Below are 56,796 nucleotides of genomic sequence, written 5' to 3' on the forward strand. Positions count from 1 at the left end.
ACGGTGGGCGGCGAGACCAATTTCGACAAGGGCTATAACGGCAACATCCTGGTGAACGCCATGGCTGTGGGCCTGGCCGATGCCGACAAGATCTTCACCGCCGCCGCCCGTGAGCCTGAATTCCCCGTGCTCTATGTGGGCGCGAAAACCGGCCGCGACGGCATTCACGGCGCCACCATGGCGTCGGCGGAGTTCGGCGAAGGCTCGGAAGAGAACCGCCCGACCGTTCAGGTGGGCGATCCCTTCACCGAGAAAAAACTGATCGAGGCCTGCCTGGAGCTGATGAGCGAAGACGCCATCAGCTCGATCCAGGACATGGGCGCGGCTGGCCTAACGTCTTCGTCGGTGGAGATGGCGTCTTCGGGCGGGCTCGGGATCGAGCTTGATCTCGATCACGTGCCCCAGCGCGAAGAGAACATGACTGCCTATGAGATGATGCTGTCAGAATCCCAGGAACGGATGCTGATCATCATCAAGCCGGGACGCGAGCATGTAGCCGAGCGTATCTTCCGCAAATGGGATCTGGATGTGGCGACCATCGGCAAGACCGCGCCTCATGGCCGTCTTGTGCTGCGTCACAAAGGCGAGGTCGTCTGCGACCTGCCGCTCGATCCCATTGGCGAGAACGCGCCGAAATACGACCGCCCCTGGTTCCCCGCCGAGGCGCGCGGCTCCATCGATCCGCGCGAGCTGCACCAGCCTGAACATCTGGGCGAAGTGCTGGCGAGCCTGATGGGCAGCCCGGACATGGCGTCCAAGCGCTGGATCTGGCGTCAGTATGATCGCCATGTCATGGCCGACACCGCCGCCAGCTCGGAAGATCCGTCCGACGCCGCCATCGTGCGCGTGCACGACACGCAAAAGGCGCTGGCGATCACCACCGACTGCACCCCGCGCTATTGCTTCGCGGATCCGTTTGAAGGCGGCAAGCAGGCGGTGGCCGAAGCCTGGCGCAACCTGACCGCCGTCGGCGCTGATCCCATCGCCATCACCGACTGCCTGAACTTCGGCAACCCCGAACGCCCCGAAATCATGGGTCAGTTCGTGGGGTGCGTGGAAGGCATGGCTGAAGCGTGCAAGGCGCTCGACTTCCCCGTCGTGTCCGGAAACGTCTCGCTCTATAACGAGACCGACGGCGTCGCCATTCCGCCGACCCCGGCTGTGGGCGCAGTGGGCCTGATCCCCGACATCGCCCAGCGCATGGGCTATGGCGGTCTGAAAGAAGGCCAGGTGCTGTTGCTGGTCGGGGAAACCCGCGGCGAGCTGGGCGCCTCGATCTATCTGCGTGAGATCGAGAACCAGGAAAAAGGCGCGTCGCCGCGCGTGGACCTGGCGGTTGAAAAGCGCAATGGCGACTTTGTCCGCCAGACCATCCGCGCCGGTCACGCCAAGGCCGTCCACGACCTGTCAGACGGCGGCCTGGCCTGCGCCGCCGCCGATATGGCGATGGCGGCGGGCGTCGGGATCAAGCTCGCCTATACGGGCGGCCTGCCGGCCTTCGCCTGGATGTTCGGCGAAGATCAGGGCCGTTATCTGATCGCCGCTGACGCGTCAGACGCCGAAACGATCCGTGCAAACGCCAAGACCGCGAATGTCCCGGTCGAGGTCGTGGGCCTCGCGGGTGGCCGCTTCATCTCCATCAATGGCGGCCATGCGGTGGATCTGATCCGCCTCAAACAGGCTCATGAAGGCTTCATGCCGGCCCTGATGGATGGCGAACCCGAAGCGCGCGTCGCTGAATAAGACGGGCGACTGAGCACACAAAAAAGGCCGGAGCATCTGCTCCGGCCTTTTTCATGTCGGCGTCTCAGCAGCCTAGTTCTGGCACTGCGCGAGAGCAGAGTTGTGCGCAACCGCATCTTCACCGGCGCCAAGCTCGGCGGCGCGCGCAAAGTCAGCGGCGGCTGAAGCGCGATCACCGGCGAGCCAGTAAGCGCCGCCACGGTTGGTGTAGGCTTCCCAGCCTTCCGGATTGCGCTCGATAGCGTTGGCGCAAGCGTCCGCCGTGCCCGCATCGCCTTCATTGGCGAGCGCGGCGCACAGATTGACCGCAGCGGCGTTCTTGTTGCGGTTCGAGGTGCCGGATTCCAGCGCCTCGGAGGCGAAGTGAGCGGCGTTGCGCCAGTCGCCCTGATCGATGCGGCGCGCAGACTGGCGCACGTCAGAGTTCGGGCCGGACATGCCAGCGAACATCGGCTCGGACGGACAGTCCTGGGCCTGAGCGGAACCGAAAGCGGCGATTGCGAGTGCTGCGCCAGCGAAAACAGTACGAAGTGCGGTGGACATATCCATCTCCCTGATGAAACCCGAGCATGCCTATACGCCCGCGTTTGTGGCGTATAGATAGGGACCTCACCGCACTTTGAAAAGTAAACACTGTTTATTTTTGTTATGATTTAATGACGCGCCGCAAATATTGCGGCGCGTCAATCACTTGGCTTTTCGCTAGGGTTGGCCTGCCTCGCCCAGAACAGACCCAAGGTCCGCATCAATGCGCTCGGCCAGCTCGATCGCCACGCTCACCGCCCCCAGGAAGAACTCGGAATTGATGGTTTCAAACTCGTCTGTGGTCTGGTGGTAATGCTCGTGATCCTCCACCCCGAGATAGAGAAACGGGATGCCGGCGGCGTGGAACGCGCCCTGGTCTGACAACAGCGTCCAGTCATTGCGTGGATCGCCGTCAGGCTGGTCATAGCCCGCCGCCAGCGTGATCGACGCCTCCTGCGCCACGGCCTCCACGATCGGGTGCAGCGCAGGCGTGTGGTAGGGCCCCGCCGCCCAGATATCATTGTCGGGGCTATAGCCCAGCATGTCGAAATTGAGGTTGAAAGCGACCGGAGCCGCGCCTTCGACCGGATTGGCGACCACTTCGCGTGCGCCGCGCAAGCCGCCCTCTTCCGCATCAAACGCCATGATCAGGATGTCATGCTCGGGTGGATTGGCGATGAAATGCGCCGCCACCGCCAGGAGCGCCGCCACGCCGGACGCATTATCGTCAGCGCCGTTGAAAATCTCGCCGCCTTCGGTTTGCCCCACATGGTCATAATGTGCGGTCACTGCGATGGCGCGGCTGCGGTCGCGGCCAGGAATGACGCCGATGACGTTCACAGCGTTGATGGTTTCTCTGGGCGAGTTCTCATCGCGAAAATCAATGGCGCGCTCAAAGCTGAAGGGCTGCTCGAAGCTGTCGCCCGCCGGCTGAACGCCGATCTCGGTCAGGCGGTCGATGATATAGGCGCGCGCCCGCGCATTGCCTTCACTCTCGACCATCCGGCCTTTCATCTCATCTGAACTGATGACGCACAGATCCGCCCAGGGGGCCGGCTCCAGACCTGCACAATCAGAGGCGGCGGGAGCGGCCAGAGCGGTAGTCAGAAGCAAAGCGGACAGCAACATGGGCGGATCTCCGTATTATCTCTGTGAAAGTCAGGGTTCCGGGCACGCCCGGTGTGATGGTATGGCTCAGACTAGCACTGCGCAGGAGAGACGCCATGCCCATGAATGCGGAAGACATTGTCAGTCTCATCAAGGAAGGCGTTCCCGGCGCCGAGGTCGAGATCACCGATCTCGCCGGGGATGGCGACCATTACAAGGCTGTGGTGGTTTCGCCAGCGTTCGCCGGCCTGCCCCGCGTGCGACAGCACCAGATGGTCTATGCGGCGCTGAAAGGCCGCATGGGTGGCGAACTGCACGCGCTGGCGCTGGAAACCCGTGCGCCGGACTAGCGCATCGGCCAGCAATTGAAACTCGCCGCTCCGCCCCCCATCTTAGGGCCAAGACGAACCATAAGGAATCCTCTCCATGTCCGACGCCGAGACCCAGGAAGCGATCAAGAAAGCCGTCACAGACAATGACGTGGTCCTGTTCATGAAGGGCACCCCCACCTTCCCGCAATGCGGGTTCTCGTCGGTGGTGGCCCGCGTGCTTGATCATGTGGGCGTGGAATACGCCGCAGTGAACGTGCTGGAAGACCACGCCGTGCGCGAAGGCATCAAGGCGTATTCAGACTGGCCGACCATCCCCCAGCTTTACGTGAAGGGCGAATTTGTCGGCGGCTGCGACATCATCAAGGAGATGTTTGAAGCCGGCGAGCTGCAACAGCTGATGAAAGACAAGGGCCTGGTGGAGGCGTAAGCCCCTGCCCGCCGCACCTGACCGAGAAAACCCGCCTCCCTCTGGAGGCGGGTTTTCAAGTGATACGGTCAAAGAAAAAGCCCGCTGCGATGCAGCGGGCTTTTCTGTCTCGTCGTCCCCGAAAAATTACGAGGAGTAGAATTCGACGACCAGGTTCGGTTCCATCTTCACCGGGTACGGCACTTCATTGAAGTCCGGCTTGCGGGTGTAGGTGGCTTTCATGCCCTTGGCGTCGAGATCAAGGTAATCCGGCACGTCACGTTCCGGGCTGCCCAGTGCTTCAAGTACCAGCGCCATGGAGCGGGACTTTTCGCGCACTTCGACCACATCGCCCGGCTTGACCATGTAGGACGCGATGTTGACGCGCTTGCCGTTCACACGAACATGGCCGTGGTTGACGAACTGGCGTGCGGCGAAGACGGTCGGCACGAACTTGGCGCGATACACGATCGCGTCCAGACGGCTTTCCAGCAGACCGATCAGGTTTTCGGCGGTGTTGCCGCGCAGGCGCTGCGCTTCAGTGTAGATGCGCTTGAACTGCTTCTCGGTGATGTTGCCGTAATAGCCTTTGAGCTTTTGCTTGGCGCGCAGCTGCAGACCGAAGTCAGACAGCTTGCCGGCGCGGCGCTGGCCGTGTTGACCCGGGCCGTAGGAGCGTTTGTTCACCGGGGACTTGGCGCGGCCCCAGATGTTTTCGCCCATGCGGCGATCAATTTTGTATTTCTGTGAATGACGCTTCGACATAGTCTTTCCTTCTCGACGCGGCCCGGCTCTGATCCCTCAGCCAGAGCAATTGAAACGGCGGTCCACGCGTCGTCCGTTGCCATGAAAACAAAGCTCGTCCGGCAAGCCGGCGAGCGAGGGAAGCGCGGGTTATGAGCAAACCCCGGGGCGGAGTCAATATTCGCGCTGTCTCGCGGACTGTCTCCAAAGGGTGAACAGCGCGCTGGCGGCGCTCAAACCGCCGATCATCAACGCTTTCACGGCGGCAAGCGGCGCGCTGACAGCGCCCAGCGCATCCAGATCCAGCACGCAGCGCGCGCCCTCATAGCCATACCGCCCCAGCTGCGGGTCATAGACCGCACACCCTGAAAACACCGACGCCTGAAACAAGCCCTGAGCCAACGCGCCCGACAGCCCCAGCACGACCAAAGCCATCGCCAACCCGGATGTGCGGCAACACAGCGCCGTCGCCACCCCCAGAAATGCCGCCAGCATGTGAAGGTCGCCAAAGCCCGACGCATATCCCTGAAGCCCCAGCAGCAAGGCGCTGAGCGTGAAGACCGGCAGGATGAAGGCCGGCGCCTGCGCCAGCGGCGGCAAAGCGCGCCAGTTCAGCTCCCACCGCGCCAGAATCACGACCAGCAGCCCTAATGAGATCAGACGCCAGCCTGGACCAGGCAATATCTCCGAAGCTCCGCCATCTGCGGAAAACGTCGCAATCGTGTCCCATAAGCGCTCAGCAAAACCCGGCCCGAGCACAGGGGCCATCTCGCTGGGCCCCGAACTGAACACGGCATAGACAACCCATCCCGTCGCGATCAGCAGCGCGAGGCTCAGCGCGAACACACGCAAGACCAGCCACTCCCCATCCAGTGCATGCGCTCTGTGAAGCCGCCAACTACGCCAGCCGAGATACAACGCCAGTCCAAGCCAGAGCGTCACCAGAAGCGTATTGGCCCAACCCCCCAGCCCCAGGGCCAAGCCCAGCCCCAGGCTGGCGGGCAAGTCATTGCGTCGCGACAAGGTCATGAAGGCCGCGCAGGCGAACGCCGCGCAACACAAGCCCAGCGCATCGCCTCCCACAGACGTCATCTGCGCGAAAAACTGGGGAAACATGAAGGGCCAGGCCGCCATGATCACGGCGCCATGCTCATTGAGCAAACCGCTCCGAAAGGCCGCTTCGACCGCCAGAGCGAACCCCAACATGGCCGCCGACCACAGGATCAGCCGGTAGAGCCGGACCTGCGCGCGCCAGCTCCAGTCCGACACCAACGCACGAACGGGCGCCAGCACCACAAGCGTGAGCGGTCGAGCGTGAAAAGCGGCGGACGATGAGGGTTGCACGGAGGCGTCGTCCCCCGTCTCCACATCATCAGCACCCGTACGCATCATGGCCCAGCTCGCATAACCCGGGCGTGACGCGCTCACCCAGGACGCTGGCCAGGGCCCGTCATGGGTCGAAAACTCTGCTGGAAACGGCGCGTCTTCAGACACCCTGACGGCGCCTGTTTGAGAAAACTGGATCAGCGCTTCAAGCTGCTGAACTTCGTCACGCCCCTCGAAGGCCGGTAGAAACAGCACATAGCCCAGCCCCGCCAGGAAGACGCCTAGCAGGAGGCGGCTGCGGGCCGGTCCCAGAACCAGATTGATTGTGAAGAGAAGAATGCGCCAGAGCTGCATGTCCGCACCTGCGACTAAGCGGAGGACAGGCGCGCTTCACACTGCGCCATGGTATCCCCTTGCGGCTCAAGGGTCAGGCGGATGGACCGGACCAGAACAGCCTCGCCATCCCCGGCGTCACCTGGCCAGATGCCCAGCCATTCCACGCCGTTCGCCTGCGCCGTCGGCGCCACCTGATAGCAAATGCCGACCGTGCTCCATGATGGGCTCACAGGTTTCAGGGTCCGCTCGGAATCACCATAACCGACCGTGAAATATCCTAACCGGACTTGGTCAATGCGCGTGTCGGGAGCGGCCTGGGCCTCGACCTCCAGCCGGACGATCCGGCCTATGGCGTTCTCTTCCCATTCAGTGGGTAAAGCCGCGCCGACGCCCGCCGACAACATACCCGCAGCATCAAAAGACGCTGTCGCGCTTAACCGCGCCAGAGGCTCTCCCGCAGGACCAATCGTCAACTCAAAGCGCGTGCCCGGACCGGGAATGAGCTGACCAAGCGCCTCACCTTCCATGATGAACTGGGTGTCGCTGACAACGGCATCCACCGCGCCTGGCCGTATATTGAGCGCCAACGCGACAAGCCCCGCCAACACCAGAGCCGATGCAGGCAGAAAAATCCAATCCGGCGGCGACCAGCGTCCGGACCGGCGGATAAGGTCACGCAGCGCTTGCGAGAGATGAAATTCAGTCTGGGCCATGAAACTTCAGGCAGATCCTTCAAACCTCTCCTCACTAAAGGATAACGATCCGTCTGGATACCATGTGCAGCGGCGCGGCTCCTCAAACGCTCAGGCCGCCCTCCCGACATGAGAGGACGGCCTGGCGTCTGTCCTGCCCCGAAAATCAGGCGGCGGTGGAGATTTCGGCCTCACCTTGCCGGCCCTTGCGCCGCTCAGGTCCGCGATAGGATGGGTCTTCGCCCTCACGCCGATCCAGCGGACCTTCCTTGATAGCCTCAAAGAACATCTCGACCGCCTCACGCAGCGTATCCGACTGGCTGGTGAAGGCGTCCGAGGTGGTCTCCAGCATGCCCGCCGCGCTTTCCGTCTCCGCCACGGCCTCGCCCACATCGCGCACCCCTTTCGCCAGGGTCGTCGTGCTCTCCGCCGCCCGCGACGTGCTTTGTGAGATTTCCCGCGTCGCTGCGCCCTGCTCCTCGATGGCGCTGGCGATGGAGGCGGTGGCTTCGTTGATCTCCTCGCTCATCTTGGCGATTCCGCGAATGGACTCGACGGAGCCGGACATGGAGCCCTGGATGTCTTTCACAAGGCTCGCCACAGTCTCGGTAGCCTTGCTGGTCTGTTCCGCCAGGTCTTTCACCTCGCTGGCCACAACGGCGAACCCTTTGCCCGCATCACCGGCGCGCGCCGCCTCGATCGTGGCGTTCAACGCCAGCAGATTGGTTTGTTCGGCGATATCGTTGATCAGGTCGATCACGTCATTAATGCTCGACACCCGATCCGCGAGCGCCTCGATCTGATCCACCGAGCTTTGCGAGCGCTGGCCGGCATCGCTGACCTTGTGAGACGCGCTTTCAGTCAGTCGGGCGATTTCCTGGATCGAGCTTGAGAGCTCTTCGGCCGCCGCCGCCACGGTCTCAACGCTATTTGCGGTCTCGCCCGCCGCGCCGTCCGCAGTTTTGGCCTGTTCATTCGCGAAAGTCGCTTGCGAATTCAGGCGACCGGCCGTGTGACGCATCTCATGGGTGCGCTCGGCCAGGATTTTCAGAATGCTCTCAACCTTGACGCGGAACACGTCGATCGCCTCATGGGTCGCCTGAGAGCGCGCTTCACGCTCCTTGCTGGCGACCAAGGCTTCGCTCTCCATCCGGATGCGAGTGATCTCACCCCTGCGCAACTCATCCACGGCGCGGAACAGATCGCCCAGCTCGTCCTTGCGATCGACGCCTTCAACGTGAAACTCAAGCTCGCCCTGTCGGACGCGGGCGATGCCGCTGACCACGGCGCCGATATTGGACATGATCAGACGAACGACCATGAACGCCCCCAGCACCGCAAGCGCCAGGCCGAAAACACCCAACGCCGTGCTCACGAGCTTTTGCTGGGTGAAGGCGGCTTCGATTTCATCGCCGACCTGCGATTGCAGGTCGACCACATCGTCGACCACGAGATTGACGGCGCCGGCCATCTGGGGACCGAGCTGATCGAGCTCGTTTTGCGCCAGCGAGTTTAGCTGCTCTGTGATGCCCACAGCCGCCTCAAAACGCGCCGAATAGGCTTGCACATCGTCATGAATGGGTTGCACCGCGCTGTGCATGATCTCCTCGTCCGATCGCAAGACCCGGTTCAACATGGTGTTGAGCATCTCGAGTTCGGACTGGGCGCGATCAAAACTCGCTCCATAGCCTTCCGTCAGCGACCGGCGGCCGTAATACCGAGCTTGCAGAAGAGAACGGATGGCCTCCGCCATCATCAGCATGGACTGGTCGGCGCCCATCATCTCGGCGACGGCGAGCGTATCGCCCAGCTGCCCCAGCAGACGGTCTTCGAAATCAGTCAGGGATGAAATCTCACCGTCCAGAAGCTGCCGGCGTGTGATGTATTGTTCGAACGCTTCAGCGTATCGATCACCGAACTCCTCAACACGTTGGAGATCCTCGCGCACCTCATTATTGCTTAACCGGGTCTGGACGGCGACGATGCCGGTGTTGAGCTGTTCGCGCTTGCTCCAGGCGTTTTCCGCCATGGCGGGGTCGCCGGTCACCCGATAGACATAAGTGTCGTTCTGGAAGCTGGCGACCGCCTCCTGAATGTCCGCCACATCGACGGACGCCTGCGACATGGTTCGGAAGCGTGCAAAATTCGCTCCACTGGCGGTAGCGAATACAAACCCCGCCACGACCATGACAATGACGATGAAAGCCATCATACCGAACCCGCCAAATAATTGGGTTCTCAGCGATAAATTTTTGAGCACGGTGCTCTCCCTGTAAGCACATCACAAGGCTCACAGCATGGCGCCAATTCGGCTCAGGATTGTAAATCACCTGCGCGCATTCCCGTTAGAGGCGTTCTCGCCAGAGGATGCGCATAGACATAACAACAACCTTATGGGTTGTTTGGCTAATCTCGTTCGATCCTCGCCTTGCCTCGACCGATGGCCAGCGCCTTGATCACGCCGCGGAAGGTCCGGACCTCCTGCTGCGTTAACCCTCCGCGCGCAAAAATATTGATCAGGTTCTGCATCATCAGCGGCGTCTTTTCCGGAGGATAGAAAAAGCCCGCGCGATCAAGTTCGTCTTCAAGATGGGCGTAAAGCCCTTGCAGCTCAGCCACGCTGGCGCGGTCTTCGAGCGGTTTGAACTCAGCGGGCGCCGGATCCCCCGCGCGCCATTCATGCGCCAGCACGCCCACGGCCATGGAGAGGTTCAGCGATGAAAAGTTGCGGTCGACCGGCAAGGTGATGATGGCGTTCGAAATCGTGATCGCCGTGTTGGGCAGACCGGACTTCTCAGCCCCGAACAACACACCGACCCGTTGCCCCGCTTGAATATGCCCGCGGATCTCCGACATGGCGGCGCGGGCCGTATGCACGGGTTTGACCATGCTGCGCGGCTGCGCCGTGGTCGCATAAAGCGTCTGGCAATCCGCAACCGCCTCTTCCAGCGTCGCAAATACGCGCGCCTGCTTGAGAACGGGCGAGTCCGTGGCCATGGTCTCGGCTTTGGGGTTGGGCCAGCCATCGCGCGGATTGACGATTCGCAACTCCGGCAACGCGAAATTGCCCATCACCCGGCAGGCCGCGCCGATGTTTTCACCCATTTGCGGTTCGACCAGAATGAAGACAGGGTTCTGAGCTTCGACCAAGGTCGGGTCTGACTGAGTCACGGGCGCCCTCTTTCTCTTACAGCGGTGCGGTGCTAGACACCCGCCACACATTCGTCCACCCCTCGACGCGGCATGTCGCATTTTGCTTGTGCGACACCTCATGCCCACAGAACACGGAAGATACGCTTCATGGCCAAGATCAAAGTCGACAATCCGGTCGTCGAACTCGACGGCGACGAGATGACCCGCATCATCTGGGCGCTGATCAAGGAAAAGCTGATCCTGCCCTATCTGGACATCGACCTGAAATACTACGATCTCTCGATCGAAAAACGCGACGAGACCGATGACCAGATCACGGTTGAATCCGCCGAAGCCATCAAGCATTACGGCGTCGGCGTGAAATGCGCGACCATCACCCCCGATGAAGCTCGCGTGGAAGAGTTCGGCCTCAAGAAAATGTGGCGCTCGCCCAACGGCACCATCCGCAACATCCTGGGCGGCGTGGTGTTCCGCGAGCCGATCGTGATCAAGAACGTGCCGCGCCTGGTTCCGGGCTGGACCAAGCCGATCGTCATCGGCCGTCACGCCTTTGGCGACCAGTACAAGGCCACAGACATGCTGGTGCCGGGCCCGGGCAAGCTGACCCTGACCTACACGCCGGCGGACGGCGGCGAGCCGATCACCCATGAAGTGTTCGACTTCCCGAGCTCCGGCGTCGCCATGGGCATGTATAACCTTGATGAATCCATCAAGGATTTCGCCCGCGCCTCGCTGCGCTATGGCCTCGATCGCGGCTGGCCGGTGTATCTGTCCACCAAGAACACCATCATGAAAGCCTATGACGGCCGCTTCAAAGATATCTTCCAGGCCGTCTTTGATTCCGAGTTCAAGGCGGATTTCGACGCCAAGGGCATCACCTACGAGCACCGTCTGATCGACGACATGGTCGCGGCGGCCATGAAATGGTCGGGTGGTTTCGTCTGGGCCTGTAAGAACTATGACGGCGACGTGCAGTCCGACACCGTGGCGCAGGGCTTCGGCTCGCTGGGCCTGATGACGTCTGTGCTGATGACCCCGGATGGGAAAACCGTCGAAGCCGAAGCGGCGCACGGCACCGTGACCCGTCACTATCGCCAGCACCAGCGCGGCGAGAAGACCTCGACGAACTCCATCGCCTCGATCTTCGCCTGGACCCGCGGCCTGAAATATCGCGGCAAGATGGACGGCAATGAGCTGGTGGTTCAGTTCGCAGAAGATCTCGAGCAGACCATCATTGGCACCGTGGAAGCCGGCTACATGACCAAGGACCTGGCGCTTCTGGTCGGCGACCAGCAGGGCTGGCTGTCCACCGAAGGCTTCCTGGACACCGTGGCCGAGCGCTTCGCCGAAGTGATGAAAGACAAGGTGTAAGCCTCAGCGCTGATACGTTGAACGAAAAAGGCCGGGCGCTTCGCCCGGCCTTTTTTTGCGTCCCGGTTCGGTCAAACCGCGTCCGATGCGTAGACATCCTCGCGTTCCGCCGCCAGACGGTCGCGGACGATGTCGGCGGATAGCCCCAGGTCTTCGAGCGCCCGGCCCGCCAGCTGCAGCGCGGCTTCCGCAGTTTCCAGCGTCACATGGCTGGCGCCGGCCGCGGCCAGTTCCACCGCATGACGGCGGTCGCGCCCGCGCGCAATGATCAAAGCGTCAGGCCGAAGATTGCGCGCCGCCCGGACCATGTCAGACGCTTTCTGCGCGTCGTCCACGGTGACCACGAACATGTCCGCGCGTGCGGCGCCCGCCCGCTCCAGAAATTCGGCGCGGCCCGCATCCCCATAAAACACCGGCCAGCCTTCCTCACGGCCTTTGGCGACCTTCTCCGCGTTCATGTCGAGCGCGATCATGGTGACGTTCTCGGTCTCCAGCACGCGCGCCATGGTGCGGCCCACACGACCGAAGCCGGCGATGATCACATGGCCTTCCAGATCAACCAGGTCAGAGGGCAGCTCGGTCTGTCCCACGCTTTCATCGTTCCGGGTCGCGAGCTTGCGGCCAATCGCAGCCAGGGCCGGCGTGAGCAACATGGACAGCCCGGCGATGGCCGCGACCATCGTGGCGGTTTCAGCAGGGATGACATCGCCCGCATTGGCGGTGGCGAGAATGACAAACGCAAACTCACCCGCCGGCGCCAGCAAAAAGGCCGCTTCCAGCGACAGTCGGTGATCCCCGGCGAACAGGCGACACGCCAGATAGACCAGCAGCCCCTTCACGATAAGCATGCCGACAAGCCCGGCCAGCACCAGCCCGACATTCTGCCACACGGCGCCCAGGTCGAGCCCCATGCCGACCGTCATAAAGAAGACGCCCAGCAACAGGCCCTTGAAGGGCTCAAGGTCGATCTCGGCCTGATGTTTGAACTCGGTCTCCCCCAGCATCAAACCGGCCAGAAACGCGCCCAGCGCCAGCGACAACCCGGCGCCTGCGGTCAGCATGGAGGCGCCGACCACCACCGCCAGCGTCAAGGCCATCAGAAGGTCGCGTCCGCCCGCTTTCGCCACCAGACGAAACACCGGGCGCAGCACCAGACGGCCCAGCAACAAGATCCACGCCAGCGCCAACACGCCCTGAAACAGGGCGCTGAGCAGAGCAGCGCCGAGATCAGCGCCGGAATCGCGCGTGAGAAAGCCCACAAGGATCAGGATGGGGGCCACCAGAATGTCCTGCATCAACAGAACCGACAACGAGGCGCGCCCCACAGGCGCAGCAGTGCGGCGTTCCTCGGCCATGATCTGCATCACGATGGCGGTGGAGGACAAAGCCAGCGCCAGGCCGATCACCAGCGCCGTCGGGGCGGTCTGACCAATGATAAAACAGGCTACGCCCAGCACAGCCGCACTGCCGAACGCCTGCAGCCCGCCGGCGCCAAACACGGCGCGGCGCAATTGCCAGAGACGCTGGAAGGACAATTCCAGACCCAACAGGAACAGCAGGAACAAGACGCCCAGCTCGGCGAAGGGTTTGGCGGCTTCGGGTTCTGAAATCGTCACCCATTCCAGCACCGCAAAACGTTCGGCGAGACCGCCAAGCGCGAACGGGCCGAGCGCCAGTCCGGCGATCAGAAAGCCAAGCACGGAGCTGAGCTTGAACAGGCGAAAGAGCGGGACCACGACGCCCGCGGCGATCAGGAAGACCACCGCATCCTTCAGCCAGATTTCATAGCCATGCCCGTGTTCCATCACTCACCCCCGTTCGCCTGATTGGTCGTCAGGTTAACCTTAAACGGGAAAGTCCAGACGGTTTATGAACGAGGCGTACAAAATGGTGCGGCGAAACCGCCTCGTTTACACTCAGACGCTGACGGGGCCGCCATCGCGCTTCAAGGTCACGAAGACTTCCGAGGCGACGCGCCAGTCATCGCCATCCAGACGCCATTTGGCGAAATACCGGCCCGAATAGCGCACTTCAAACCCCTGGGCGGACCATTGGCCTTTCCAGCGTCCAGTCTCCGCCGCCAGCAGGCCATCCTCGCCCACATCAATACGCATGGGCGTGCGCACATAGCTGACATCGGGCGCCTGATTGATGATGGACCGCCAGGCGGCAAGCTGCGCCTCGCGCCCCGCCATAAGCTCGGCGTCATCACCGGGCACGAGCGTGCACTCTTCGCACAGCGCCAGCGCGATTCCGTCAAAGTCACGCGCAGACAAGGCCGCGTTGAACGCGGCGCGGGCGGCGGCGATCTGTTTCGCCACCGCCTTGTCGCCGGTCATCTGAATATCCGCGCCCGGTTTGGCTCGCTTGACCATCAGCCCGCCAGCGCCGTGCGGATCGCGGCGATCGCATCCTCGGCCTTGGCGCCGTCAGGTCCGCCCGCCTGAGCAAAATCGGGACGGCCGCCGCCGCCCTTGCCGCCCACGGCGCCCACTGCGGCGCGCACCAGATCCACCGCGCTCATCGCGCCGACCAGGTCATCGGTCAGGCCCACGGCGAGCGCCGCCTTGCCCTCATTGACGCCGACAAACGCCGCGACGCCCGAGCCCATCTGCTTGCGCGCTTCATCCACCAGGCCGCGCAGATCCTTGCCGCCGACGCCCTCGACCACGCGGGCGATCAGCTTCACGCCATTGATCTCTTCCGGACCGGCCGGCGCTGCAGCGCCGCCCCCGCCCATGGCGAGCTGCTTCTTGGCTTCAGCGAGCTGACGCTCCAGCGTCTTGCGTTCGGCCTGGAGCGCAGCGACCCGGTCCACCAGCTCATGGGTCGGCACTTTCAGCGACAAGGCTGCGACCTTGGCCTTGTTGGCTTCGGTTTCCAGCCATTGGCGCGCCGCCTCGCCGGTCAGGGCCTCCAAACGGCGCACGCCCGAACTGACCGAGCTTTCGCCCACGATCTTGAACAGGGCGATATCACCGGTGCGGTCCACATGGATGCCGCCGCAAAGCTCGACCGAATAGGCCTTGTCGTCGTCTTTCAGAGAGTCGCCCATGGCGAGCACGCGAACGGTGTCGCCATACTTCTCGCCAAACAAGGCCAGCGCGCCCGCCTCAATCGCTTTCTCCGGCGTCATTTCGGCGATCTTCGCGTCGGCGTTCTGACGGATCACGGCATTGACCTGCGCTTCGATGGCGGCGGTCTCCGCTTCGCTCAGCGCCTTGGCGTGGGCGAAGTCGAACCGCAACCGGTCCGGTCCCACATATGACCCTTTCTGGGTCACATGCGGTCCCAACACGTCTCGCAAAGCGGCGTGCAGAAGGTGGGTGGCGGAGTGATTGGCGCGGACTTTCGTGCGGCGTTCAGCGTCCACCTTCAGGGCCGCCGTATCGCCCAGCTTGATCGCGCCATGCTCCAGCACGCCGATATGAGCGTAAATCTCGCCTGCGCGTTTTTGCACGTCGGTGACGGTGAACACGGCGCCATTGTCAAACGTGATGACGCCCGCATCCCCGATCTGACCGCCGCCCTCAGCGTAAAACGGCGTGGATTTGAAGATCAGCTCGGCGCCTGCGCCCTCAGCCAGCTCAGACTGCTCCGCCCCGTCCGCGACGATCGCAGTCAATTCAGACTGGCCGTCATGGTTCTGATACCCGGTGAACTGCGTCGCGCCCAGACGATCGCGAACCGCGAACCAGAGCGCCTCCGGCGCGGCCTGGCCCGACCCGCTCCAGCTGGCGCGCGCATCAGAGCGCTGACGCTCCATGGCGGCGTCAAACCCGGCCTGATCCACGCTCAGCCCCCGCGTGCGCAGGGCGTCTTCGGTCAGGTCCAGCGGGAAGCCGTAAGTGTCGTACAGCTTGAACGCGGTTTCCCCTGGCAGGGCATCGCCCTCTTTAAGGTCAGCCGTCGCCTCTTCCAGAAGCGTCAGGCCGCGGCCCAGCGTGCGCTGAAAGCGTTCTTCCTCGCCGCGCAATGTCTCCTCAATCGCCGGCAGAGCGCGCGGCAATTCGGGGAAGGCTTCGCCCATCTCGTCAGACAGGGTTTTCGCAAGACCGAACAGCACCGGCTCATTGGCGCCCAGAAGGTGCGCATGGCGCATGGCGCGGCGCATGATCCGGCGCAGCACATAGCCCCGGCCTTCATTGGACGGCGTCACGCCATCCGCGATCAGGAAGGAGGTGGAGCGTAAATGGTCTGCAATGACGCGGTGGCTCGCCAGCGCATCACCCTCAGCCTTCACCTTCAACGCCTCTTCAGAGGCGTTGATCAGGGTCTTGAACAGGTCCACATCATAATTGTTGTGCACGCCCTGCAGCACTGCTGCGATGCGCTCGAGCCCCATGCCGGTGTCGATGGAGGGCTTGGGCAGGTTGATGCGTTCGCCGCCCGCCTGCTGCTCATATTGCATGAACACCAGGTTCCAGATCTCGATAAAGCGGTCGCCATCCTCTTCCGGCGTGCCGGGAGGGCCGCCCCAGATCTCCGGGCCGTGATCAAAGAAGATCTCCGAGCACGGACCGCACGGGCCGGTGTCGCCCATGGACCAGAAATTGTCCGAGGTGGAGATGCGGATGATCTTTTCGTCGGGCAGGCCAGCGATCTTTCGCCAAAGCGCCGCCGCTTCTTCATCTTCGGAATAGACCGTGACTAGGAGCTTGTCCTTGGGCAGGCCGAATTCCTTGGTGACCATGGTCCAGGCGAACTCGATCGCCTGTTCCTTGAAATAGTCGCCGAAGGAAAAATTCCCCAGCATCTCAAAGAAGGTGTGGTGGCGCGCCGTATACCCGACATTATCGAGGTCATTGTGCTTGCCGCCCGCGCGCACGCATTTCTGCGAACTGGTGGCGCGCACATAATCGCGCTTTTCTGCGCCCGTGAAGACGTTCTTGAACGGCACCATGCCGGCGTTCACAAACAATAAGGTCGGGTCGTCCTGCGGCACGAGCGGCGCGGACTGAACGATCTCATGGCCTTCTTTGCCGAAGAAATCGAGAAACTGGCGGCGGATATCGCGCAAGGCGGTCATGTATGCACTCCGGGCGCTGGCGCGCGGCGTTGAGAGGACGGTCGCCCGCTCATGCGGCGGCCTTTGGGTGTCGGTTCACCCCCATATACGAACGGGCGCCCGGCAAAGCCAAGCGCCCGTTGTAGATTCATCACCGTTTTGGCGGTGAAGGATGCGGTTCGTCCCCCTCGGAACTAGCCTGTAGCCTCGTCGTCCAGGTCATCATCCTCGCCGGGACCGACCAGCAATTCCTCGGCGATCAGACCGGCGTTCTTGCGCACCTGGGCTTCGATCTTGTCGGCGATCGCGGGATGGTCGAGCAGGAACTGGCGCGCATTCTCGCGGCCCTGCCCGATCCGTTCGGAGTCGTGGGAATACCAGGAGCCCGATTTTTCGATGATATTGCCCTTCACCCCCAGATCGAGCAGTTCGCCGGTCTTGGAGATGCCTTCGCCATAGAGGATATCGAACTCCACCTCGCGGAAGGGCGGCGCCACCTTGTTCTTGACCACTTTGACGCGGGTCTGGTTGCCGATCACTTCATCGCGATTTTTCAGCGCGCCGATGCGGCGGATATCCAGCCGAACGGTGGAGTAGAATTTCAGCGCATTACCGCCGGTCGTGGTTTCGGGGCTGCCGAACATCACGCCGATCTTCATGCGGATCTGGTTGATGAAGATCACCAGGCATTTCGATTTGGAGATGGAGCCGGTCAGCTTGCGCAGCGCCTGGCTCATCAAACGGGCCTGAAGACCGGGCAGCGAGTCGCCCATATCGCCTTCAAGCTCCGCCCGCGGGGTCAAGGCCGCCACGGAGTCGATCACCAGAACGTCAATGGCGCCCGAGCGCACCAGCGTATCGGCGATTTCAAGCGCCTGCTCGCCAGTGTCAGGCTGGGAGACCAGAAGCTCGCCCACATCCACGCCCAGCTTGCGGGCATAGACCGGGTCGAGCGCATGCTCGGCGTCCACAAAGGCCGCGACGCCGCCGCTTTTCTGCGCTTCCGCCACCGTGTGCAGCGCCAGCGTGGTTTTACCGGAGCTTTCCGGGCCGTAGATCTCGACGATTCGGCCTTTCGGCAGGCCGCCCACGCCCAGCGCGATATCCAGGCCCAGAGAGCCGGTGGAGATCGCCTGAATATCCTGGTCAGGCTTGGAGCCCAGCTTCATCACCGAGCCTTTGCCGAAGGCGCGATCAATTTGAGTCAGGGCCGCTTCAAGCGCTTTTTGTTTGTCCATGTCGCCGTCTTTCACCACGCGCAGATTTGACTGTGCCATCAGGTCGGCCCTCCTTATTTCACGCCCGACCGAGTCGGGCAATGAAGGTGACCGTACTTATTTTGTTCCCGGAACACAAGCGGAACATTTGGCGTGTGCGTCGCCCTTGCGACAGCTGAGCGCAATCAGCCGCTTAGCATAAAGACTAGGCGCGCTGACGCGCCGCCAGCTCCTGCTTCACGCGCTCCGCCAGCTGCTGGATGTCGAAGGGTTTGGGCAGGAAGGAGATCTCGAGATCATCAGAGAGGGTGTCGGAAAACTCTTCCTTGGCGTAGCCCGAAATGAAGACGATTCGCGCACTGCCCAGCAGATGCCGCGCCTCCTTGAGCAAGCCGGGACCGTCGAGCCCCGGCATGACCACGTCTGAAATCAGAAGATCAAAGCTTTCCGGCTCGTTCTCCAGAATTTCGAGCGCTTCCTCACCATCACACGCTTCCACCACCTCATAGCCGCGGCGCACCAGCGTCTTGGCGGCGATGGCGCGCACCGCGTCTTCATCCTCGACAAACAGGATGCGGCCGCGTCCGGCGAGATCAGAGGGTTCAGGCTCGGCGGTCTTGGCCGCTTCCTCTCGCGCAAGCTCGGTTTCCTCTTCCTCGCTCGGCACATGGCCGGGCAGATAGATATGGAAGGTCGTGCCCTTGCCCACTTCGGAATCCACAAACAGGAAGCCGCCCGACTGTTTGACCACGCCATAGACCGTCGCCAGCCCCAGCCCGGTGCCCTGTCCGGCCTCCTTGGTGGTGAAGAACGGCTCGAAGATCTTCTTCAGCGTCGCCTCGTCCATGCCCGTGCCCGTATCGGACACATGGATCGCCGCCCAGTCGCCATCCTTGGGATTGGGCGCCCCGGCGCGCGCCACATCATCAGAAGAGACCGCTTCGGTGACGATGGTCAGAACCCCGCCGCCCTGAGACTTCATCGCATCACGGGCGTTGGTGGCGAGGTTCACCAGAATATTGTCGATCTGATTGCGGTCCGCCCGCACCAGCGGCAGATCGCGGCCATGCTTGATATCGAGCCGTACGGTTTCTTCCAGAATCTGGCCCAGCATGATCGAGCAATCAGACAAGACGTCCGAGACGTCAAACACCGTATTGCGGAAGGTCTGCTTGCGCGAGAACGCGAGAAGCTTGCGCACCAGGCCGGCCTGGCGCGTGACGGTGGAATTGATCTGCTGCAAGTCCTGATAGGAGGGATCGCCCACCGGGTGCCGGTTCAGAAGCTCGCCCACATTCAGCCGGATCGCGGTGAGCATATTGTTGAAATCATGAGCCACGCCGCTCGCGAGCTGGCCGACCGCCTGCATCTTGCCTGCCTGGGCGACCTGTTGCTCCAGCGCTTTCCACGACGACACGTCCACCACATAGGCGACGCGCTTGCCGTCACGTGAGGGCGACAGGAAAACCTGCACGGCGCGCTCGCCGTCTTCGCCCGCTTTCAGGCGCACTTCGCTTGGCTCGCCACGCCCGGCCAGGGCCGAACCCAGTACATTGTCGATCCGGCCGTCATCGCCAAAATCAAACAGGTCTTCAAACTTCGCGCCCGGCACGGCGCCGCCGCCCGACAGCTTGAGCAAGGCCGGGTTGGCGTCCTCGATTACGGCCAGCGCCGGATCGGCGTCGTCCAGGCGCGCCACGCCGAACGGGGCGGTCGCGAACATTTCATCAAACGAGCCGCCAGCGAGCGAGCTGGCGCCCGAAGACGCTTCGCGCGGCTCAGCCGCGGCCACGGCGGGAGGCGCGCCTGTGGCGGAGAGTTCATAAACCACCGCGCGCGCCTTGGCGGGGCGCTCATCGCTCCAGCTGACGCAGATGACGACCGGGCTTTCCTCGCCGTCCACTTGCTTCAGGCGGGCGTCGAGGCGGATCACGCCGTCCGCGCCCCGCGACTGGGCGAACGCCTGCGCGGTGTCGCCTGTGGTGATGTCTTGCAGTTTGAGGGCCGCGTCCTCGCTGACCCCGATCCAGCTGCGCAAAGTGGCGTTGGCGGCCAGCACCCGCCCCTCGGCATCGGCGGAGAACAAGCCGACGGGCGCATGATCGGTCCAGTCCGGCGCCTCGTCAGCATCCAAAGAGGCGTCATCGCGAAGCTCGGAAAAGCGCCACAGAGTCGCGCCGTCTTCCAGCGCAGACACATCCGCGCTGTAAACCACGCTTTCGCCCCCGCCCAAGGGGATGCGGCCGACAACTTCACGGGCTGTTTCGCCTGCGCTCGCAGCCCGGTTGAGACGATAAACCGCCCCCGCGCCGGCCCCGCTGAACAAGCGTTCAGGGGCTGCGGGCGTCCCGCCGTCTTTCACACCGATCAGGGTGTCGGCCAGTTTGACATAAGCCGGATTCGCCCAGGCCACCCGGCCTTGCGCATCCGTGATCAGAACCGGATCAGGCCAGAGCCCCATGGCGGTCGCCGCAGCGCCGCTCGCACGCTTGCGCTCGCCGCCTTCAAGCAAGGAGCGCCCAGCCGTTTCGCCCGCCGCCAGCGCATACATCAAGAGCAACGCGACCGACGCGATGCCGGATAACAAGATGACGCCGTTCCATCCCGCGCCCGCGCCTGCGAAAATCGCCACAGCCGCAGCGGCCAGCGCGCCCAGGCTCGCCACCCAGAAGATCAGCCGGGTCAGGGGCCTGGTCAGCGCCCCCTCGCCTGTAGCCGCCTTGGCGGCTGGCGAAGGCGGCGGAGGGGCGACGGGGTCAGCCTCAGCGGCGGCGCGTTGGGCGGAAAGCGGGAGGTCTGACATGACAGGCTCCGGTTGGTGCAGGCCGACACGCCGGATGACGCTACGGCTGGTCCATGATTCGAACACGCAGTCTCACAGGTTAAAGTTAACCATATTTCAGCGAGACGGTATGAAATCGTCTTTTCGGCGCCGCGATCAGAACTTCGGCGCCTTGCCCGCCAGCGTCAGAACATAACCGATCACCTTGGCCACGGCCGTGAAGTGTTCAGGCGGGATCACTTCCTCAAGCTCGACGCTGGCGAACAATCCGCGCGCCAGCGGCGGGTCCTCGACGATGGGGATGTTGTGCTCCTTGGCCAGCTCCCGGATGCGCAGGGCGACGTCGTCGGCGCCCTTGGCCACACAGATCGGCGCGGGCGTGCGGCCCTGCTCGTATTCAAGCGCCACGGCGTAGTGGGTCGGGTTCGTGATCACCACGGCGGCGTCCGGCACCCGCGACATCATGCGCCGCTGAGCGCGCTCCTGACGGATCTGGCGCAATTTCGCACGCACCATCGGATCGCCTTCGGTGTCCTTCATCTCATCGCGGATTTCCTTGCGGCTCATCTTGTTGCGGTCGATGTACTGCTTGCGCTGAAACAGGAAATCGAGCACGGCGATGGCGGTGTAGGCGATCAGGGCGGCGATCATCAGCTGGATGGCGGCGGTATAGACCTCCTGCAAGATGCCGATGGGCGCGACGCCCGGCATCACCGCCAGCTCGTTGCGCCGCGGCCAGAGCGCCAGCGCGATGGCGAGCCCGACCACCGTCATCTTGGCGACGCCCTTGAAGAAGTTCATCCAGCCTTCAGGCCCGAACATGCGGGTCAGACCCTTGATCGGGTCGAGCTTGTCGAGCTTGGGCGCGATCTTCTTGGGCGTGAACATCACGCCGGTCTGGACCAGGTTTCCGAAAACCGCCGCGACCAGAAGCATGGCGAAGGCCAGGCCTGTCACGACGACCAGGCGAAGCGCGGTCGCCGCCGCCAGCGTCACCGCTCCGGTGGGGTCCACCGCGAGTTCATGGGGCTGCGCCAGAAACACCTGCAGCATCTCGGCCAGACTGCGTGACATGCCCGGCGCCAGAAACGCCAGCATCGCCAGACCGGCGGTCAGGGTGAACCAGCCCGACACCTCCTGGGATTTGGGAACATCGCCTTCCTCGCGCGCCTGCCGGAGTTTTCGGTCTGTCGGCTCTTCTGTCTTTTCTGACTTGTCTTCGCCTTCCGCCATGCCGCCCGCCTCAGTTCAGCGTCGCGGTGAAGCGCTCATAGCGCTCCGCCCACACCATCACCATGGCGCCCAGCGACATGGCCAGAATGGAAAAGCCGATCAGGATGTTGAGCGGCATGGCGATGAAGAAGATCTGCGCCTGCGGCATCAGGCGCGACAGCACGCCCAGGCCCAGATAGAAAACCAGACCGAACACGATCAGCGGACTGGCGATCTGGACCCCGATGATGAAGGCGTCGATGAACAGGCCCAGAGCCCAGAACGCGGCGTCGCCCCACATCGGCGCCTCGCCGGCGGGCATAAGCTCGTAAGAGCCCGCCGCCGCCAGCAACATCTGTTGATGCAAGGGCGTGATCAGAACGATGACGATAAAGATCAGGTTCAAGAACTGGGCCGGCAGCACGCCAGCCTGACCCTGCGCAGGGTCAAAGGACTGCGCCATGGCGAGGCCGGTCTGGTAGCCGATGATCTGGCCTGCGATCGCCCCTGCCGTCAAAAGAATGCGCGACGCCGCGCCGATCATCACGCCGATCAGGGTTTCCAGCGCCACAAGAACGCCGACGCCGGCCAGGGTCTCCGGCGGCGCCGGCAGCATCGGCGCGATGGACGGGCCGACCACAAATGAAAAGGCCAGCGCAAACGCCAGACGCAGGCGTACGGGGATCGAGGTTTCACCGATGCCCGGCATCAGCATCAATATGCCGCCCATGCGCGCAAAGACCATGGCGGCGGCGAAAATTGTGAGCGAAAGATCAAAACCGGCCAGCATGGCCGTCAGCCTGCGATGATTCGGTCGGCGATGGTTTGCATGAAGCCGTTCAGAAGCGCGCCCATCATGGGCAGGAAGATCAGAAGCGCCAGAAAGATCACGATGATTTTCGGCACGAAGACCAAGGTCATTTCCTGCACCTGCGTCAGCGCCTGAAACAGGGCGATCAGAACGCCCACCGCCAGGCCGATCAGCATGACCGGCGCCGCCATGCCCAGCATGACCCAGATCGCTTCAGCGCCAATATCGAGGACCTCGCCTGCGGTCATGATGGCTTCCTTCTGATGCGCTCACAGCGCCGCAATGTTTCCATGCACGGATTCTATGCCGACGCGCAAAGTTCCAGAGGTAAAGTTTTATGCGTCGCGCTTTGTTTAACGATTTGTCATGTTGGCGTGCATTGGCGCAATCGCCGTCCGGGTGCAGCATGGCGCGCAATTGGGCGGACGTGTATCCGCCCTCGGGGAGACATTTTATGATCAAGACACTTCTTTGCAGCGCGGCTTCTATCGCGCTTCTGACCGCAGGCTCTGCGCTCGCCCATGACGGCGCGCACGTCAACGCCGCTCTTGTAAACGTCGCCAGCGTCACTCAACAGGCTGAGCAGACGGAAACCGAACGTCTGTACGCGTCCTTCCAGGCCGCATTCATGGAAGAAGTGGCGCGTTCGCCGGAAATCCAGACCTATCTGGGCATGATCTCCGACGTCGACGCCTATGGCCGTTGGGACGATCGTTCTGACGCCCGTCAGATCGAGGATTTCGAACGCAGCCAGGCCCGCGTCCAGGAGATGCAGGCTGAGTTTGACCGCGACTTGCTGACCGACGCCGGCAAGGTCTCCTACGATCTCGCAATCAGCCTGGCCGAGAACGAAGCGCGCCAGTTCGCCGTGCGCGACAGCCGCTATGTGTTCTCGCCCATGGGCGATTCCGTCTCTGACCTGACAACCTTCCTGATCAACAACCACCGCGTTGCGACCGCGGAGCATGCGGCGGCCTACGCTTCACGTCTGGAAGGCATCGGCGAAGTCATCGACACGCTGACTGAGCGCGCCGAGGAACGCGCGGCCAATGGCGTGACCTTGCCGCTGTTCGCCTATCCGCGCCTGACCGCGTCGGCGCAATCTCAACTGACCGGCGCGCCGTTTGAAGAAGGCGCGGAAGACAGCGCGCTCTTCGCCGATTTCAAGGCCAAGGTGGACGCGCTCGATATTGATGATGACGCCAAGGCGGATCTGGTGATGCGCGCCGAAGATGCGCTCCTGAACGTCTATGTGCCGGCGATGGAGCGCTATATGGCGGCGCTCGATCGCATGGAAGCGATCTCTGATGATCGTGACGGCGTGTGGAAACTGCCCAATGGCGAAGCCGCCTACGCCGCCTCGCTGGCGCAATTCACCACCATTCCGGACATGACCGCCGAGCAGATCCATGAGCGCGGACTGGCGGAAGTCGAGCGCATCCATGGCGAGATGCGCGAGATCATGGCCCAGGTCGGGTTTGAAGGCAGCGTGCAGGATTTCTTCGCCTATATGCGCACCGCCGAACAATTCCAGCTGCCCAACACGCCCGAAGGCCGCCAGGAATATCTCGACCGCGCCACCGCCGTGATCGCGGACGTGATGGAGGTCGCACCGCAATATTTCGACACCCTGCCCGAAGCGCCGCTGGAAGTACGTGCGGTCGAACCCTGGCGTGAAGCGACGGCGACCGGCGCGTTCTACAACCAGCCCGCGCTCGATGGCTCCCGCCCGGGCTATTACTACGTCAACCTGTCCCAGATGCAGGACAACCCCACCTATCTGCTGGAAAGCCTCTCCCTGCACGAAGGCGCGCCCGGTCACCACTTCCAGATCGCGCTGACCCAGGAACTCGAAGACGTGCCGATGTTCCAGCGCTTTGCGTGGAACTCCGCCTATGGTGAAGGCTGGGCGCTCTACACCGAATGGCTGGGCAAGGAGATGGGTTTTTACGAAGATCCGTATTCGGACTTCGGTCGTCTCTCCTACGAGGTCTTCCGCGCCGCGCGCCTGGTGGTGGACACCGGCATTCACCACTATCAGTGGGACCGCCAGCAAGCGATTGATTACATGCTGGAAGCGACCCCGATGACCGAGGGCGACATCACCCCGGAAGTGGAGCGCTACATCGTCTGGCCCGGCCAGGCCGTCTCTTACAAAACCGGCATGATGTTCATCCAGGACCTGCTGATGCACGCCCAGGAAGAGCTCGGTGACGATTTCAGCTGGGGCGGCTTCCATGACGCCGTTCTGACCGCTGGTCCGCTACCGCTCCCCATGCTGGAAGACCGGGTCAACGCCTGGATCGATACTGTGAAAGCAGGCTAACCCCCTCGCCCCCGCCTGCTTCACAGCAGAAACCCCGCAAGGTCTGCAGCCTTGCGGGGTTTTTCATGCCCCATCTTGAAGCATCAACGCCACATAGGCGTGCACACATTAAGTTATATTAATATTTGCGGCGCTGCACGATTGCCCTGCCCTTTCCGCCGCGCAGTCTTTCCCAGTTGGCCTGAAGTCTAAAAGACCGGGCTCTAATCGGGGAAAGACACATGAATACTTTTGTGAAAGATCGCGGCCTGCGCGCGCTCGTCCTGGCGGGGGCCTCGCTGAGCGCGCTGATGGCGGCGCCGGCGTTTGCACAATCTGAAGAGGAAAGCGCTGACGAGCGGTCCTCAAGCGACACCATCGTCGTCACGGGCTCTCGTCTGCGCAGCGACGGCACGCTGGAAGCGCCGAGCCCTGTGGTCGCGGTCGGGGGCGACGACATCCGCACTTCGGGCCAGATCGACATCACCGCGCTGCTGCGCGAATCTCCGCAATTGCAGGCCTCGCTGCCCGGCACCTTCTCGGCGTTCAACGGCACGCCGCTGGGCGCATCCTTGCTGAACCTGCGCAATCTGGGCACCGAACGCACGCTCGTGGTCGAAAACGGCCGACGGCATGTGCCCGGCATTGAAGGCACGTCGTCAGTTGACGTGAACACCATTTCCACCGCGCTGCTCGAACGCGTGGATCTGATGACCGGCGGCGCGTCTGCGGTCTATGGCGCCGACGCCGTGACCGGCGTTGTGAACTTCATCCTGCGCGACGGGTCTTCGTTTAACGGCATGGAAGTGCGCACCCAGGCCGGCATTTCGGGCGAAGGCGACGCAGAAGAATACTTCATCTCGCTCGCCAACGGCTTTGAAAGCGCGAACGGCCGCGCCGACATCGTGTTCGCCGCCGAGTACCAGTCCACGGAAGCTATTTTCGCCGGCGACCGGGATTTTGGCGGCACCGGTCGCTTCTCGCTGGTGCCGAACGGGCCGGCGACGGGCATTGATCCGCGCTTCTCCAATGTGTGGCTGCCAAACTATCGCCTGCCGATCTCGAGCCATTACGGCATCATCGCCCTGGGCGATGGCGGGGCCAGCGCCTTTGTCGAAGCGGTGCTCAGCGGCGGCGTTCCCGGCTGTGACACCATCGGCGCCGCCGCTATCCCGACCTGTCAGATCGTCGACGAAACCGGCACTCTGCGTCCCTATAATCCGGGCGATATCTTCATTGACGGCTTCAACGCCAGCGGCGGCGACGGCGTGTTCGCCGAACCCGATGACGAATTGCTGCTGCCGCAGACCGATCGCTTCCTGTTCCAGACTGCGTTCAGCTATGAGCTGACGCCGAACATGGAGTTCTTTGCGGACGCCAAATACGTCTTCACCGAGACCCTTGAAAGCAATCAGGTCAACGGCTTCAACGACGATATTCCGATCTCGGCCGACAACCCGTTCATTCCCGCCGCGCTGCAAGCCCAGCTCGCCACGCTGCAAGGGGAAGGCCTGAATCCGGTGATCGCAGTGTCGCGCGACACGCTGGACACCACCACGCGCTCCAACCCTGTGGCCGAGCGCAAGACCATGCGGGCCGTCGCCGGCCTGCGCGGCTTCATCCCCGAGTTCGGGTTCGATTACGAGCTGTCCTACAGCTATGGCCGCACCGATGCGGACATCACCTCGCGCCTGCGTATCGAAGACCGCTTCTTTGCGGCCATCGACGCCGTGATTGATCCGGCGACGGGCAATGTGGTCTGCCGCTCGGACATCGACCCCAGTGCGATCGTGCCGCCCTCCTCGCCCTATCCGGCGCAAAATGGCGGGTTCCAGATCACCACATTCTCGCCGGGCGACGGCCAGTGCGTGCCGATCAACATTTTCGGCGCCAACACCATCACCCAGGAAGCGGCGGACTTCATCTTCCAGCCCGCTACTGCGCAGAACGAAATCGAGCAGAACAATTTCCTCGCCACGCTCTCAGGCGATTCTGAATTCCTGTTCTCCCTGCCCGCCGGCCCGATCGGCTTCGTGGTGGGGTATGAGTATCGCAAGGATGAAAGCGCCTTCACGCCGGACGCCTTCAGTGCTGCGGGCCTGACTTTCGGCACGATCAATTCCAATGGCGGGCCGACCAACGCCTCGTCAGGTGAGATCGAGGTCCAGGAATACTTCACGGAAGTCAAAATCCCCGTCCTCGCGGATCTGCCTTTCATCGAGAACTTCGAACTGACAGGCGCGTATCGTTATTCTGACTACGACGCATTTGGCGAGACCGACACCTGGTCGATGGGCGCGCGCTGGACGATCATCGATTCGCTCACCGTTCGCTCCACCCTGTCACGCGCAGTGCGTATTCCGAACATCACGGAAGCCTTCTCGCCGACCTTCACCGTGACGCTCGGCGCCAGCTCGGATCCCTGCAACCCGCAATTCATTGACGCCGGCACCCAGTTCCGCCGTCCGAACTGTGAAGCGCTCATCGGCATTCCGGTCGACACCTATAACTCGACCGATTACGTCTCCGCCCGTATTCCGGGTCAAAGCGGCGGCAATCCCGACCTTGAGCCGGAAGAGGCGGACAGCTTCACCGTCGGCGCCGTCTGGCGTCCCGTCGAGGATTTCAATGGCCTGTTTGAGGGCCTGACGGTCACCGTCGATTACTACAAGATCGAAATCGACGGCCTGATCGATCAGCTCGGCGCGTTCGACATCGCCCAGAACTGCGTGGATGCTCCCACGATCAATAACCAGTTCTGCGCCGCCATCGACCGCGACCCGACGGTCGGCTTCATCACCGGCTTCCGCTCGGGCTATGTGAACCTCGCCGCGGTAGAGACCAGCGGCATCGACTGGCGCGTTGATTACGCCTTCGACCTGCCGTCCATGTTCGGTCTGCAAGATGCTGGCGAGCTGCGTCTGTCCACGCTGGGCACGAACTTCCTCTCCAACGAGGAAACGCGTGACGTCTCGGCGCCAGAAGAAGTGACCGACGTGCTCACCACGATGAGCCGCCCGGAATGGATCTTCAATCTGAACGCCACCTGGTCCGTCGGCGATCTGTCGCTGGGCTGGAAGGGCCGTTACGAATCCGAACAGCTGCTGAGCGGCATCGAACTCGATGACCTTGAGAGCGATCCGGACTTCGCCAACATCACCCAGGCTGACGGCGCCTGGGTGCATGACTTCTCCATCTCGTATTTCCTTCGTGAAGAGCTGGAGATCTATGGCGGCATCAATAACGCCTTTGACGAAGAGCCCTATCTGGGTCAGCTGTCGCGTCCCGCCGGGCCGCGCGGCCGCTTCTTCTATGCGGGCGTGAACGCCACCTTCTAAAGAAGGCTCAGCGCACAAAAAGACACCCCCGGAGCCTGGCTCCGGGGGTGTTTTCTATTTGCCTGACGAGATCGCCTAGATCGGCATGCGCAGGATTTCCTGATAGGCGCGGATGACCTGGTCGCGCACGGCGACGACGCTTTCCAGCTGCACTTCGGCGGCGGCCACAGCCGTCACCACATCCACAAGCTCGGCCTGGCCGGTCGCGGCCTGGGCGCTGAGCTGTTCAGACTGGCTCAGCGTCTCCTGAACCGATTGCACGGCGTTCATCACCATATCGCCGAAATCACCGCCCTCAGCCTTGGCGAGCTCGGCGGCGTTATTGGTGGACGGCGACACGCCGGCGGCCTGCTGGGCGGCGGCGGTGTAGGCGCGGATAGCAGCGAGATCCATAAGTCAGCCCCTTTCTAGAGCCGGCGATGCCTGGCGATTAACGGCGCAACAGGTCGAGCGTGCGCTCAAGCATGCGGCGCGTGCCCTCCACCATGGTCAGATTCGCCTCGTAGGACCGCTGCGCGTCGCGCATGTCCATCAGCTCGACCAGGGAGGAGACATTGGGATATTTCACATAGCCTTCGCCATCGGCCGCCGGGTGGCCGGGCTCATAGACCATGCGGAAATCTGACTCATCGAGCGTGACGTCATTCATTCGCACCAGCTCGGTGCCGACCTGACGGTCAAACTCAGACTGGAACACCGGGATCTGACGCTGATACGGATCTTCGTCCGCAGTCCGCGCCGTAGATTGAGCGTTCGCCACGTTCTCGGCGATGACCCGCATGCGCGAGGATTGCGCGCGCAGGCCCGCTGCGGAGATCTGCAGGGTTTCAGAGACGCGATCGACCATAGCCGTCTGCCTTTCTGGCGTTGCTTAAGATCACTGACCCGGCGAGCGGCTCGCCATGCGGATCATGTTCAGGCTCTTCTGATACAGGCTGAGCGCCGTCTCGAACCGCATGCGGTTGTCGTTGGCGTCGACCATCTGCTCCTCGATCACGACCGAATTGCCGTTCGAGGTGGTTTCGCTGTCGGGCGCGCGCTCGGTGCGGAACTGCCGCGAGCCGGACGCCGCGCTATCGCCGCCATAATGCATGGCGTGCGTGGTGCGCAGGCCGCCAGCGGCCTGCGCCTGGCCTGCGAGCACGCGTTCAAACTCACTGCGCGGGACATCGGATGGCGTATATCCGGGCGTGTTGGCGTTGGCCACATTCTCGGCAATCACCCGCTGGCGGGCGCCGTGATAGCCCATCGTGTCACGCAGCATGGACAAGAGCGGTATGTCGTCAGGGCGCATCGGCGCCTCCGCCAGAGTTAACTTTGCATTCATCACCCTGAGCCGAGCCGGTTAAGGAGAGCTTAACTCCCTCGCCGACTCCCGTTAGGGCTGTTGATGAGGATGCGCGCCTGCGCGTCGACCGCTCTTGCAGACAGGACGAAGCGACTTTGGACCAGCTTGATATCATACGGTATTTCGCCGCCCTGATCTTGGTGTTGGGCCTTTTAGGCGGATTCGCGGTGGTCGCCAGACGCGCGGGCTGGATGGGCCCGATGCCGATGCTGGACCGCTGGTCCACGCCGACGCGCAAGCGCCGCCTGTCCATCACGGAGACCTTGATGCTCGATCCGCGCCGCAAGGTGGTGATCGTGCGCGTGGACGACGCCGAACATGTGCTGCTTCTCGGCGCAGAGCGCGAGCAGGTGCTCGACCGCGCGCCCGCTAAAGAAGAGCCTGTTTTTGAACCGGTCGCGCCGGATACCGTCGACACGGATGCCGAAAACCCCGGCGCTTCCGTCACACGGTTGGGGCAAAGCCAATGAAGGCCGCGCGCTGGATCTATCCGGTCGTCCTGATCGCTCTGGCCTTGGGCGCTGCGTTGATCGGCGCGCCGGACGCCCATGCTGCGGCCGGGCCGGGCCTGTCGATTTCTCTGGGCGGCAATGACACGGCGCTGACCGAGCGCGTCCTGCAGATGATCGCGCTTTTGACGGTGCTGAGCCTGGCGCCGTCCATCCTGATCATGACCACAAGCTTCATCCGGATCGTGGTGGTGTTGTCGCTGCTGCGTACCGCGATCGGCCTGCAGCAAAGCCCGCCGAACGCCGTGCTGATCTCGCTATCGCTGTTTCTGACCGCCTTCATCATGTCGCCGGTTTTCACCCAGGCCTATCAGGACGGCGTGGAGCCGCTCCTGAACGGCCAGATCAGCAATCAGGAAGCCTTCACCGCCGCCGCACAGCCGGTGAAAGCCTTCATGCTCGCCCATACCCGGGAAGAAGATCTGGGGCTGTTCTTGAACATTTCCGGCGAAGAGCCTGAAACCCCGGAAGCCACGCCGGTCTATGTGGTGGCGCCCGCCTTCATGATTTCAGAATTGAGGCGCGCCTTCGAGATCGGCTTTCTGCTGTTCATCCCCTTCCTGATCATCGACCTGGTAGTGGCCAGCATCCTGATGTCCATGGGCATGATGATGCTGCCGCCCGTGATCATCTCACTGCCGTTCAAGCTGATCTTCTTCGTGCTGGTGGATGGCTGGACCCTGGTGATCGGCTCGCTGGTGCAAAGCTTCGAGCGAATGCCGCCCGGCGGCTGATCAGCTTTCAGGACCCGAAGGTTCGTCATAGCGGCCGAACCCCGCCATCAGCGCATCACTGCGCTGGACGTTGGCGATCTGCCCGACCAGAGAACTCAGGCGGCTGTCGCCCGGCGCCACAGAGCGGTTGGCCACGGTGCTGAAGGCGGCGGCGTGTTCGGTCTCACCCATCTGCCGACCATAGCGCGCAACGAGACGGTCCATGCCCGCCTCGTCCGGCACCAGCGCATAGGCGATCAGGGCGCGCAGCACATCATGGGCTTCTGCTGAGGTGAGCGCCCGGTCAGAGCGCCAGCGATCGCCCAGAAGCGCTTCCATCAGGCGCCCGGCTTCTGACCAGTTGCGCCCTTCCCAGGCGATGTCCGCCCGCAGGCGATCCGCTTCAGGTCCCTGATCATAGGCGATCAGCTCCAGCGCATGTTCGGTGCGGCCCAGCGCCGCCAGCGCGCGCGCCTGCAGGACGCGTCGCTCGTCAACCAGATCATTGGGCAGCCCGGCGATCCGGGTGCTGTCGAGCGCCCGCAGCGCGTCCGCTGGACGATTATCGATCAGATAGACCCGCGCCAGATCGGCGGCGACTTGCGCGCGCGCCAGAGAGGTCATGGTGATCCGGCGCTCAAACACCTGGTGCGCCAGAAGCTCGGACGCCGGCTCCAGCAGATCCACCTCCACCAGCCGGGCGGCGATGCGGCGCGCCATGCGCAAGCCATCCGGCCCCGGCGGCGTCAGATCCTGATGCTCATACCAGAGCGCCAGCGCCTCCATCGGGTCCATCCGATCGCCCTGCCCGTTCAGAAAGATGTCGCGGAACAGGGTTTCCAGCCGCACGCTCAACCGGCGCGCTTCAGGCGTGTTGGAAAAGCGCGAGAGCGCATTGGACATGGTGTTCAGCGCTTCGGGGAAACGACCCGCATCCGCATACACCTCGCCGAGCATGGTGGAGGCTTCCACTTCCACGTCGTCACCCCGCCAGCGAAACCGCAGGCTTTCAAGGGTTTCAACCGCCTCGTCCGGCGCCACACGATCATTGGCGAACTCCAGCCGGACTTTTTCCAGCAAGGCTCGCGCCCGCGCCGGACGCCAGTCCGAACGGCTCAGCTCATCATAAAGCGCGATGGCCTGATCAATATCGCCGGATGCGGCGGCGAGCCCGGCCTCAACCATCGCCGCTTCCGTGCGCGCTTCCAGATCGAAATCTTCGGCCGCGACCACATTGAGCAAGGGCTCCACCGCGCCAAGATCATTGGTCTTCAGCACCGCCATGGCGTGCAGCGCCGACAGGCGCGCGCGCCAGACCGGATCAAAGAAATAGATTGCCTCACGCCCCTGCTCGAACCGTCGGCGCGCCTGCGGCCAGTCCCCGAGCTGTGCGGAAACGGCGCCGCGCCAGGGTTGGGCCGCGGGATCATTGAGCAGAACAGGATGGGACAGATAGCGCTCTGCGTCTTCGTAGCGCCCGATCATATAGCTGGCGACGCCGCGCAAGGCGGCGACTTCCGGGCTGGCGTCCAGCGATGGGTTCTCCTCCACCGCCAGTTCAACCAGGCCCAGCCCTTCAGGCGCCAGCTGCCATCCCAGCTTGAAACGCGCCAGATTGAGAATCGCTGTGGGGTCGAGCTCTGACGCCCGGCGCTGCAGCACCACCATCGCATCGCGATAATCATCTTCACCGCGATACGCCGCCAGATCCAGAAAACCGGGCGTGACAGGCCGATCCAGCGACCCGGACAGGCCGGGGCTGGCCGCCCGTGTCAGCGCCAGACCGCCGGGACGGCTGAGATCGGCGCCGCCTGCGCGCACAGAGAAAGTCAGGTCATCGGCCAGAGGCTGCAACGCCACGCCTTGAGTGGAGGGCAGCATGACCGCTTCCACATACTGACGCGGTGAAATCACCCCGTATTTCTCGCCATCACTCGTCAGAACCAGAAGATCATCGCCCACAACAGGGTCAGTGACCGTGCGCACGCTGCGGGCGCCGTTGAAATTGAAGCGCAGGCGCGCGGGGCGGTTCACCCCCGTCTCGCGCGTCACGCGGATTGGCGCAGGCGGCTGGTCCACCGTTTCGCCAAAGGTCAGAACCCAGCTGGTCCCCACGGGCCGGACATCGGTCTGGGTAGAGCTCGGCGCCTCGATACGCAGGGCCGTATAGTCCGCCCCGCGCAGGACTTGATGCGTGCGAATATGGCGTCCGCCCAGCGCCGCCATCTCACCGACATCCAGCTCGGCGCTGGCGTCAAAAACCACCCAGATCGCCTGCCCCCGGCGGAACACGGCGGCGCCGGGCAGCGAGGCCCAGGGAATATTGAGCACCACATCGGTGCCGTTACGGCGCGCTTCCACCCGGACGATTCCGTCTTCAGGCACGGGATCAGGGCTCGCCTCGGCGTCAGGACGCGTCAAGACCGGCGCGTCCGGTTCGGTGGCGCTCAAAAGGGCGGCCTCAGCCCCCCCGTCTGTCGGGTCAGCGCTCTCAGCCGCGCTCGATGTCTGCGCCTCAATCTGATCGGCATAGTCTGACAGCGCCGCGAGAACCGACTCAGCGCCCCCCGCCGCGCCCATGGAGACGTCAAACACGACCCGTCCCGGCTCATCAGACCAGACCCGCGCCTCGGCGCCCGGCCCCAGCAGGAAAGCCAGCGACAGGCTGTCAGCCCGGCGTTCCGTCACAGCATCGATGAAGCGCGGCGGCGCCGCGGTCAGCGGCGCCAGGTTCAGCTCGGCGGCGCGAGAAAAGGTCAGCACGGCCCGCCCGTCCGCCTGTTCCAGCGAATAAGTCACCGCCTCGGGCCATCGAAACACGATGCGCGAATATTCCGCCGCTTCGCCAATGCGCATATCCACCGGCAAAGCAGGCGGCGGCGCGGCCGCAGCGGCGGCGGCAGCCGCCGCCTGGGCCCGCGCCTGACGCGCGCGTTCAATTTGCGCCAGCTCATAGGGGCTGACCACATCCGCCAGCGGCGCTGCGCCGGGCGGCGCGACATCAATGGCGATGATGTTGTGAGAGACAGACACCCGGCTTTCGAGCGTCCGGTTCAGCGCCAGACGCAAGGTCCGACCATCGGGATCCAGACGCGCCATGGCGAAATAGTCCGGCGCGGCGGCGGTGATGGCGGAGACGTCCGCCTCGATCGGCTCGGACAACCGGGCCACCAGAACGGCGCCAGCGGCGACTTCCGCGTCCGCGCTCAGCCCCTCGCCTTCCATTTCAGGCAGGCTGATCTGAACGCGGGCGGTCTGGCCTTGCCGGGACACGTCAATCTGCGCCGGCGACTGAGCCCACGCAGACGCCGACAGCACGGCGCCCAGCGCCGCTCCGCCAAGAAGGGCGAGCCGCTTATCCTGCCGCTGCTTCAAGGCGGGCCTCCGCTTCCGCGGTGGTTTCAGGCGGTTCGGCGCGCATGCGCAACATGAAGGTCAGCTCGGCGGCGAAGCCGGGCTCCATCTCCGCCATGACGCTGGCGAATTTACGCGCATTGGTGGTTTGCAGCTGTTCTGCGACCAGAAGCAGCGTCGTCTCGTCGGTCTCGCGCATGGACGTCAGAATGCGGGCCGCCGCATCAGGCTCGAGCTGGGAATAGACAGCGACAATGGCGTCCACTTGCTCTTGCCGGCGGTCGTCGAGCATGCCCAGCAGGCCGCGCACTTCATCGCGCAGGGCCTCAAGCTCGGTCACCCGGTCGTCCACGCGCAGCTCCGCCACAGACAGCAGCTGCTCGCGCGTATCAAGCTCGGCTTCGCGCTGATCCAGCGTCCGCCGGCGTTCGGCCAGACGACGCTCCAGACCCAGCTGGGCCGTGGTGGGCGCCGCACGCGGCGCAGGCGCGGCGGAAGGGGGCGGCGCGGCGGGCGGCGCAGGACCTTCATCCACTTCTTCTGCAGGCTCGTCTCCGCCCTCATCGCCATGCCCGTCATCGGCTGGCGGCGCAGCCGCCGCCTCGGCGCGTTCGACAAACAGGGTGGAGACCTCATCCACGAGGGACAAGGACTTCAAGCCCAGCAACCCGCCTAGCACGACGGTCAGCAGCATGAGAGGACGAACGGATTTCATGGTCAGCGAAGCGCCTTCAGCGCATTCAGGCGACGGCGTGAGCGCGTGGCTTCGGGATCTTCATCCTCGGCGCGCGGCGACTCGCGCCGGGGACGCTGGGTCAGACGCTGGGCGCTCATATCGGCTTCCCCGGACAGAAAGCGCAGTTCATCCGCCAGCTTCTGCGCGCGCTCGGTCTCCTTGCGCAGGCTTTCTCCGCCATCGCGGCTCGCACGATCAAGCGCCCCAAGGGTGGCGCGGGCGCGCTCAACCGCGTCATTCAGGGCGGAGATCGTCCCCACAAGGCCATCCTGCCCGTTGCGTAGAGCGCGCAAGCGGCGATCCACGCGCCAGCACATGACGACCGCCATGGCCAGAAGGATGCAGACAAGAGCTTCGAAAGCGAGACCGGCGAGCGTCATGAGAACCCCATCAAACTTTTCTTCGCCATCGCACTCAGCGGGCGATCCAGGCGAACCCCTATGTTGTGCCCGATTCGGCCCATATGACCGTGAGTCAGCGGAACATCATCACAGCGCAGCTCGATCAGGCCGTCCGGCCCCGCATCCAGCATCAAGGTGTCGCCGACCTTGAGATTCATCACTTCGCCCAAAGGCTTCTGCATCTCATCAAGGACCGCGCTCACCTCCATCTTGGTGGACCACAGTTCAGTGGCCAGGTGGCTTTCCCAGATATTGTCGCGGCCGAACTTCTCGCCCATGAACTGCTGCAGCAGCATTTTACGGATGGGTTCGAGCGTGGCGTACGGCAACAAGAGCTCGATGCGCCCGCCGCGATCTTCCATGTCGATGCGCAGCTTGACGAGGATCGCTGCGTTCGCAGGCCGGGCGATGGCGGCGAAGCGCGGGTTGGTCTCAACCCGGTCGAGATCGAAATCCACTTCGGTCAACGGCGCGAACGCCTGACGGGCATCGGCCAGCACCACTTCGATCATCCGCTGGACCAGCGTGCGTTCGATAGTGGTGTACGGCCGACCTTCAACGCGCATGGCCGAGGTGCCGCGCCGTCCGCCCAGCAGAACGTCCACGATCGAATAGATCAGGTTGGAGTCCACCGTCAGCAGACCGTAGTTATCGAGCTGCTTGGCGCGGAACACCGCGAGGATCGCCGGAAGCGGGATCGAGTTGAGATAATCGCCGAAACGGATGGACGAGATGTTGTCGAGACTCACTTCCACGTTGTCGGACGTGAAATTGCGCAAGCTCGTCGTCATCAGCCGCACCAGGCGGTCAAAGACGATCTCCAGCATCGGCAGGCGTTCATAGGACACCAGCGCCGAATTGATGATCGCCCGGATGCCCGAGCGCTCATTGGCGTCGTCGTCAGAAACCGAGAAGCCCAGAAGGGAGTCGATTTCTTCCTGATTGAGGATGCGTTCAGGGCCGGAAGACTGCTGGGCCGGCAGGAAGGTTTCACCATCCCCGTCGACCATGGCCTCCCATTCGGACGCCAGGTCGTCGCCGTCATCGCCCAAGGAGTCAAAGTCAGGCTGTTCGCCCGCAGCAGCGGCCTCCCATTCAGCCGCCATTGCATCCTGATCGATATCGTCGTCCAACGCAGGTCTCCGCTATTGCTGCATCACGAAACTGGGCAGCAGCACGCCGTCCACAGTCTTGGGGGCCAGCACCAGATTGGTGCGGCGGATCAACTCCATCCGAATGCGGTGTGATCCGGTCGAGCCGTCAATGTCTTCGACCCGTAAAGCGCGAAAGAAATCCACATATTCGTCGCGCAGCAGGATCTGAACGTCTTCGCGCGCCAGAAGTTCGGCCACGTCGTGGTCGGAATAGGCGAGCGCGATCTGAACTTCCAAAAGCACCGAACGGTTGTCCGGGCCGGACATGTCCACGATCAGCGGCTCTTCAAAGCGGAACAGCTCCGCCAGGTGCTCTTCGGTGGCCCCGGCGCCGTGACCGTCGCCATGACCGTCCGCAGACGCTTCGCCATGCTCCTCGCCATGCTCGCCCTCGGCGACGACCTCTTCGTCACCGCCGCCCAGGAAAAACAAGGCGCCCGCCACCCCAGCCAGAATGACGAGGATCACAGGCAAGCCGATGAAAAGGATCATCTTCTTGAGGCCGCCTTTCTTAGCTTCCTCTTCGCCCTCTTCACCTTCGGCGCTCTCTTCGCGCGTTTCGTCTTCGGTGTCTTCAGCCATGAAGCTGATTCCCTCGCCTTACGGATTCGCCCAGTACAGCCAACGATTAATCAGTGCTGCGGTTAACGATCCGTTTGGAAACGGCTTCGCTGGGCAGATTTTTCCCCTTTGTGAGGCTCGACAGGCAAGGCTGGCCGCCCAAAACCGTTGGCGCTTCAACCGCCTGTATATTTTTCAACACGTTAACCATGGCACGGTGTTTGCCATGAGTCTGGGGACGCTGCCAGAAGTCGCAGCAACCGCCTTCAGAAGGACGCCTGGCGATGGACAACACCATGCTGATCGGACTGACCCGCCAGCTGACCTTGCGTCGGCAGATGGATGTGGTCGCCAACAATATCGCCAACGCCAACACCCAGGGCTTCAAGGCCGAGCGCATGATGCTCGAGCCCGACACCTCGTATCGCGCCCGTCATCAAGACGGCCCTAACCGCGCCCAGTTCGTCGATGAATGGGCGATGGGCCGGGATTTCTCTCAGGGCTCGCTCACCAATACGGGTCGCCCGCTGGATCTGGCCTTGCAGGGCGACGGCTTCTTCATGGTGGAGATGGACGGCGTCGAGCGCTTCACCCGTGACGGCGCTTTCACCCTGAATCCTCTGGGCGAGCTGGTCGCCAGCGACGGCGCGCAAGTGCTGGACGCCGGCGGCGCACCGATCGTGCTGGACCCGACCGCCGGCCAGATCGTTATCGGCGAGACGGGCGAGATTACTCAAAACGGTCAGATCATCGCGCAAGTGGGTGTCGCCCAGTTCGCCGATCCGGGCCTGCTGACCAAGACCGGCGACAATCGCTACGCCGCGCCTGAAGACGCCGAGCGCGTGATCGAGGAGCTGCCGCAGATCAAGCAGGGGTTCCTGGAAAGCTCGAACGTGCGGCCCATGCTTGAAATCACCACCATGATGGAAGTGAGCCGCGCCTATGCGTCGGTCACCCGCATGATCAAAGACACCGACGAACTCAGCCGCAAGGCCATTGACCGCCTTGGTCGCCCATAACGCTCTATTCTGAAGGAGGCCGCAGTCATGCGCGCATTGTCCACCGCCGCCACCGGGATGGAAGCCCAGTCACTGGCCGTCGAGGTGATCTCTCACAACCTGGCCAACATGAACACGATCGCGTTCAAGCGTCAGCGCGCCGAGTTCGAAGACCTGCTCTACCAGACCGTCTCACAGCCCGGCGCCAACTCCTCGGACGCCGGCACCATCGTGCCGACGGGCGTTCAGGTGGGCCTGGGCGTCAACGCAGGGTCGGTCTATCGCATCGCCGAACAAGGCGGCCTGAGTGAAACCGGAAACAGCTATGATGTCGCGATCTCCGGATCCGGTTATTTTCGCGTCCAGATGCCTGACGGCAATGACGCCTACACCCGCGCCGGCAATTTCTCCCTGAGCCCCAACGGCGAGATCGTCACTGCGGACGGTTACTCGGTCATGCCGGGCATCGTGGTCCCCGCCGAGGCACGACAGGTGGTGATCAACACCCAAGGCCAGGTGCAGATCCTTCTGAACGGCCAGCCCGCCCCGCAAGTGGTGGGTCAGCTTGAGCTTGCGACCTTCCCCAATGAAGCCGGCCTTGAGCAGATCGGCGACAATCTGCTGCTGGAAAGCGCCGCGTCTGGCGCGCCCAATCTCGGCGCTCCAACCGATCCCGGTTTCGGTCAGGTGCGCCAGGGCTTTGTGGAAGTGTCCAATGTGGACGCCGTCACCGAGATCACGTCTCTCATCCAGGCCCAGCGCGCCTATGAGATGAACGCCCGGGTCATCACGGCCGCGGACGAGATGCTCGCAACCTCCTCCAATCTGCGCTGAGGAAAGGCTAAGCCATGCTTCGCACCCTCACTCTTATTCTGGCGCTCTCGACGGGCGCAGCGGCGGCGCAGGAGGTCAGCACGTCCGTGGTGCTCAAGGAGCGCCTGGTCAGCGCCGACGCCGTCATCACCCTGTCCGACCTGTTCGACATCACAGGCGAGGCGGGCGATGTCCAGCTCGCTCGCGCCCCGGCGCCGGGACGAGCGATTTCGCTGGACCCCGACTTTGTCCGTAACGCAGCGGCGCGTGAGGGTTTCCACTGGGCGAACGCCGGCGGCGTTTTGCGCGTCACCGTCGAACGCGAAGCGCGCACGGTCAGCGCGTCCGACATTTCCGATCTGGTTCAGGAAGCGCTCTATGTGGAGACGGGCCACGCCTATGCGGTCAACCTTTCCAACATGCGTCAGGACCTGTTCGCCCCCGCTGACGCGCTGGGCGGGCCGGAACTGATCAGCTTTGATCATGACGCCAGCTCAAACCTGTTCCGCGCCCAGATCGCGACGTATCCGGGCGGCGAGCCTCTCACCGTGGCGGGTCGGGCGCAACGGGTGACCAATGTGCCGGTGCTCAACCGCACGATTGCGCGCGGCGAGACCATCACCGCCGCAGATGTGGACTGGGTCCGCCTGCCCGAAAGTCAGGTGCGCGGCGAAATCCTGCTGGCTGAAGCCGATCTTGTCGGTATGTCCGCCAAGCGCGCCCTCAGCCCCGAACGCCCCTTGCGCAGCTTTGACGTGGAGCCGCCCATTCTGGTGGCGCGCGGCGAGCTGGTGTCCCTGGTCTATCAGGTCGGGCCGCTGATGCTGAGCGCCCAGGCCCGCGCCCTGGAAAACGGCGGCGAAGGCCAGTTCATCCGTTTTCTGAACCTGCAATCAAACCGCACGGTCGAAGCCTGGGTGGAAGCCCCTGGCCGCGCCAGTGTCCTTGGCGGCCGCAGCGCCGCACGCCCCAGCGAGTCCTGAGCCATGATGTCCAAACGCTTTTTGATGTGTAGCGCCGTTATTCTGGGCGCCCTGTCTCTGACCGCCTGCGCGACCACAGACCGCTTGTCTTATGTGGGGCAAACCCCGCCCATGAACGATATCAATAACGCTGCAGCGCTGACCGGCCAGGCGGGCGCCAACGGCCCGACGGCGGGTCAGGCGGAAGCGGCGCGACTGGCCCGCGCCCGCGCCATCGCCGAGGCGCGGGCCCAGTCCGCCAATCCCAACTCGCTATGGCGCTCAACCAACTCCACCACCTTCTTCGGCGATCCGCGCGCCGCGCATGTGGGCGATATCCTGACGGTGAGCATCGACATCGCCGACAGCGCGACCGTCTCTAATCAGACCACGCGCTCGCGCACCACGTCTGAAGACTCAAACCTGACCAACTTCTTTGGCGGGGAAGCCGCGCTCAACCAGTTCTTCAATGACGCGGTCGATCCCGCCAGCCTCGCCAGCTTCGGGTCCGCCTCATCCACCCAGGGCGCAGGCAACATCAATCGCTCTGAAAGCATTTCGATGACCGCCGCCGCGATCGTGGTGGACGTGTTGTGGAACGGCAATCTGGTGATCCATGGCCGTCAGGAAGTGCGCATCAACAACGAAGTGCGCGAGCTGCTGATTTCCGGCATTGTCCGCCCTCAGGACATCGCGGCGGACAATACGATCGATCATGAACAGATCGCCGAAGCGCGCATCTCCTATGGCGGTCGCGGCCATATCACCGAAATGCAGCGCCCGCCCGTGGGTCAGGAGCTTTATAATCTCCTCTGGCCGTTCTAGGGCAAGCGCATGACCATGACGTTCACGCGGACCGAACATGCAGACGGCCGCGTTCTCAGCATTCACATGACGGGCGTGAACACAGCCGCGCAGAGCCTCGCCAATGCGCCGAAGCTTGGCCAACGCGTGCGTGAAACCGGCTATTCGGGCCTGATCATGAATTATCAGGGCTGCCGCTTCGATCACACGGTGGGCCAGTTCACCAAGGTCGCGGAAGCCCTGAGCGAGGCCCTCCCGGCGCATGTCCGGGTCGCCTATGTCTATGATGAAAGCAACCTCATGCACGCGGCCTACATCACGCGCCTGATGAAATCTGCGGGGTTTGTCACGCGGGCGTTCGGAGACTTTGACGAGGCCCTGTTGTTTGCGGCGAATGAGAAGGGTGAGTGACTCACAGTTCCAATCACACCCTCTCATTCGATTAAGAAAGCCGAAGCACTGATTGGGACATAGTGTAGAGCGCTTTTCGCTGCCTACAGGCCTCTCCCGGAATGAGAACGTACTCACTTGAACGCATCGAGCTGCCAGAAATCGGTGTGCTGCGGTATAATATCATCGGTTTGGAGACAAACGCCGAAACGGAACCCGGTTTGGTCGCGATCTGCCAGCGACTCGATGCAGAACCTCAGTGGACTGGCGTTCTCTTTGATCATAGCCAGTCACAGATCAGCTACACGCTGACGGAATTCAATCAGCGCGTAGAGTACGCCATCCGGCATTTCCCACGGCGCGTCAAACTCGCTTACGTCTACAATCCGCGAACGCTTGTAATCTCTGCGCGAACGACAAAAATGCTCAACGCAGCGGGAATAAACGCGCAAGCTTTCTCCAACGCTGAAGAAGCGCTCGCGTTTCTCAAAAGCAATGAAAGCTGGTCGCGTCAGGTCTAGACCTGACGCTGACGCCGTTAATTATCGCGGTGCACGCGCTCGGAGCGCTCATGGCGTTCCTGGGCTTCCAGGCTGAGCGTCGCCACCGGACGTGCATCCAGACGCGCCAGAGAGATCGGCTCGCCCGTTTCCTCGCAATATCCGTACTCGTCTTCTTCGATCCGGCGAATCGCAGCTTCTATCTTGGAGATCAGCTTGCGTTGGCGATCTCGCGCCCGCAGCTCCAGCGCACGGTCGGTTTCCGTCGACGCCCGATCTGCAATATCCGGCAGCGCGCCGATATCTTCTTGAAGATTAGATAGAGTTGAACGACTCTCACGAAGGATTTCATCCTTCCAAGCCAACAACTTCCGCCGGAAATATTCTTTCTGGCGTTCATTCATGAAGGGTTCGGACTCGCTGGGACGGTACCCCGTCGGCAGCTCGATGCTTGAATCCATAACACTCATGAGACCGTCTCCGTATGCAGCCCCCGCCGGCCTGAGCGCGGCGGAGAATATCGACCGTCAAGTTCAAGTCAATCTGCTCATACGGTTACAGAGCAAATTCAACAGGACGATGATGATGATGTGACGGTCGCATCGCCCCCTCAGGCAATGCGATCAGGCGCTTAACTTGGCCAATTCGACGGCGGCGCGAATTTCCACCTCATCCAGCGCAGCTTCCAGACGCGGATCATGGGTGGCGTCGCGTCGGGTTTGCAGCGTCTCCATGAGCTTGACCAGCGTATCTCGCGGCAGGACGCCATCCAGAAGCGCCAGTTTCAGATCGTCGAGGATGTCAAGAAGTGAGAAGGCCCGCTCGGTCGCCTGGCGCTTGGCGGTCACGGCGTCGCCCGCCCCCTGGAGCGCCAGCAAGGCGTCAACAGATCCAATCGCAGACGCACCGCTCAGCGCTGACGCGGAGACTGACACGTTTGATGACGCAGCGCCCTCGGGCGAAAAACCTGAAGCTTTTGACGCTTCACCTTTGCGCTTGGCGCCAGACGCCCCTTGTACGGGCCGGGATGAATTGACCTTCATGATGCCCTTCGAGTCCTCTCAAAGCATGCGACAACTGTGCTTAATCAAACTTAATGAGTGCTTAAAGCGCTCACTCGGCAGGATTTGCCTTCGGTCCTTGCAATAAAGCGGCCCCGGCAAGGTTTTCCCAGATGCCGCTCATATATTTCAGTTATTTAGACCCCGTCAAACTGGCATGTTTCTCGCAATGAGACAGGTGTAGAAACCTGATCCGTCGGAGAACTCCGCCAGCATGACCCGCCTGTTAATCGCTTGCCTCACGCTTTTTTGCCTCGCAGCGCCGCTGGCCGAGGCCAATCCGCGAATCAAGGACATCGCGGATGTGGAAGGCGTTCGCGACAACCAGCTGGTGGGCTACGGCCTGGTGGTGGGTCTGGACGGCACCGGCGATACGCTGCGCAATGCGGTGTTCACCCGGCAGGCCCTCAACTCCATGCTGGAACGCTTCAACATCAATGTGCGTGAAGCCGATCTGCGTACCGGCAATGTGGCTGCGGTGATCGTCACCGCCGAGCTGCCGCCCTTCTCCATGCAAGGCTCGCGCGTCGACGTCACGGTGTCCGCACTGGGCGATTCAGACAGCCTTCAGGGCGGCGTGCTGATCGCCACCCCGCTGATGGCCGCCAATGGCGATGTCTACGCCGTGGCGCAAGGTTCGCTGGCTGTGGGCGGGTTCGCCGCTGAAGGCGACGGGGCCTCGATCACCCGCGGCGTGCCGACCAATGGACGGATCGCCAATGGCGGCGTCATCGAGCGTGAACTGGACTGGGACCTGGCCGGTCAGGCGCAAATCCGCCTGGCGCTGCGCAATCCCGATTTCACCACCGCGCGCCGCATGGCCCAGACCATCAACGCGTTTCTGGGCGCTGAAGCCGCCGCCGCGCAGAACCCCTCCACCGTTTCCCTGACCCGGCCGCTTTATTTTGAAGGCGACATGGTCGCCCTGATCGCCGAAGTCGAACAATTACGCGTCGAAACCGATATGCGCGCCCGCGTGGTGATCGACGAATCCACCGGCACCATCGTGATGGGTGAAGATGTGCGCGTCTCCACCGTCGCTATCGCGCAAGGCGGACTGACCATCACCGTCACCGAGAGCCCGCAAGTCAGCCAGGCTCTGCCGTTCGCGGATGGTGGTGAAACGGTGGAAGTCCCGCGCACCAATGTCAGCGTGGAAGAGGAATTGCGCGAAATGGGCGTGCTCAACGGCACGGTCAGCCTGCGCGAGCTCGTGGATGGTCTGAACGCCCTGGGCGTCAGCCCGCGCGACATGATCACCATCCTGCAAAGCATCAAGGCGGCCGGCGCGCTGCAAGCTGAAATCGAGGTGCTGTAATGGACGGATTGCTTGACGCCCAGATGCAGAACGCGCTGCTCGCAGCGCGCGGCCCTGCGTCCACATCCCGTTCGACCGCCGGCCAGACGCCAGACCAGATCCGCAAGACGGCGGAAGACTTCGAAGCGGTCTTCCTGTCCCAGATGATGGAGCAGATGCTGGGCGAGACCACCGAGTCGAGCTTTGGCGGCGGTCCGGGCGAGAACGCCTTCAAATCCATGCTCAATGAAGAATACGCCAAGGTGATGGCCAAGGCGGGCGGCATCGGTCTGGCCGATTCCGTCATGCGCGAAATGCTGGCCATGCAAGAACAAGGAGGCGCGTGATGACTGAACTGGCGGCTGCAAACCCGACCGAACGCGCCCAGGCGCTGATCCAGCTGACCGGTCGGCTGACGGAACTGCTCGATCAGGAAACCGAGCTGTTTGACGCTCACATGCCTCACAAGGCGGTCGAGTTTCAGGCCGAGAAGACCAAGCTCGCAACGCTCTATCGCACGGAAACCAAGCTGGCGAGCAAGGACCGCTCGCGCTTGAGCGGCGTTGATCCCGAGCTAAAGGCCAAACTGAAGATCTCAACCCGGGTCTTCGAAGACGCCCTGGCGCGCAATGGCGCTGCGGTTGAAGCGCTGAAAGTGCTGACTGAAGGCCTGGTCAAAGCCATCGCAGATGAAGCTGCGCGCCAGCAGCAGACTCAAGTCGGCTACGGCCCCGGCGTCAAATCAGGCGGCGTCTCCGCCCTCGCCTATAACCAGACGGTCTGATCTGAAGGTCGTGCCAGAAAAAACCCCGGAGCAGCGCTCCGGGGTTTTTTATACGTCGGGAATACAAGGCCTTAGAACCTAGAACAGGCCCAGCGTGCTGCCGCCGCCGCCATTCACAAGGCGGTCCAGGCCCGCTTGATAGTTAGACACCTGGGCCGTCAGATAAGACGGAACCGTGCCGCCGCGCTTGCCCGCCTGCGGCCCGTCCAGAAGCGCCTTCAGCGCCGGATCCGTGGTCAGGTCGCGGTAAGCGCGCTGGATCACCGATTGCGCCTTGGACAAGGCTTCCAGAGCTTTCGCGGCGCTGTCCTTGTCTGTGATCGACAGGGAGGTGGGCAGTTCCAGCGCAAAAATCTCGGGCGCGTCAGACGTGCTGTCCTTGTCCAGAAGCGACGCCTTGCCGATGATCGCGCCCTCGGGCAAACCCAACCCATTCAGCGCGTCACGACCGTCATCCCCGGCGAACAGCTCGATCTTCACGCCTTCCTTGGGCTTGATGCGCAGCATGTCGCCATTGGCGGAGCGGCGCACGTCCGAATTGCCGTCCAGCACCAGCACAGCGTTCAGCTTGAAGGTCAGAGACCGCATGGTCTCGTCATCATCAATGGTGATTTTCTTTTTCCGGCCGCCATCCACTGAGATGAAGAAATGATCGCCTTCGCGCACGCTCGAGCGCGCGGTGATCACGCGGCTGTCCGCATAGCGCACTTCGCCGGTGGGGAAGCCGAGCTTGTCGAGCGCATTATCGCCCGTGGGATCGACCACCACGGCATTGGCTTCCGCCAGGCCGCCCCGGCCAGACAATTGCTGGGTGAACGTGACCGCGCCGCTGGTCGTGTCCAGACCCGCGACAAAGGCGTTGCGGGCGCCGTTCTGGGTCTGCCCCGGCAGCGCGCCAGAGGTCTTGCCCGCTATGTAGGCCACGCCATTGCTGACCGTCACAGAGGTTGCGGAATTGTCCTCCGCAGAGCCCAGGAAGGTGGTGAAATCGACACTGGCGGTCGGACCGTCAGAGATTTTGACCAGCACGGCATCACGGCCGCCGGCGTTCGCCTCGATCGGCGCACTGGGCGAGAAGGCTGCGCCCGCAGCGCCCGCCAGATAGATCGCGCCGTCATCAGCCACCGTGATCTCGCCGATACGGCCACCGTCCAGATCACCGAGATCAAGCGTCCAGACCGGCGCGCCGGTTCCGTCATCGCCCGCTGCGTATTTGGTCAGCACAGCGCTGCCGTTCACTTCGCTGGCCACGATAAGCCCGCCATCCGCCGCTTGGGCGATGGATTTGGCGGTGTCATTCTCAGCGCTGGCGCCAGCGGCGCGCGTATACAGGATCGCGCCGTTTTCATCGAGCGCGCGCAGATACCCGTCCGTCTTGCCCGCATTGACCACGCCGCCCACCGGCGCGCTGGTCTGACCGGCCACATAGATCGTGCCGTCCGCGCCGACGCTCACTGCGGTCGCTTCATCATCCTTGTTGCTGCCAAAGCGCTTGGTCCATTGCTCGACGCCGTCGGCGGAGAATTTGGAGACCAGGGAATCCGTGCCGCCAAGCTCGGTCGTGTCGCCCAAAGCGCCCTCGACGGAGCCCGCCACCACAACATTGCCGTTGGCGTCCAGCGCGATTGAAGCGCCTTCCGCCGTGCCGCCAGAGCCCAAAGTGCGCGCCCAGACCTGTTTTCCGGTGGTGTCATAGCGCATCAGGATCAAATCCTGCTCGCCCTTTATCGACTGCCCGGCCAGACCGTTCTCAGCATGGCCGACCACATAAAGACCACCATCAGCGCCCTGTACGGAATCCAGAATGCGCAGCGGATTGCTCTCTGTCTTGGTGCGGGTTTCGGTTTCGCCCTCTTCCCCGCCCGGCACGGCCACATCAGACGTGGTCACGCTGCCATCCGCGTCGATGCGGCGCATGAACGCGGCGTCGCCGCCATTGGCGATATCGACATATTTGGTCAGCTGGCCGCCGGCACCCTCGGTATCGCCAGACACGCCGGCCATATAGACCGCCGGATTGCCGGTCGCAGGCGCAAAGCTCAGGGTCTCGGTCAGAATACCCTTGATCTTGAATCCGAAATTATCGCCGGGAATGATCCCGTTCTCGTCTTCCTCGCCGATCTTCACCCGCTCGATCCGGCTGAGCATGCCAGCGTTTTCAAGCTCGGTGTTGATGAAAGCGGCGACATTGTCGAGCGTGCGCGGGGTCGCGCCCATATTGGCCAGATCAATGGCCACAGGCGTGGTCGCGCCGGACTTCTTCACGCTGATGGTGAAGGAGACATCACCCTGAAACCCGTCCACTTCAGCATCAAAAGCGCCAGAGTGAACGATGGGCGTCACATATTCAGAGATGCCGCGGGAGATCGCCAGGCTGCTTTCCGCCTTGGACAATTCCTCGCCTTTCAGCACCGTCACCCCTTCAAGGGAGAGATCGCCGAAGAAACTGTTGAGCTGGTTCAGGCCTTCCTGAAAACGACGGTCGAGAAAATCGCGACGGCTGTCCAGCGTGCCCTTTTCAGCGGCTTCCGAACCCAGAGCCTGCAAGCGGCGCAGCCCCTGATACATGGCGAAAAGCTGTTTCTCGTCCTCGCCCACATCCAGGCTGGCGAAATCACCGAGCTTCTTGTCAAAGAAGACGCCGTCCGCCAGCGCGCTGCGCTTGAGAACGTCGAGCGCTTCGATCTCGCCGCGCGCATCCCAGGGCGGCAGAACATCACTGGAGGAAGACCGGTTGGGATTTTGGGCATTGGACGCAGACTGGGAGAACGCTGTCGTGCGTGACAGCGCCGTTGCATTCTGCGCGCCATACCAGGCGCTGAGAAGATTGGACGAAATGACCATGGCCTTCGGCCCGAACCCTTAAAGCTCGATACACCTTTTGCATCGACTCGCAGACTAGCGCTCGACCTGCAAACAAACCGTTAGGATTTAAGGTGAACGAACCGCCACCTTTTCAAGCGGCGAAGGGAAACCGCATGGGCCGCGTTTCAACGCTGGCGCGCTCTGGCGAAACCAGTCGGGCATAATCGACGCGGTCCGCGTTCAGCTCACTCAGATCAGGGCGCCGCAAGCATAACGCCGCCATCTCGGCCGCGGTCGCCGTCAGGGCTTTGTCGCCCAGCTCTGCAAACATCGCCTGCAGAAAAGCGGCGTCCTCGGGCGTCTCCAGCATCCAGCGCAAATGCTCCAGCCCGCCGCCGGGGCCCGTCAGATTGGCGCGCGTGAGATCGGGATTGCGTCGCATCCAGCCCGTCACCGAGCGCCGCTCAGCCAGCGTGTCCGCCTTGCGATCCGCTTCGTCGAGCAACAGGGCGGAAAAGGCCTCGCAATCCAGCCCGTGCGGGAAGCGCGCCGGCATGGTGTTGGACGCGTAATCGGCGCGCGCATCCGTCAACAAGGCCAACACGCCGCCAGCAATGACAGGGTCAATCACCGGGCACTGGCTGGTGAGCCGCACCACGATGGATGCGCCAGCCTCGCGCGCCGCCTGCGCCACAAGCCCCAAGGGATCCGCGGCAGGTCCGCGCACCACCATGACGGCGCAATCGCACGCCTCTTCAGCGATCAGATCATGGTCACGATCATCGGGGACGGCGCAGACCACCATATCAACGCCCGGGATGTGGCGGGCGCGCTCAAGCCCGCACGCCAGGGCAGACCGATCACCGAGATAGACAAGCTCGCGATCCGCAAGGGCGCTGGGTCCGCTGCCGGCCTGAACGATCACAGTCGCGCCCATCATGTCCCCCGAGGCTGGAAAGCTGTCGCCCTCTTCGAATCCGAGTATGGATTTACCGCGCCTAACGGGCCGTTAACCGACACCGCGGATCGTGGCGTCAAGAATGTGTCCATGACCCATGGAAAGTCATCTAGATGAGCCAGCCCCCAAAGACCTCGAAAACCGCGGACGATGATGTCAACCGCCTGTTTCTGGGGCGAGATTTTCGTAGTCCGCGGATTGATCTGAATGGCAAGACCATCCTGATCACCGGCGGAACGGGGTCGTTTGGCCATCATTTCGTCCAGACCGTGATCAACGAATACAAGCCCAAAAAGCTGATCGTGTTCTCGCGCGACGAACTCAAACAGTACGAGATGGCGCAGCGCTTCAGCCCGGAAGAGCACCGCTTCATGCGCTACTTCATCGGCGATGTGCGCGATGAGGGCCGACTGGACATGGCGATGCGCGGGGTCGACGTGGTGGTCCACGCCGCCGCGCTCAAGCATGTCCCGATTGCGGAATACAATCCGTTCGAATGCATGCGAACCAATGTGTTCGGCGCAGAAAATGTGGTGCGCGCGGCCATCAAGCGCGGGGTGCAGCATGTGTGCGCCCTGTCGACGGACAAGGCCGCCAGCCCGATCAACCTTTATGGCGCCTCCAAGCTGGCGTCCGACAAGATCTTCACCGCCGCCCAGCATATGGGCGGCGAAGACGGGCCAACCTTCTCGGTTGTGCGTTATGGCAATGTGGTCGGCTCACGCGGCTCGGTCGTGCCGTTCTTCAAGAAGCTTGTCGCTGAGGGCGCGGACCATCTGCCCATCACCGATCCGCGCATGACCCGGTTCTGGATCACCCTGGAACAGGGCGTGAATTTCGTCTTGTCCGCGCTGGAAATGGCCAAGGGCGGCGAAGTCTTCGTGCCGAAGATTCCGTCCATGAGCACGGTGGATCTGGCGCGCTCGATCGCGCCTAACCTGCCCCACAAGATGGTGGGTATCCGCCCCGGCGAGAAATTGCACGAAGTCATGGTGCCCGAGGATGATTCTCGCTCCACGGTGGAGCTGGAGGATCGCTATGTGATCTTGCCGCACAGTTCCGAACGGCTGCGCGCGGAATGGTTCGCCGACGGCGCCGTACCGGTCCCAGAAGGGTTTGAGTATCAGTCTGACTCCAATCCCGAACGTCTGGATGCCCGCACGCTCCAGAACATTCTCAATGAAAAACTTGCCCTGAAGGCCTGATCCATGACCCATGATCCCGTGAACACCTGGTCGGGCGAGTTCGGCGACGAATACACCCAGCGCTGCAGCCCCGAAGAGTTCCGCATCCGCGCCCGCACCCGTCTGTGGTCGCGCTGGCTGGACGCCTTCGGGACGCGCGAGCCCCAGACCATTTGCGAGGTTGGCTGCAATCTGGGCCTGAACCAGCGCGCGCTTCAACGCCTCAGCGATGCTGAATTGTTCGCGGTGGAGCCCAATGACAGCGCGCGCGAAACCCTGATCAAGGATGGCGTGCTGCCTGAGAGTCATATCCGTGCGGGCCGGGGCGAGGATTTGCCCTTTGACGATTCAAGCATGGATCTGGTGTTCACCAACGGCGTTCTGATCCACGTCCACCCCGACAATCTCGGCCAGGTGGCCGACGAGATGTATCGCGTCTCCAAGCGCTTCATCCTGGTCTCGGAATACTTCAATCCCGACCCGGTCGAGCTCGTTTATCGCGGCATGACCGACCATTTGTGGAAGCGCGACTTCGCCGGCTTCTTCCTGGATCGCTTCAAGGGTCTGGAAGTGGTGGCGGACGGGTTCAGCTGGAAGCGCACCAGCAATCTGGACAACCCGACCTGGGCGTTGATGGAAAAACGGCCCGCCTAGAGCCCCAAAACCGCTTTCAAGGCTGAAACCACGCGCGCCGGATCATCATCGGACATCGCCGGATAGAGCGGCAAGGACAGCGTGCGCGCATAGTGGCGCTCGGCGCCCGGCAAGGTCTGCTCGCCATACAACGCTTTGTAATACGGGTGATGATGAACCGGGATGTAGTGAACCTGCGTTCCGATCCCCTGATCTTTCAGGGCCATCATGACATCGGCGCGACTCTGGCCGGCAGCGCAAAAATCAATCCGTACATTATACAGATGGCGGCAGGGATCGACGCCTGCGCGCCCCGCCGGCGGCTGCACCAGCGGCGCCAACTCTGACAGGGCCGCATCATAAACGGACGCCAACAGACGACGGCGCTGCGCAAAACGCGAGAGCTTGTTGAGCTGGGACAATCCCAGCGCCGCGTTGATGTCGGGCATGCGGTAATTCCAGCCCAACGCCTGCATTTCATACCACCAGGGTTCTGTCGCCCCCTCCGCGCGTTCAAACCGGTCCGGCTCACGCACAACGCCATGAGACCGCGCATGGGCGACCCGGTCGGCGATCTCAGGGTTTTGCGTGGTGACCATGCCCCCTTCCCCGCACGCCAGCGTCTTGACCGGATGAAACGAGAAGACCGCAGCATCCGAATACGGGCACGCCCCAACAGGCGCGCCTGTCTCATCCAGACTGCCCACAGCGTGAGACGCGTCCTCAACGACTGACAGGCCATGATCGTGCGCCAGTGCGCTGAGCGCGGGCATGTCGCAGGCAACGCCCGCCAGATGGACCGGCGCGATCAGGCGCGCCCGCCCCTGGGACCGCTGCAGCGCCTCGGCCAGGGTCTCAGGCGACATCAGGCCCGTGTCGGGGTCCACATCCGCAATCACCACATCCGCGCCGCAATACCGGGCGGCGTTGGCGGTCGCGACAAAAGTCAGCGCCGGAACGATGGCGCAATCGCCCGGCCCCAGCCCCAGGGCGTCATAGGCGAGATGCAGCCCCGCCGTCGCCGAATGGCAGCTGAGCGCATGGGGCGCCGAGACGGCCTGCGCGAACGCCGCCTCAAAGGCGTCGACCCTTGGGCCGGTGGTCAGGAAGTCAGAGGTCAGACAAGCGGTGACCGCAGCGATGTCGTCATCGTCGATCCATTGCCGACCATATGGCAAAAACCCGTCGCTCATGCATCCGCTCCCTGAGTTTACCCGACACTGTGCTGAGTCCGCGCCCCGCTGAAAACAACAAACCGCCCGACATCGGGAGAAGTCGGACGGTTCGCCGTGGTGGTGATGTCGGAACGGGGTTAGCCGTTGAAGAGGTTCAGAATGATCTGAGGTTCAGAGTTGGCGATCGAAAGCGCCTGCACCCCGAGTTGCTGTTTCACCTGCAAGGCCTGCAAGCGCGCAGATTCCTTAGCCAGATCCGCGTCCACAAGATTGCCCACGCCTTCGGTCAGACTGTCTTCGAGTTTGCCGACAAAAGTCCGGTGCGCTTCCATCTTCTTGAGGTCAGACCCCAGATTGGCCAGAGCCTGGTTGACGTTGTCGAGGCTCGCCTGGATGGCGCTGACCACATTGCCGGCCAGGGTCACGGTGCCAAGGCTGGAATTGTTTGTCAGGGTGATGATCGAGCCGGAAACAGACAGGTTCTGCCCTTCCAGCGTGACGGAGCGCGTCGCGTCCGCATCCGCCAGGAAGGCGATGCCGTTCGTCAGCGAGCCGTTCAACAGGTTCGCGCCGTCAAACTCTGCGTTGGTCAGGATGACTTTCACCTGATCCAGCAACTCTTTGTAGTCGCTGTCATAGGCCTGACGCGAGAAGGTGTCGATGGAAGGATCAAGCGCGGCTGTGGCTTTCTCGCGCATCTGGATCAGCAGGTCAGAGATGGACTCGCCGGCCGCAATCGCCACATCGCCGATGGAGACGGCGCGGTCGAGCGAGGATTTGACGGAGCCCAGTGCGCCAATGTCGGACCGCATGCCTTGCGCCACCGCATAGACGGAGGAGTTATCCTTCGCCCCTGTCACACGCAGGCCGGTGTTGATCCGGCTCTGGACGCCCTGAATGTCCTCATTGGTCTTGTTGAGGTTTTGCAGCGCGATCATCGCTGAGGTGTTGGTATGGACGCTGAGCGCCATTGGTCTTCTCCCGATTGCATAACTGCGCCGCATTCGACGGCCGCTCAGCAGTAACAGGAGCAATCAGCGGGCCAATCAGGCCAAATCGCCGAAAATTGATTTAAAACATATATTTGTACAAAAACGGCAAAGTTCACCAGGGCCCGCAGACCTCTGGACGTGGTTAATTATTGCCGCTGCAAGCGGTCAAATCTGCCGAGAGGTCAAACACGCTCGTCAACGACGCCGCCCTGCTGATCTTTCAGAAACGCGACCAAATCCATGTACTTTTCCGGCGGCCATTGACGCATGACTTCACCGGTTTCCGGATCGAAAAGCTTGTAGATGAACTGACCGCTCTCTTCTTCACGATCAATCTGAAGCCGGGTCCGCAAGCTGGCGTTGACGCGCTCACGCATGGCCTCAATGCGCTCAAGGTCAGCGGATTTCTGCACGACAGCCGCGCCTTTTTCAGCGACGGACTTGTCGGTTTCTTCACCGCCGATTTGACCGCGTTTCGCCATGCCGGCGACGGCTTTCTCGGATTGATCGGGTTCCGGGGCGACGCCCTGGGCGTTTGTAACCGGTATGATGTTGCCGATGTTCATATCCTTTTCGTCGACGCTTTGGCGGCGTCGGCGCCTCCTACTTTCTCCCTTGCTCTGTCAGTCATGGTCATCTGGGAAAACTGGCCGGGGAGGAACCCCACGTAACGCCCCGGCCAATTCCGCTATGGATTACCGGAAGTAACCCAGGATCGAGCTCGGCGCAGAGTTTGCGATCGAAAGCGCCTGCGTACCCAGCTGCTGCTTGACCTGCAGCGACTGGAGACGGGCGGATTCTTTCGCGAGATCCGCGTCGACCAGATTGCCGATGCCTTTTTCAAGAGCGTCAGACAGTTTGCCCACAAAGCTTTTGTGAACTTCCAGAGACTTCGAACCGGTGCCCAACTTGGCCAGAGCCGTGTTGAGGTTGTCCAGCGAAGTTTCGATGGTGGCCACCAGGCCGGACGCCGCAGCCGCCGTGGTGAACGACGCCGTCGCCGCCACAGTGACATTGGTGCCGCCCAGCGACATCACTTCCTGACCGATATCCAGCGTATTGGAGCCGTCAGCATTGGCCAGAGCCGAAATGCCGCCGGTCTGGGTGCCGTTGATCAGGTTGGTGCCGTTGAACTCGGCGTTATCGACAATGGTGCCGATCTGGTCGCGCAGCGCCTTGAAGTCTTCGTTCAGAGCGTTACGAGACGCCGTATCGAGCGAGGTGTCCGCGCCAGCCAGCGCTTTTTCCTTCATCTCGATCAGCAGATCAGAGATCGCTTCACCCGCGGCTAGGGCCACGTCCACGGTCGATTGCGCCAGGTCCAGGGACGTGCCCACAGCGTTGTAGCCCGCCACGTCGGCACGCATCGACTGGGCGATGGCGAACACGCCGCCATTGTCCTTGGCCGAGCTGATCGCCAGGCCCGTGTTGATGCGCTGTTGAACCTGCTGCAGATCTTTATTGGTCTGGTTCAGGTTCTGCAGGGCGATCATCGCCCCGGGATTAGTATTGATCGTCGCCATTTCTTGGCTCCTTCAAATTTCCGTTTCTACGGTTACGACACGCTTTTTGCGCATCACTCTTCGAAGGGGTCCCCATTTTCTATGGAGCCCCCTTCGAAACTTTAAGAGTTACCGGAAGTAACCCAGGATCGAGCTCGGAGCCGAGTTGGCGATCGAGAGCGCCTGAGTACCCAGCTGCTGCTTGACCTGCAGGGACTGCAGACGAGCAGATTCTTTGGCCAGATCCGCATCAACCAGGTTGCCGATGCCTCTTTCGAGAGCGTCAGACAGCTTGTTGACGAAGGTGCCGTGGATCTCGAGGGACTTCGAACCCGTACCCAGGCGCGCCAGGGAGGAGTTCAGATTGTCCAAGGAGGTCTCGATGGCGGACACGGCCGCATTGGCCAGCGTCGTGGTGTTGATCTGGGAACCGGCGGTCAAAGTGATCGTGGTGCCGGTCAGGCTCAGATCTTCTGCAGCAATGGTGATGGTGTTGGAGCCATCAGCGTTCGCCAGAGCCGAGATCGCGGTGGCGCCGTTCTCGATGAGATTGGTGCCATTGAACTCAGCGTTGGCCACAATGGTGCCGATCTGGTCGCGCAGCGCCGTGAAGTCTTCGTTCAGGGCATTGCGGGACGCCGTGTCCAGAGACGTATCGGCAGAGGCTAGGGCTTTCTCTTTCATCTCCACCAGGAGATCAGAGATCGCCTCGCCGGCGGCCAGGGCCACGTCCGTGGTGGACGTCGCCAGGTCCAGCGATTGATTGACGGCCTTGTAGCCCGCCACGTCGGCACGCATCGACTGGGCGATAGCGAACACGCCGCCATTGTCCTTGGCCGAGCTGACAGCCAGGCCAGTGTTGATGCGCTGTTGAACCTGTTGCAGATCTTTGTTGGTCTGGTTCAGGTTCTGCAGGGCGATCATTGCGCCCGGGTTGGTATTGATCGTCGCCATTTCTTGGCTCCTTCAAGTTCCGTTTCTACGGTTGAGACGCGCTTTTTGCGCGCCAAGGCTCCGGCGACGGCTCCATTTTCTATGAAGCCCTCGCCGAATCTTGGGGTGAATTACCGGAAGTAACTCAGGATCGAGCTCGGCGCGGAGTTCGCGATCGAAAGCGCCTGGGTGCCCAACTGCTGCTTGACCTGCAGCGACTGGAGACGGGCGGATTCTTTCGCCAGGTCCGCGTCGACCAGGTTGCCGATGCCTCTTTCAAGCGCATCAGACAGCTTGGTCACGAAGGTGGAGTGGATTTCCAGCGACTTGGAGCCGGTGCCCAGGCGCGCCAGAGCGGAGTTCAGATTGTCCAGACCCGCTTCAATCGCAGCCACAGCGGTGCTGGCGGCGGCGACAGTGGAGATGGATGAGCCGACGCCGATCGACAGCGTGCCGCCCGTCAAGCTCAGATCTTCAGCACCGATGGTGATGGTGTTGGAGCCGTCAGAGTTGGCCAAAGCCGTGATGTCCGCTGCGCCATTACCAATCAGATTGGTGCCGTTGAACTCGGCGTTGGCCACGATGGTGCCGATCTGATCGCGCAGTGCGGTGAAATCCTCGTTCAGGGCGTTGCGAGACGCCGTATCCAGCGACGCATCCGTAGACGCGAGCGCTTTCTCTTTCATTTCGATCATCAGATCTGAAATGGCTTCGCCAGCCGCCAGCGCGACATCGACAGTCGATTGCGCAAGGTCCAGCGATTGCGACACGGCGTTATAGCCAGCCACATCGGCACGCATGGATTGAGCGATAGCAAAGACGCCGCCATTGTCCTTGGCGGAGGAGATAGCAAGACCCGTATTGATACGTTGTTGGACCTGCTGCAGGTCCATGTTGGTCTTGTTGAGGTTCTGCAGGGCGATCATTGCGCCCGGATTGGTATTAATCGTCGCCATTTCTTGGCTCCTTTAACGTTTCTACGTTTGATGTGACGCGCCTTTTGCCCGCCAGACCTTCTGGTCCACCCATCTAGGAGCAAAGCTGAGGCCAGATTCACCCTTTGCCTCCCAAACAGGTCGCAAGCCCTTGTTTTTCTGTAATTCGCTCTTGTGAAAACCGTTTACCCTATAGCCCGGAGGCGGCAGCAATTGCCGGGGCGGCTCGGCAGGAATTGCCGGGTGCGGCACATTTTGCCGGGCGGCCGCTGCGCCCCGGAGCCCGATTTGGTTAATCGCGCCTTAACTGCACCGCAGACAAAGAAAAAGGCCGGGGCCGCATGTACGGCCCCGGCCCATATCCGTCGCCCTAGCCGAAATAGGACAGGATCGATTGCGGCTGCTGGTTGGCGATCGAAAGCGCCTGTGTGCCCAGCTGTTGCTTGACCTGCAAAGCCTGCAAGGATGCAGACTCCTTGGCCAGATCCGCATCGACCAGATTGCCGATACCGACTTCCAGAGCGTCAGAAAGTTTTGTGACAAACGAGGAGTGGATCTCCAGCGCTTTGGATTTCGTGCCCAGGCGCGCAAGCGCAGAGTTCACGGCGTCCAGCGAGGTGCCGATCTGAGAGGCGATATTGCTGGCCTGTGTCCCCGTCGCAAAGGACGCAGTCACGGCAAGCGACACGATCGAACCGGAAAGCGACATGTCTTCCGAGCTCACAGTAATCGTGTTCGAGCCGTCCTGGTTGGCCAGCGCCACGAATGAGTTGGTCGAGCCGTCAATCAGGTTCACGCCGTTGAATTCAGCATTGCTCACGATCGTTGAAATCTGATCGCGCAACGCCTTGAAATCTTCATTCAGGGCGCTGCGGCTTGCTGTATC

Annotated in this window: 53 protein-coding genes (1 of these 53 only partly in view); 20 read left to right on the top strand and 33 right to left on the bottom strand. The window is 62.5% G+C overall.

Annotated elements, in window-relative coordinates; genetic code table 11:
- A partial coding sequence (gene purL / locus B3M53_RS12180; RefSeq protein WP_286800476.1) for a phosphoribosylformylglycinamidine synthase subunit PurL occupies positions 1 to 1,743 on the top strand: 1,743 nt, incomplete at its 5' end.
- Between the two features lie 72 nt (positions 1,744 to 1,815).
- Here the strand turns inward: purL and B3M53_RS12185 are convergent.
- Both B3M53_RS12185 and B3M53_RS12190 read right to left on the bottom strand, forming a co-directional pair.
- Positions 1,816 to 2,286: a hypothetical protein gene (locus B3M53_RS12185; RefSeq protein WP_160092282.1), complete on the bottom strand. Its 471-nt coding sequence runs from the start codon at positions 2,284 to 2,286 to the stop codon at positions 1,816 to 1,818.
- A gap of 159 nt (positions 2,287 to 2,445) precedes the next feature.
- Positions 2,446 to 3,396 (bottom strand): M20/M25/M40 family metallo-hydrolase, encoded by a 951-nt coding sequence (locus B3M53_RS12190; protein WP_273019341.1) that lies wholly within the window; start codon positions 3,394 to 3,396, stop codon positions 2,446 to 2,448.
- A gap of 95 nt (positions 3,397 to 3,491) precedes the next feature.
- On the opposite strand from B3M53_RS12190, the gene B3M53_RS12195 reads away from it, so the two are divergent.
- Both B3M53_RS12195 and grxD read left to right on the top strand, forming a co-directional pair.
- A complete protein-coding gene (locus B3M53_RS12195) occupies positions 3,492 to 3,725 on the top strand; it encodes a BolA family protein (protein ID WP_022699943.1) in 234 nt (77 codons plus the stop codon).
- 76 nt (positions 3,726 to 3,801) lie between these two features.
- Complete coding sequence (grxD, locus tag B3M53_RS12200; protein WP_022699944.1) at positions 3,802 to 4,134, top strand: Grx4 family monothiol glutaredoxin; 333 nt, start codon at positions 3,802 to 3,804, stop codon at positions 4,132 to 4,134.
- Positions 4,135 to 4,260: 126 nt separating this feature from the next.
- On the opposite strand, the gene rpsD is transcribed toward grxD, so the two are convergent.
- The 5 genes from rpsD to B3M53_RS12225 all read right to left on the bottom strand — a co-directional run bounded on the left by rpsD (position 4,261) and on the right by B3M53_RS12225 (position 10,382).
- Positions 4,261 to 4,878 (bottom strand): 30S ribosomal protein S4, encoded by a 618-nt coding sequence (gene rpsD / locus B3M53_RS12205; RefSeq protein ID WP_022699945.1) that lies wholly within the window; start codon positions 4,876 to 4,878, stop codon positions 4,261 to 4,263.
- Positions 4,879 to 5,031: 153 nt separating this feature from the next.
- Positions 5,032 to 6,537 carry a hypothetical protein gene (locus B3M53_RS12210; RefSeq protein WP_273019340.1) on the bottom strand — a complete coding sequence of 502 codons (1,506 nt, stop codon included), beginning with the start codon at positions 6,535 to 6,537 and terminating at the stop codon, positions 5,032 to 5,034.
- Between the two features lie 14 nt (positions 6,538 to 6,551).
- Complete coding sequence (locus B3M53_RS12215; RefSeq protein ID WP_273019339.1) at positions 6,552 to 7,232, bottom strand: hypothetical protein; 681 nt, start codon at positions 7,230 to 7,232, stop codon at positions 6,552 to 6,554.
- Between the two features lie 145 nt (positions 7,233 to 7,377).
- Entirely contained in the window at positions 7,378 to 9,471 is a 2,094-nt protein-coding gene (locus tag B3M53_RS12220; RefSeq protein WP_286800477.1) for a methyl-accepting chemotaxis protein, read from the bottom strand.
- 146 nt (positions 9,472 to 9,617) lie between these two features.
- The gene (locus B3M53_RS12225) at positions 9,618 to 10,382 is read right to left on the bottom strand and encodes an RNA methyltransferase (RefSeq protein WP_273019337.1); all 765 of its coding nucleotides are present in this window, start codon (positions 10,380 to 10,382) and stop codon (positions 9,618 to 9,620) included.
- A 129-nt stretch (positions 10,383 to 10,511) separates the two neighbouring features.
- On the opposite strand from B3M53_RS12225, the gene B3M53_RS12230 reads away from it, so the two are divergent.
- Entirely contained in the window at positions 10,512 to 11,735 is a 1,224-nt protein-coding gene (locus B3M53_RS12230) for an NADP-dependent isocitrate dehydrogenase (protein ID WP_022699950.1), read from the top strand.
- 71 nt (positions 11,736 to 11,806) lie between these two features.
- On the opposite strand, the gene B3M53_RS12235 is transcribed toward B3M53_RS12230, so the two are convergent.
- The 8 genes from B3M53_RS12235 to fliQ form a co-directional block, all read right to left on the bottom strand.
- Complete coding sequence (locus B3M53_RS12235) at positions 11,807 to 13,540, bottom strand: cation:proton antiporter (protein ID WP_273019336.1); 1,734 nt, start codon at positions 13,538 to 13,540, stop codon at positions 11,807 to 11,809.
- A 111-nt stretch (positions 13,541 to 13,651) separates the two neighbouring features.
- A complete protein-coding gene (locus B3M53_RS12240) occupies positions 13,652 to 14,110 on the bottom strand; it encodes a YybH family protein (protein ID WP_273019335.1) in 459 nt (152 codons plus the stop codon).
- On the bottom strand, positions 14,110 to 16,764 hold the full coding sequence (gene alaS / locus B3M53_RS12245) for an alanine--tRNA ligase (protein WP_286800478.1): 2,655 nt from the start codon (positions 16,762 to 16,764) through the stop codon (positions 14,110 to 14,112). Before alaS ends, B3M53_RS12240 begins: the two co-directional genes overlap by 1 nt.
- Positions 16,765 to 16,937: 173 nt before the next feature.
- Complete coding sequence (recA, locus tag B3M53_RS12250; RefSeq protein ID WP_022699954.1) at positions 16,938 to 18,020, bottom strand: recombinase RecA; 1,083 nt, start codon at positions 18,018 to 18,020, stop codon at positions 16,938 to 16,940.
- 145 nt (positions 18,021 to 18,165) lie between these two features.
- Entirely contained in the window at positions 18,166 to 20,763 is a 2,598-nt protein-coding gene (locus B3M53_RS12255; protein ID WP_160092291.1) for a hybrid sensor histidine kinase/response regulator, read from the bottom strand.
- Positions 20,764 to 20,898: 135 nt separating this feature from the next.
- Complete coding sequence (gene flhB, locus B3M53_RS12260) at positions 20,899 to 21,975, bottom strand: flagellar biosynthesis protein FlhB (RefSeq protein ID WP_022699956.1); 1,077 nt, start codon at positions 21,973 to 21,975, stop codon at positions 20,899 to 20,901.
- A gap of 10 nt (positions 21,976 to 21,985) precedes the next feature.
- Positions 21,986 to 22,744 (bottom strand): flagellar biosynthetic protein FliR, encoded by a 759-nt coding sequence (gene fliR, locus B3M53_RS12265; RefSeq protein WP_022699957.1) that lies wholly within the window; start codon positions 22,742 to 22,744, stop codon positions 21,986 to 21,988.
- 5 nt (positions 22,745 to 22,749) lie between these two features.
- A complete protein-coding gene (gene fliQ, locus B3M53_RS12270; RefSeq protein ID WP_022699958.1) occupies positions 22,750 to 23,013 on the bottom strand; it encodes a flagellar biosynthesis protein FliQ in 264 nt (87 codons plus the stop codon).
- Positions 23,014 to 23,219: 206 nt separating this feature from the next.
- Here fliQ and B3M53_RS12275 point away from each other — a divergent pair, with 206 nt between their 5' ends.
- The gene (locus B3M53_RS12275; RefSeq protein WP_022699959.1) at positions 23,220 to 25,091 is read left to right on the top strand and encodes a DUF885 domain-containing protein; all 1,872 of its coding nucleotides are present in this window, start codon (positions 23,220 to 23,222) and stop codon (positions 25,089 to 25,091) included.
- Between the two features lie 221 nt (positions 25,092 to 25,312).
- Positions 25,313 to 28,408: a TonB-dependent receptor plug domain-containing protein gene (locus tag B3M53_RS12280; RefSeq protein WP_022699960.1), complete on the top strand. Its 3,096-nt coding sequence runs from the start codon at positions 25,313 to 25,315 to the stop codon at positions 28,406 to 28,408.
- Positions 28,409 to 28,483: 75 nt separating this feature from the next.
- Here B3M53_RS12280 and fliE read toward each other — a convergent pair whose 3' ends face one another.
- From fliE to flgB, 3 genes are read right to left on the bottom strand one after another with little or no spacing between them, the layout of a single operon-like run.
- The gene (fliE, locus tag B3M53_RS12285; protein WP_022699961.1) at positions 28,484 to 28,801 is read right to left on the bottom strand and encodes a flagellar hook-basal body complex protein FliE; all 318 of its coding nucleotides are present in this window, start codon (positions 28,799 to 28,801) and stop codon (positions 28,484 to 28,486) included.
- A 37-nt stretch (positions 28,802 to 28,838) separates the two neighbouring features.
- A complete protein-coding gene (gene flgC / locus B3M53_RS12290; protein ID WP_022699962.1) occupies positions 28,839 to 29,255 on the bottom strand; it encodes a flagellar basal body rod protein FlgC in 417 nt (138 codons plus the stop codon).
- Between the two features lie 30 nt (positions 29,256 to 29,285).
- Positions 29,286 to 29,702: a flagellar basal body rod protein FlgB gene (gene flgB, locus B3M53_RS12295; protein ID WP_028284484.1), complete on the bottom strand. Its 417-nt coding sequence runs from the start codon at positions 29,700 to 29,702 to the stop codon at positions 29,286 to 29,288.
- 149 nt (positions 29,703 to 29,851) lie between these two features.
- On the opposite strand from flgB, the gene B3M53_RS12300 reads away from it, so the two are divergent.
- A complete protein-coding gene (locus B3M53_RS12300; protein WP_022699964.1) occupies positions 29,852 to 30,226 on the top strand; it encodes a flagellar biosynthetic protein FliO in 375 nt (124 codons plus the stop codon).
- On the top strand, positions 30,223 to 30,999 hold the full coding sequence (gene fliP / locus B3M53_RS12305; protein WP_022699965.1) for a flagellar type III secretion system pore protein FliP: 777 nt from the start codon (positions 30,223 to 30,225) through the stop codon (positions 30,997 to 30,999). Before B3M53_RS12300 ends, fliP begins: the two co-directional genes overlap by 4 nt.
- Here the strand turns inward: fliP and B3M53_RS12310 are convergent, their stop codons facing one another.
- The 5 genes from B3M53_RS12310 to B3M53_RS12330 all read right to left on the bottom strand — a co-directional run bounded on the left by B3M53_RS12310 (position 31,000) and on the right by B3M53_RS12330 (position 37,205).
- Entirely contained in the window at positions 31,000 to 34,353 is a 3,354-nt protein-coding gene (locus B3M53_RS12310) for a tetratricopeptide repeat protein (RefSeq protein ID WP_273019332.1), read from the bottom strand.
- Positions 34,334 to 35,047 (bottom strand): MotE family protein, encoded by a 714-nt coding sequence (locus tag B3M53_RS12315; protein ID WP_022699967.1) that lies wholly within the window; start codon positions 35,045 to 35,047, stop codon positions 34,334 to 34,336. Before B3M53_RS12315 ends, B3M53_RS12310 begins: the two co-directional genes overlap by 20 nt.
- 2 nt (positions 35,048 to 35,049) lie before the next feature.
- Positions 35,050 to 35,448 (bottom strand): DUF6468 domain-containing protein, encoded by a 399-nt coding sequence (locus B3M53_RS12320; protein ID WP_273019331.1) that lies wholly within the window; start codon positions 35,446 to 35,448, stop codon positions 35,050 to 35,052.
- Positions 35,445 to 36,479, bottom strand: a complete 1,035-nt coding sequence (fliM, locus tag B3M53_RS12325; RefSeq protein WP_375550199.1) for a flagellar motor switch protein FliM — start codon at positions 36,477 to 36,479, stop codon at positions 35,445 to 35,447. Before fliM ends, B3M53_RS12320 begins: the two co-directional genes overlap by 4 nt.
- Before the next feature lie 135 nt (positions 36,480 to 36,614).
- On the bottom strand, positions 36,615 to 37,205 hold the full coding sequence (locus B3M53_RS12330; protein ID WP_273019330.1) for a flagellar basal body-associated FliL family protein: 591 nt from the start codon (positions 37,203 to 37,205) through the stop codon (positions 36,615 to 36,617).
- Positions 37,206 to 37,468: 263 nt separating this feature from the next.
- Here B3M53_RS12330 and flgF point away from each other — a divergent pair, with 263 nt between their 5' ends.
- From flgF to B3M53_RS12360, 6 genes are all read left to right on the top strand, one after another.
- Positions 37,469 to 38,203: a flagellar basal-body rod protein FlgF gene (gene flgF / locus B3M53_RS12335; RefSeq protein WP_022699971.1), complete on the top strand. Its 735-nt coding sequence runs from the start codon at positions 37,469 to 37,471 to the stop codon at positions 38,201 to 38,203.
- A 27-nt stretch (positions 38,204 to 38,230) separates the two neighbouring features.
- Entirely contained in the window at positions 38,231 to 39,016 is a 786-nt protein-coding gene (flgG, locus tag B3M53_RS12340; RefSeq protein ID WP_022699972.1) for a flagellar basal-body rod protein FlgG, read from the top strand.
- Between the two features lie 14 nt (positions 39,017 to 39,030).
- Positions 39,031 to 39,978: a flagellar basal body P-ring formation chaperone FlgA gene (flgA, locus tag B3M53_RS12345; protein WP_273019328.1), complete on the top strand. Its 948-nt coding sequence runs from the start codon at positions 39,031 to 39,033 to the stop codon at positions 39,976 to 39,978.
- 3 nt (positions 39,979 to 39,981) lie between these two features.
- A complete protein-coding gene (gene flgH / locus B3M53_RS12350) occupies positions 39,982 to 40,782 on the top strand; it encodes a flagellar basal body L-ring protein FlgH (protein ID WP_160092296.1) in 801 nt (266 codons plus the stop codon).
- 9 nt (positions 40,783 to 40,791) lie between these two features.
- A complete protein-coding gene (locus B3M53_RS12355; protein WP_022699975.1) occupies positions 40,792 to 41,172 on the top strand; it encodes a hypothetical protein in 381 nt (126 codons plus the stop codon).
- A gap of 101 nt (positions 41,173 to 41,273) precedes the next feature.
- On the top strand, positions 41,274 to 41,672 hold the full coding sequence (locus B3M53_RS12360; RefSeq protein ID WP_022699976.1) for a hypothetical protein: 399 nt from the start codon (positions 41,274 to 41,276) through the stop codon (positions 41,670 to 41,672).
- Positions 41,673 to 41,689: 17 nt separating this feature from the next.
- Here B3M53_RS12360 and dksA read toward each other — a convergent pair whose 3' ends face one another.
- Together dksA and B3M53_RS12370 are read right to left on the bottom strand one after the other, a co-directional pair.
- Positions 41,690 to 42,112: an RNA polymerase-binding protein DksA gene (gene dksA / locus B3M53_RS12365; RefSeq protein ID WP_022699977.1), complete on the bottom strand. Its 423-nt coding sequence runs from the start codon at positions 42,110 to 42,112 to the stop codon at positions 41,690 to 41,692.
- A gap of 162 nt (positions 42,113 to 42,274) precedes the next feature.
- A complete protein-coding gene (locus tag B3M53_RS12370; protein WP_160092297.1) occupies positions 42,275 to 42,694 on the bottom strand; it encodes a flagellar assembly protein FliX in 420 nt (139 codons plus the stop codon).
- 232 nt (positions 42,695 to 42,926) lie between these two features.
- Here B3M53_RS12370 and B3M53_RS12375 point away from each other — a divergent pair, with 232 nt between their 5' ends.
- Genes B3M53_RS12375 through B3M53_RS12385 form a run of 3 tightly spaced genes read left to right on the top strand, consistent with a single transcriptional unit; the run spans position 42,927 to position 44,793 of the window.
- Positions 42,927 to 44,030: a flagellar basal body P-ring protein FlgI gene (locus B3M53_RS12375; protein WP_022699979.1), complete on the top strand. Its 1,104-nt coding sequence runs from the start codon at positions 42,927 to 42,929 to the stop codon at positions 44,028 to 44,030.
- The gene (locus B3M53_RS12380; protein WP_022699980.1) at positions 44,030 to 44,356 is read left to right on the top strand and encodes a rod-binding protein; all 327 of its coding nucleotides are present in this window, start codon (positions 44,030 to 44,032) and stop codon (positions 44,354 to 44,356) included. Before B3M53_RS12375 ends, B3M53_RS12380 begins: the two co-directional genes overlap by 1 nt.
- Positions 44,356 to 44,793 (top strand): flagellar basal-body protein FlbY, encoded by a 438-nt coding sequence (locus B3M53_RS12385; RefSeq protein WP_273019326.1) that lies wholly within the window; start codon positions 44,356 to 44,358, stop codon positions 44,791 to 44,793. Before B3M53_RS12380 ends, B3M53_RS12385 begins: the two co-directional genes overlap by 1 nt.
- A gap of 78 nt (positions 44,794 to 44,871) precedes the next feature.
- On the opposite strand, the gene B3M53_RS12390 is transcribed toward B3M53_RS12385, so the two are convergent.
- Positions 44,872 to 47,637: a hypothetical protein gene (locus tag B3M53_RS12390; protein WP_273019325.1), complete on the bottom strand. Its 2,766-nt coding sequence runs from the start codon at positions 47,635 to 47,637 to the stop codon at positions 44,872 to 44,874.
- A 112-nt stretch (positions 47,638 to 47,749) separates the two neighbouring features.
- The gene (locus tag B3M53_RS12395; protein ID WP_028284486.1) at positions 47,750 to 48,535 is read right to left on the bottom strand and encodes a glycosyltransferase family protein; all 786 of its coding nucleotides are present in this window, start codon (positions 48,533 to 48,535) and stop codon (positions 47,750 to 47,752) included.
- 134 nt (positions 48,536 to 48,669) lie between these two features.
- Between B3M53_RS12395 and pseB the strand changes: the two genes are divergently transcribed.
- Together pseB and B3M53_RS12405 are read left to right on the top strand one after the other, a co-directional pair.
- Complete coding sequence (gene pseB, locus B3M53_RS12400; protein WP_022699984.1) at positions 48,670 to 49,761, top strand: UDP-N-acetylglucosamine 4,6-dehydratase (inverting); 1,092 nt, start codon at positions 48,670 to 48,672, stop codon at positions 49,759 to 49,761.
- 3 nt (positions 49,762 to 49,764) lie between these two features.
- Positions 49,765 to 50,394, top strand: coding sequence for a pseudaminic acid biosynthesis-associated methylase (locus tag B3M53_RS12405; protein ID WP_022699985.1), 630 nt, complete (start codon positions 49,765 to 49,767; stop codon positions 50,392 to 50,394).
- Here the strand turns inward: B3M53_RS12405 and pseC are convergent.
- Both pseC and B3M53_RS12415 read right to left on the bottom strand, forming a co-directional pair.
- On the bottom strand, positions 50,391 to 51,566 hold the full coding sequence (gene pseC, locus B3M53_RS12410; RefSeq protein ID WP_273019324.1) for a UDP-4-amino-4,6-dideoxy-N-acetyl-beta-L-altrosamine transaminase: 1,176 nt from the start codon (positions 51,564 to 51,566) through the stop codon (positions 50,391 to 50,393). The two genes, B3M53_RS12405 and pseC, sit on opposite strands and share 4 nt — an antisense overlap.
- 119 nt (positions 51,567 to 51,685) lie before the next feature.
- Positions 51,686 to 52,519 carry a flagellin gene (locus B3M53_RS12415; RefSeq protein WP_022699987.1) on the bottom strand — a complete coding sequence of 278 codons (834 nt, stop codon included), beginning with the start codon at positions 52,517 to 52,519 and terminating at the stop codon, positions 51,686 to 51,688.
- Between the two features lie 170 nt (positions 52,520 to 52,689).
- Between B3M53_RS12415 and B3M53_RS14755 the strand changes: the two genes are divergently transcribed.
- A complete protein-coding gene (locus B3M53_RS14755; protein ID WP_286800488.1) occupies positions 52,690 to 53,211 on the top strand; it encodes a hypothetical protein in 522 nt (173 codons plus the stop codon).
- A gap of 24 nt (positions 53,212 to 53,235) precedes the next feature.
- On the opposite strand, the gene B3M53_RS12425 is transcribed toward B3M53_RS14755, so the two are convergent.
- The 4 genes from B3M53_RS12425 to B3M53_RS12440 form a co-directional block, all read right to left on the bottom strand.
- Positions 53,236 to 54,063, bottom strand: coding sequence for a flagellin (locus B3M53_RS12425; RefSeq protein WP_022699989.1), 828 nt, complete (start codon positions 54,061 to 54,063; stop codon positions 53,236 to 53,238).
- 108 nt (positions 54,064 to 54,171) lie between these two features.
- Positions 54,172 to 54,996: a flagellin gene (locus B3M53_RS12430; RefSeq protein WP_022699990.1), complete on the bottom strand. Its 825-nt coding sequence runs from the start codon at positions 54,994 to 54,996 to the stop codon at positions 54,172 to 54,174.
- 110 nt (positions 54,997 to 55,106) lie between these two features.
- Complete coding sequence (locus B3M53_RS12435) at positions 55,107 to 55,931, bottom strand: flagellin (RefSeq protein WP_022699991.1); 825 nt, start codon at positions 55,929 to 55,931, stop codon at positions 55,107 to 55,109.
- Positions 55,932 to 56,280: 349 nt separating this feature from the next.
- On the bottom strand, positions 56,281 to 56,796 hold the 3' portion of the coding sequence (locus B3M53_RS12440) for a flagellin (RefSeq protein WP_022699992.1). Its footprint extends 312 nt past the window's final position; only the last 516 of its 828 coding nucleotides appear in the window; its start codon lies beyond the right edge, outside the window; its stop codon occupies positions 56,281 to 56,283.

The sequence above is a fragment of the Oceanicaulis sp. UBA2681 genome (genome assembly GCF_002354675.1).
GTDB lineage: Bacteria > Pseudomonadota > Alphaproteobacteria > Caulobacterales > Maricaulaceae > Oceanicaulis > Oceanicaulis alexandrii.

Excerpts from the sequence above, each read along its gene's own strand:
- B3M53_RS12185 (WP_160092282.1), bottom strand. The coding sequence starts at position 2,286 with ATGTCCACCGCACTTCGTACTGTTTTCGCTGGCGCAGCACTCGCAATC.
- B3M53_RS12190 (WP_273019341.1), bottom strand. The coding sequence starts at position 3,396 with ATGTTGCTGTCCGCTTTGCTTCTGACTACCGCTCTGGCCGCTCCCGCC.
- B3M53_RS12195 (WP_022699943.1), top strand. The coding sequence starts at position 3,492 with ATGCCCATGAATGCGGAAGACATTGTCAGTCTCATCAAGGAAGGCGTT.
- grxD (WP_022699944.1), top strand. The coding sequence starts at position 3,802 with ATGTCCGACGCCGAGACCCAGGAAGCGATCAAGAAAGCCGTCACAGAC.
- rpsD (WP_022699945.1), bottom strand. The coding sequence starts at position 4,878 with ATGTCGAAGCGTCATTCACAGAAATACAAAATTGATCGCCGCATGGGC.
- B3M53_RS12210 (WP_273019340.1), bottom strand. The coding sequence starts at position 6,537 with ATGCAGCTCTGGCGCATTCTTCTCTTCACAATCAATCTGGTTCTGGGA.
- B3M53_RS12215 (WP_273019339.1), bottom strand. The coding sequence starts at position 7,232 with ATGGCCCAGACTGAATTTCATCTCTCGCAAGCGCTGCGTGACCTTATC.
- B3M53_RS12230 (WP_022699950.1), top strand. The coding sequence starts at position 10,512 with ATGGCCAAGATCAAAGTCGACAATCCGGTCGTCGAACTCGACGGCGAC.
- B3M53_RS12235 (WP_273019336.1), bottom strand. The coding sequence starts at position 13,540 with ATGGAACACGGGCATGGCTATGAAATCTGGCTGAAGGATGCGGTGGTC.
- B3M53_RS12240 (WP_273019335.1), bottom strand. The coding sequence starts at position 14,110 with ATGGTCAAGCGAGCCAAACCGGGCGCGGATATTCAGATGACCGGCGAC.
- alaS (WP_286800478.1), bottom strand. The coding sequence starts at position 16,764 with ATGACCGCCTTGCGCGATATCCGCCGCCAGTTTCTCGATTTCTTCGGC.
- recA (WP_022699954.1), bottom strand. The coding sequence starts at position 18,020 with ATGGCACAGTCAAATCTGCGCGTGGTGAAAGACGGCGACATGGACAAA.
- B3M53_RS12255 (WP_160092291.1), bottom strand. The coding sequence starts at position 20,763 with ATGTCAGACCTCCCGCTTTCCGCCCAACGCGCCGCCGCTGAGGCTGAC.
- flhB (WP_022699956.1), bottom strand. The coding sequence starts at position 21,975 with ATGGCGGAAGGCGAAGACAAGTCAGAAAAGACAGAAGAGCCGACAGAC.
- fliR (WP_022699957.1), bottom strand. The coding sequence starts at position 22,744 with ATGCTGGCCGGTTTTGATCTTTCGCTCACAATTTTCGCCGCCGCCATG.
- fliQ (WP_022699958.1), bottom strand. The coding sequence starts at position 23,013 with ATGACCGCAGGCGAGGTCCTCGATATTGGCGCTGAAGCGATCTGGGTC.
- B3M53_RS12275 (WP_022699959.1), top strand. The coding sequence starts at position 23,220 with ATGATCAAGACACTTCTTTGCAGCGCGGCTTCTATCGCGCTTCTGACC.
- B3M53_RS12280 (WP_022699960.1), top strand. The coding sequence starts at position 25,313 with ATGAATACTTTTGTGAAAGATCGCGGCCTGCGCGCGCTCGTCCTGGCG.
- fliE (WP_022699961.1), bottom strand. The coding sequence starts at position 28,801 with ATGGATCTCGCTGCTATCCGCGCCTACACCGCCGCCGCCCAGCAGGCC.
- flgC (WP_022699962.1), bottom strand. The coding sequence starts at position 29,255 with ATGGTCGATCGCGTCTCTGAAACCCTGCAGATCTCCGCAGCGGGCCTG.
- flgB (WP_028284484.1), bottom strand. The coding sequence starts at position 29,702 with ATGCGCCCTGACGACATACCGCTCTTGTCCATGCTGCGTGACACGATG.
- fliP (WP_022699965.1), top strand. The coding sequence starts at position 30,223 with ATGAAGGCCGCGCGCTGGATCTATCCGGTCGTCCTGATCGCTCTGGCC.
- B3M53_RS12315 (WP_022699967.1), bottom strand. The coding sequence starts at position 35,047 with ATGAAATCCGTTCGTCCTCTCATGCTGCTGACCGTCGTGCTAGGCGGG.
- B3M53_RS12320 (WP_273019331.1), bottom strand. The coding sequence starts at position 35,448 with ATGACGCTCGCCGGTCTCGCTTTCGAAGCTCTTGTCTGCATCCTTCTG.
- fliM (WP_375550199.1), bottom strand. The coding sequence starts at position 36,479 with ATGGTCGACGGGGATGGTGAAACCTTCCTGCCGGCCCAGCAGTCTTCC.
- B3M53_RS12330 (WP_273019330.1), bottom strand. The coding sequence starts at position 37,205 with ATGGCTGAAGACACCGAAGACGAAACGCGCGAAGAGAGCGCCGAAGGT.
- flgF (WP_022699971.1), top strand. The coding sequence starts at position 37,469 with ATGGACAACACCATGCTGATCGGACTGACCCGCCAGCTGACCTTGCGT.
- flgG (WP_022699972.1), top strand. The coding sequence starts at position 38,231 with ATGCGCGCATTGTCCACCGCCGCCACCGGGATGGAAGCCCAGTCACTG.
- flgA (WP_273019328.1), top strand. The coding sequence starts at position 39,031 with ATGCTTCGCACCCTCACTCTTATTCTGGCGCTCTCGACGGGCGCAGCG.
- flgH (WP_160092296.1), top strand. The coding sequence starts at position 39,982 with ATGATGTCCAAACGCTTTTTGATGTGTAGCGCCGTTATTCTGGGCGCC.
- B3M53_RS12355 (WP_022699975.1), top strand. The coding sequence starts at position 40,792 with ATGACCATGACGTTCACGCGGACCGAACATGCAGACGGCCGCGTTCTC.
- B3M53_RS12360 (WP_022699976.1), top strand. The coding sequence starts at position 41,274 with ATGAGAACGTACTCACTTGAACGCATCGAGCTGCCAGAAATCGGTGTG.
- dksA (WP_022699977.1), bottom strand. The coding sequence starts at position 42,112 with ATGGATTCAAGCATCGAGCTGCCGACGGGGTACCGTCCCAGCGAGTCC.
- B3M53_RS12370 (WP_160092297.1), bottom strand. The coding sequence starts at position 42,694 with ATGAAGGTCAATTCATCCCGGCCCGTACAAGGGGCGTCTGGCGCCAAG.
- B3M53_RS12375 (WP_022699979.1), top strand. The coding sequence starts at position 42,927 with ATGACCCGCCTGTTAATCGCTTGCCTCACGCTTTTTTGCCTCGCAGCG.
- B3M53_RS12380 (WP_022699980.1), top strand. The coding sequence starts at position 44,030 with ATGGACGGATTGCTTGACGCCCAGATGCAGAACGCGCTGCTCGCAGCG.
- B3M53_RS12385 (WP_273019326.1), top strand. The coding sequence starts at position 44,356 with ATGACTGAACTGGCGGCTGCAAACCCGACCGAACGCGCCCAGGCGCTG.
- B3M53_RS12390 (WP_273019325.1), bottom strand. The coding sequence starts at position 47,637 with ATGGTCATTTCGTCCAATCTTCTCAGCGCCTGGTATGGCGCGCAGAAT.
- B3M53_RS12395 (WP_028284486.1), bottom strand. The coding sequence starts at position 48,535 with ATGGGCGCGACTGTGATCGTTCAGGCCGGCAGCGGACCCAGCGCCCTT.
- pseB (WP_022699984.1), top strand. The coding sequence starts at position 48,670 with ATGAGCCAGCCCCCAAAGACCTCGAAAACCGCGGACGATGATGTCAAC.
- B3M53_RS12405 (WP_022699985.1), top strand. The coding sequence starts at position 49,765 with ATGACCCATGATCCCGTGAACACCTGGTCGGGCGAGTTCGGCGACGAA.
- pseC (WP_273019324.1), bottom strand. The coding sequence starts at position 51,566 with ATGAGCGACGGGTTTTTGCCATATGGTCGGCAATGGATCGACGATGAC.
- B3M53_RS12415 (WP_022699987.1), bottom strand. The coding sequence starts at position 52,519 with ATGGCGCTCAGCGTCCATACCAACACCTCAGCGATGATCGCGCTGCAA.
- B3M53_RS12425 (WP_022699989.1), bottom strand. The coding sequence starts at position 54,063 with ATGGCGACGATCAATACTAATCCCGGGGCGATGATCGCCCTGCAGAAC.
- B3M53_RS12430 (WP_022699990.1), bottom strand. The coding sequence starts at position 54,996 with ATGGCGACGATCAATACCAACCCGGGCGCAATGATCGCCCTGCAGAAC.
- B3M53_RS12435 (WP_022699991.1), bottom strand. The coding sequence starts at position 55,931 with ATGGCGACGATTAATACCAATCCGGGCGCAATGATCGCCCTGCAGAAC.